We start from the raw sequence: 56,718 nt of genomic DNA, 5'->3' as shown, positions 1-56,718 counted from the left end.
AAGATGACCGAGGTGCTGCCGAGGGTGCTCATGGTCTCCAGCATGTCAAAGCCGCAGATCACGGCCGAGCGGATCCCTTCTGAGCGGCGGAGGCGGCGGAGGCGCGGCCGATCGACTCGACGAGGGGGAGCAGGCGGTGCGGGACGCGCTCGCGCAGGGCCATCTCCGTACGGGTGCGGACCACGCCCGGCATCTGGATCAACTGCTGGACCACATCCTCCAGGTGGCCGTTGTCCCGGGCGACCACGCGGGTAAGGAGGTCGCCGCCGCCGGTGATCGAGAAGGCCTCGACGATCTCCGGCACGGCGGCGAGCGCGTCACCCACCTCGTCAAGATGCCCCTGAGTCACCTCGATGTGCACGAAGGCAAGCACAGGGTGCCCGAGCGCGGCAGGGGACAGCGAAGGCCCCGTCCCGGTGATCACCCCGTCCCGTTCCAGGCGGTCGAGCCGGGCCTGGAGGGTGCCACGGGCCACGCCGAGCACGCGCGCGTACTCGCGGACACTGGTGCGGGGCTGCTCCAGGAGGAGACGCAGAATGCGGGTGTCGAGTTCGTCGACGGCCATGGCGCGGGGCTCCCGGGGGCAGGGGGATGAATCTGGTGATGACTGTACCAATGGCACACCGTGAGCGGCTCTGACGGGCCCTTCTGGTCCGCGGGTGCCTACTGATGGCTACAGCGCGGCCTCGCGGACCGCCCGCACCGCCTCGACCAGTGCCGTGACACCCCGCTCGGTCTTGCCCCGCGGGCACCCCACGTTCAGGCGCAGATGGCCCGGGGAGCCGTAGGCCGCGCCGGGCATGATCGCCACCTTCTGGGTCTCGATGAGCTCGCGTTGCAGCGCCTCGTCGTTCAGGCCCAGGGGGCGTACGTCGATCCAGGCGAGGTAACCCGCCTGTGGGGGCGTCCAGTTCAGATCCGGGAACGCGGTGTCGAGGTGCTCGGCGACCAGTTGGAGGTTGCCGCGCAGGTAGGTGCCCAGGGCCTCCAGCCATGAGGTTCCCTCGCGGTATGCGGCGATGTGGCCGACCAGGGAAAGCACCGCCGGGGATGAGAGTCCGTCGGCCTCCTTGAGGTGACGCAGGTATGCGTCGCGCGTGGCGGAGTCGCCGATGATTCCGTAACTGCCTGTGAGTGCCGGGATGTTGAAGGATTTCGACGCCGATGTCACGATCGCCCAGCGTGCGCCGTCGCCGCCGTGCCGGGCCCATGGGCGGTGGACGTACGGGGGATGCGCGAGGTCGGAGTGGATCTCGTCGCTGATCACCGCTACGCCGTACCGCGCGCACAGTCGCGCGATGCGGTTCAGCTCTGCCTCCGTCCACACATGGCCGGTGGGGTTGTGGGGCGAGCACAGCAGCAGCACGGCCGTGTCCGGGAGAGCGAGCAGCCGTTCCAGCGCGGGCCAGTCGCCGAGCGGGCAGCCGAGCAGTCGTCGTTCGTGCGCGGCGATCGTCTTGGGGAAGGCGTCGTACGTCGGCGTGTGGACGACGACACCGTCGCCGGGGGCCGACCACAGCCGCAGGAGCTGGGAGATCTGGTAGATCACGGACGGGCCGTAGACGATCGACTCGGGGGCCACCTCGGTCGCGTGGCGTGTGGCGTACCAGTCGACGATCGCGGAGAGGAAGTCGTCCTGCCGCCAGCGCGAGTAGCCGAGCACGCCGTGGCCGAGTCGGCCGCGCAGCGCCGAAAGCACCTCGGGTGCCGTCTCGAAGTCCATGTCCGAGATGGTGAAGGGCAGCAGGTCCGGGACGCCGAAGCGGCCCTCCACATAGTCCCACTGGGTGCACCAGGTGCCGTGCCGGTCGACGGGGGTGTCGAAGTCGTAGGCGGGGGAGGGCAGTCGCATTGTTCAGCCCACCCGGGTTATCGACGCGATCGCGTCCTTCACCGACTGCACCTGCGGGCCGATGATGACCTGCACGTTGTGCGCGTCGAGTGTGATGACGCCGACCGCGCCCAGCTTCTTCAGACGCTTCTCGTCGACCCGCTCGGCGTCCTCGACTGTCATACGAAGGCGGGTGATGCAGTTGTCGAGGGACTGGATGTTCTCGGCGCCGCCGATCGCGTCCAGGATCGCCACCGCGTCGTACTTTCCGGCGATCAGCTCACGTGGAGCTCCCGACGCCCCGTCCTCAGCGACCTCGTCCTCCTTCTCGGCCTCCTCCTCGGCTTCCTCCGCCGAAGGCTCCTCGCGCCCCGGCGTCTTGAGGTCGAAGCGGACGATGGCCCAGCGGAAGAGAAAGTAGTAGACGGCGAACCACACCGCGGCGATGACGGGTATCAGGTACCACTTCGTGGTCGTCCCCTGCAGGACGCCGAAGACGAGCCAGTCGATGACGTTGCCGTCGGTGTTGCCGATGAACACCCCGAGGACAGCGGCGGTCAGGAAGCCGAGGCCGACCAGGACGGCGTGGATCAAGTACAGCCACGGCGCGATGAACAGGAACAGGAACTCGAGCGGTTCGGTGATGCCGCCGACGACGCACGCGACGACGCCGGAGACCAGGAGCGCCTTGATCTCCGGGCGCATCTTCTTGTCGGCGCAGTGATACATCGCCAGGGCCGCCCCCGGCAGGCCGCCGAGGTAGGCCGCCATCTTGCCCTGGGACAGGAAGTGAGTGGCGTTGGTGACCGCGTCGGTGGGCGGCTTGGCGCAGTTGAGCTGCGCGTAGAAGAGGTTGAGCGCGCCGGAGAGGTTGTCGCCGCACACCGCGCCGGAACCGCCGACATCGGTGAAGCGGAACATGGCCACGAGGATGTGGTGCAGGCCGATCGGGCGGAGCAGCACCTCTCCCATGCCGAAGAAGAACGGGCCGAAGACGCCCGTGTGCCCGATCGCGCGGCCGAGATCCGTGATCCAGCTGTTGAACGTCGGCCACACCAGCGGGATCAGCAGACCGAGCAGGCTGAGCGTGATCGCGGAGACGATCGGCACGAACCGCAGACCGCCGAAGAAGGCGAGCGCGTCCGGCATCCGCTGGGCACGAAACCGCTGGTGGAGCACGCTGACAACGATGCCAACAGCGACGGCGCCGAGCAGTCCCGTATCGATCGACTGGATGCCGATCACATCGGCGATGCCGTAGTGGGCGATGACCTTCTCGTCCTCGACGTCGACGCCCTTGGCGGTGAGGTAGAAGTTCACCGCCAGGTTCATGGAGGCGAAGCCCACGAAACCGGAGAACGCCGCGACGCCCTTGTCCTCGCGGGCAAGACCCAGCGGGATGGCTATCGCGAACATCACCGGGAGGAACTTGAAGGCCACGAGCCCGGTGCTCGCCATCCACGTGAAGACGAGGTGGAAGCCCTCGCCCTTGAGGAAGGTCAGGTTGTCGGTGACCGCGTCGCTGGAGAGCGACGAGCCGATGCCCAGCATGATGCCGCAGAACGCGAGCAGCGCCACCGGAAGCATGAACGTCTTGCCGAGGCCCTGGAGGAACTCCCAGAGCGCGGACTTGGTCTTCTGCATGTGTGGGGGTCTTTCGGGCCTGAGTGGAGCGGGAGACATGCGATGACCGGCCCACAGGCGCGCGGGCCCAGACGGTGGCCGGTCACATGCTGCGCACAGGGATCGCCCGCCGATCAGCGTGGATGGTCCATCGATCCACGCCGAAGGTTGATCGATCCGCCCGGACGGATGAGATCACAGCGGCTCGGGGGCTGTCCATGGAGAGCCCCCGAGCACGCCGTTCGCGCCCTCACGCGTCCCGCTTCCGCAGCACCCACCCACCAGCGACGAGCGCCGCGCCCGCGTACGCGGCAAGCACCCCGAGCCCCGCCCACGGTCCGATCGGCAGCTGGTCCAGGTCGGTGGTCGCCTGGATCGCGAGCCCGGCCGTCGCGGGTGTGATCCGCCGCGCGTTCTCCTGCCAGTCGGGGTCGCCGAGCAGACCCGCGAGCAGTGGGAAGACGTAGAAGAGGGCGAGGACCGAGGTGATGGCGGTCGCCGTGTCGCGCAGGGCGGCAGCCGCGCCCAGGCCGATCAGGGCGGTGAGCGTGAGGTAGAGGACCGTGCCGACGGCCGCGCGGAGTGTCGGTCCAGCGGTGAGGGCGGGGGTCGCGAAGCCGTCGGCGGACAGGAGCATCCTGCCCGCCACGAGGGAGACGGCCACCCCGACCGCGCTCGCCGCCGCGGTCAGTGTGCAGAGCACGAGCGCCTTGGCGGCGAGCAGGCGTACGCGGCCGGGTTCCGTCGTCAGCGTCGTACGGATGGTGCCCGTGCCGTACTCGCCGCTCATCGTGAGCACCGCGAGGACGACGACCGCGCCCTGGCCGAGCCAGACCCCCGTGAGGCTGAGCTTCACGGTGTCCTCGTGGCAGTCCGCCGGGACCGGGCAGTCCCCGGCGGTCATCGACGCGGCGGTGGCCGTGCCGGCGAGGACGGTCAGGGCCACCAGGGCGAACAGCAGCCACCAAGTGCTTTGCAGCGTACGGAGTTTGGTCCACTCGGCATGTACGGTGCCGAGTGCGCGGCCGTCCCCCACGAGGCCGAGGCTCTTCACGCGTCCTTCTTCCGGATGCGCCACACCGCGATCCCGAGCACCACGACGGCGTACGCGGCAAGCGTGGCCAGGCCGGTCCACGCGCCCTGCGGATAGCAGCCGTCCTCCGGGAGGCAGAGGCTCGCCACCTGGTGGTGGCGCGGCGTCGACTCCTGGACCGCGAACCCCGCGACGGGCGTGAGCCGTTGCAGCCACTGCGAAAGGCCGAGCGGCAGCACACTGACCAGGATCAGCGGCAGGACGATCACCACCACGACGGTGGTGATCGCGGCGGCCGTGTTGCGCATCAAGGCGCCGAGACCCAGGGCGAGTACGGCGATCAGAGCGAGCAGGGCGGCGGTGCCGAACAGTGCGCGCAGGACGGGACCGTCGGTCAGGGAGAACTCGGGGAAGAGGGGCGGCTTGTGGCCGTTGTCCCGCAGCACGGGCATGGTGAGCAGGAACGAGGCGATGGCCGTGACGAGTCCGGTGGCGAAAGTGACCGCGCTGATTACCACGGCCTTGGCGACCAGGACGCGACCGCGCCGCGGACTGGCCAGGAACGTGGTGCGGATCATCCCGCGCCGGTACTCGGCGGTGATGAACAGGACGCCGAGCGCGGCGATCAGGACCAGGCCGAGCTGGGTGCCGTTCAGGGAGGTCGCGACGAGGTCGGGCTGCACAGGGGTGCCGGGGGCGATGTCGCCGGAGCCGGTGAGCGTGAACGTGCCGCCGGAGCGGGTCAGTTGGCCCTGTCCGCCATTGTCCGGTTGGCCCGCACCTGGTTTGCCCGCGCCTGGTTCGCCCGCACTCTGTCCTGGCTTGCCTTGCTCTCCTTCGGCTTCCCGGCCGACGTCGGTCCGCTGCCAGTCCGCCCCGCTGTCCGATCCCTTGACGGTCACTTCGTCGAAGCGTGCCGTCGAGCGCGATGGGCCGTCGTTCACCGACACGTTGCCGAACTTGCGCTCCATGGACTGCACATTGGGTGACGCCACGAAGAGACCGACCGGCACAGAGCCCGCCTGCTCGGCCAGTTCGGTCGTGCCGATCTTCTTCCAGCCACGGCCGTCGGCAGACGCGTACGCCGTGATGGTGGCGCCCTTGCGGGTCAAGCGCAGCCAGTGCGGTGTGCTCGCGGAGGCGGCGCCGCCCGCGACGTCGTGGGTGAAGTCGCTCTGGAACCGTACCCCGTGCCCCGGAGTGACCATCAGCGCCGCGTAGTCGGAGCCGCTCTGGGTGTTCTGCTTGACGATGACGCCTGCCTTGGCCCACTCGGGCGCCCGGTCGGGACGCACGCCGGTGGGTCCTGTCACCCGAGCGGTGATGCTGCCGTCGGCGGGGAGCGTGCGGTGGACGAAGGTGAAGTCGTCGCGGATGGACTGGCCGTCGGGTCCGGTGGCCGCCGACGAGCCGCCGCCCGCGATCTCGACGCCCGAACTGGACGCGGAGAACAGGGAGATCAGCAGGGTCACCAGGACCGCGGCGAGCAGGGTGAAGCCCCAGCGGCGCACCGTACGCAGCTTGGTCCACTCGGCGCGCAGGAGCTGCGGGAAGCCGTCGCGGCCGACCACGACCGTGCTGGGGCGGCGTGTCGGTGTCACGGTGGTCATCGCGTGACCTCCCCGACCGGGTGCTCGGCGGCGAACTCCACGTCGTCCCTGGTCAGTTCCATGTACGCCTCCTCAAGCGTGGCCCGGTGCGCGGCGACCCCGGAGAACGGGACCCCCGCACCGCCGAGCAGTTCCACGACGCGTTCCGCCGCGATGTGGGAGACGGTGAGCGTGTCGCGTCCGGTGGCCGCGACGCTCGCCCCGGCGCCCGCGAGGACGGTCATCGCCGTGGTCCGGTCGGTCGTCCGTACCTCGACGCGGTCGTCCGACGCGGCGGCAAGCAGCTCTCGTACGCTCGTGTCGGCGATGACGCGCCCGCGCCCGACCACCACCAAGTGGTCAGCGGTGTCCTCGAGTTCACTCATCAGGTGACTGGAGACGAGCACGGCGCGGCCCTCGGCGGCAAGGGACTTCAGGAAGCCGCGGATCCACCGGATGCCCTCCGGGTCGAGCCCGTTGACCGGTTCGTCGAAGAGCAGAACGGGCGGATCGCCGAGCAGCGCCGCCGCGATGCCGAGGCGTTGCCGCATACCGAGCGAGTACCCGCCGGCCCTGCGCCGCGCGGCCTCCCCGAGCCCGACGAGCTCGAGGACTTCGTCGACGCGGCGCACGGGAAGCCGATGCGAGTGCGCCATCCACAGCAGGTGGTCGCGTCCCCGGCGGCTGGGATGCACGGCGGCCGCGTCGAGCAGCGACCCCACTTCCAGCAGGGGCGTACGCAGCGCCTGGTAGGGGCGCCCGCCGATGAGGGCCGTGCCCTCGTCCGCCGAGTCCAGGCCGAGGGCGATGCGCATGGCGGTCGACTTGCCCGCGCCGTTGGGGCCGACGAACCCTGTGACCTGCCCAGGGGTGACGGTGAAGGAGAGCCCGTCCACCGCCGTGACCGTCCCGAACCGCTTGCGCAGTCCGCGTACTTCGATGGTCGCTTCGCCGCCATCGGTCGTTCCTGTGATGCCATCCATGAGAAGCGAGGCTAGGCACGCCGTGGCCGCGGGTCGTCACGCCGTGGAGCCGTCTTCGTATCCCTCACGTAAGGGACGCCGTAGGGCCCCTAGGTGGTGACAATGACACGTGTGAGGGCGAAATCATCCAGAACGGGCTTCGGAGCGGTCTTCAGGACGGGCTTCGGAGCGGGCTCCCGAGCAGGTTTCGGGCGCGGCGCCATGCTCAGCCGCATCGCGCACAGGCCCGAGACGCCGGTCATGGCCGCGGCGCTCCTCGCGCTCGGTGCCGCGAGCGAAGTGCTGCTGCGCGCGGACGGCGATGTTCCACTGCCGTTGGCGCTCTCACTCGCGTGGGGGTCGACGGTGCCGGTCGTGGTGCTCGCGGGCGGCGACTTCGCGGTGACGGCGCACTCCTTCGCCGTCACACGGGCGCGCCGCGGCTTCTTCGCCGTCGCCGCCGTTCTCGCCGCCGTAGCGGCCATGCTCTCCCTCGCGCCGTTCCATGTGCTGACCGGCGCCGGTCTCTGCGCGCTCCTGTTCTCCCTCCATCAGGCAGGGCGGCGGGGCCCGAAGCTCCTGGCCGCCTTCCTGCCGCTGCCCTTCATCGCGTACGCGGTCACGGCGCCCGCGGGCTCCGGTGCGGGGGAGCGGTTCCTCACCGTCCTGACCGCGGTGTGCGCCGCCGTCGCCGCCGGGACCGGGCTCGCCCGGAGCGCGCGGGACACCGCCCTGGCGAACAGCGCGGCCGAGCAGGCCATCGCGGACACCCTCCTGGAACACGCGGCGCGAGGTGAACGGGCCAGGATCGCGAGGGAGTTGCACGATGTCGTCGCCCACCACATCTCCATGATCGCGGTGCAGGCCGAGACCGCGAGGCTGACCACACCCGGCCTGCCCGCCGTCGGCGCCGAACGCTTCCTGGCCATCGGTGACACCGCCCGCACGGCCCTCACCGAGATGCGCAGACTGCTCGGTGTGCTGCGCGAGGACGCGGGCGGCGCGGCGCCGGACCGCCGCCCGCAGCCGGGTCTCCAGCAGCTCGGCGAACTCGTCGACGAGGCGCGCGACGCGTCGGCCGCCGCGGTGCGTCTCATCGTCGAGGGACCGGTGCGCCCGCTGGATCCCGGCCTCGAACTCACCGCGTACCGCGTCGTGCAGGAAGCACTCACCAACACCCGGCGGCACGCGCCGGGCGCCGCCGTGGATGTCGAACTCCTTTACACGCACGACGCGTTGCGGCTGCGCATACGTGACAACGGGCCGAGTCCGCACACCCACAAGGACCTTGACGAGGGGCACGGACTGCTCGGCATGAGGGAGCGCGCCGCGATGGTCGGCGGCGAGCTGCGCGCGGGTCCTGCCCGGCGCGGCGGCTTCCTCATCGAGGCGACGTTCCCGGCTCCGGTGAGGGAACATGCCGCATGAACACCCCCAGCACAGCTCCTCCGCTGCGTCTCGTCATCGCCGACGACCACGAAGTCGTACGCGCCGGATACGCCGGACTCCTGGCCACCCAGCCCGACTTCACCGTTGTCGGCACCGCGGCCGACGGAGCTCGGGCGGTCGAGCTCTGCCGGGAACTGCTGCCCGACCTCGTCCTGATGGACGTACGGATGCCGGTGATGGACGGGATCGAGGCGACCGGGCGACTCGGCGGGACGGGGACGCGCGTACTGATTCTCACCACCTTCGACCTGGATGAGCACGTGTACGACGCGCTGAGCGCGGGCGCCGCCGGGTTCCTGCTCAAGGACGTCACGGCGGAGCGCCTCTTCGACGCGGTGCGGGTGGTGGCCGCGGGCGAGGGTCTTCTCGCGCCCACCGTCACCCGCCGCCTCATCGCGGAGTTCGCCCGCATCAGGCCGGGACCGCCCGCGGGTCCCGCCACCCGCGTCGACGCGCTCACGCCCCGCGAGACCGAGGTGCTCCGGCTGATCTCGGAGGGTCTTTCCAACCCGGAGATCGCCGGGCGGCTGCACGTCAGCGAGGAGACCGTGAAGACCCATGTGAGCCGGGTGCTCGGCAAGCTGGGGTTGCGGGACCGCACGCAGGCGGTGGTGGCGGCGTACGAGTCGGGGCTCGTGGTGCCGAGGGCGGGGGCCTGAGACCGGGCCTGAGGGGCGTGTCCGCCGTACAATGGAAAGGCGGCAATGTGCACGACGGCGTGACCCGATCATGAACGCTCGTATCGAGGACTACGCCCTCATCAGCGACCTGGAAACCGCCGCCATGCTCGGCAGGGACGGGTCGATCGACTGGCTCTGCTTGCCGCGCTTCGACTCACCGGCCTGTTTCGCCGCACTGCTCGGCACAGGAGACAACGGATTCTGGCGGGTTTCCCCCATCGGCGCGGGACCCTGCACCCGGCGGGCCTACCGCCAGGACACCCTGGTGATGGATTCCGCCTGGGAGTGCCCCGGCGGCACCGTACGCATCACGGACTTCATGCCACCTCGCGCGGGGCTGCCCTGCATCGTGCGCCTCGTCGAAGGCCTGTCCGGCGCCGTGGCCATGCGCAGCGAACTTCGGCCGCGCTTCAACCAGGGACGCGTCACGCCCTGGGTACGGGCCGATGGGCACTGCACGGTCGCCGTCGCCGGTCCTGATGCGCTCTGGACGAGCGCTGACGGCCCGATGGAGATACGCGGCACAGGCGACTCCACCACGGTCCTCGACTTCACCGTGTCCGCGGGCCAGCGCCTCACACTGCAACTCGTATGGGCGCCCTCGCACCTGCCCGATCCGCCCGAGCCTCTGAGTGTCCCGGCGGAGACGGCCCTCAAGGCGACCAGCGACTTCTGGCGGCGCTGGACGGCCCGGTGCCGCTACCAGGGCCCGTGGCGGGAAGCCGTCACCCGCTCGCTGATCACGCTGAAGGCGCTCACCTACGCGCCCACGGGCGGCATCGTCGCGGCGCCCACCACTTCGCTGCCCGAGTGCGTCGGCGGCGAACGCAACTGGGACTACCGCTTCTGCTGGCTGCGCGATTCCACCCTGACCCTGTCCTGCCTGCTGCGCAGCGGCTACCGCGACGAGGCCACGGCCTGGCTCGACTGGCTGGTGCGTGCCGTGGCCGGCGACCCCGCCGGTCTCCAGGCGGTGTACGGCGTGGGCGGACAGCGGCGGCTGCCCGAGGCCGAGGCGCCGTGGCTGCCCGGATACGAGGGGTCGCGGCCCGTCAGGTTCGGGAACGCGGCGGTCGACCAGTTCCAGCTGGACGTCTACGGCGAAGTCCTCGACACCCTCTACTTGTCGCTGCGGGCCGGGATTCCGCTGGAAGCTCACCTCTGGAACCTGGTGAAGTCCCTGATGAGCCATCTGCGCGAGCACTGGCACGAACCGGATCAGGGGCTGTGGGAAGTCCGGGGCGACCGGCGGCAGTTCGTCCACTCCAAGGTCATGTCGTGGGTGGCCGCCGACCGTGCCCTGCGCATGGGCGAACTGCTCGGCAGGAATGAATGTGCGGACGAGTGGCGCGCCATGCGGGACGCGGTGCACCAGGAGGTGTGCCGCGAGGGCTGGGACGCGGGGCAGGGATCGTTCGTGCAGTCCTACGGGTCGCCCGCCCTCGACGCTTCGGCTCTGCTGATCCCCCGGGTCGGTTTCCTTCCCGCCGACGACGCGCGCGTACGCGGCACCGTCCGGGCGATGCGGGCCCTCGCCCACCACGGATTCATGCGACGGTACGCGAACGACGGCCGCGGCAGGCACAGCGTGGACGGAATGCGGGGATCCGACGGCACGTTCGTGGCGTGCTCCCTCTGGTACGCCGACGCGTTGGCGGCGACCGGCGACCTCCGTCAGGCACGGGAGACCTTCGAGCGCGTCCTGGGCGTCCGCAACGACGTGGGCCTGCTGGCGGAGCAGTGGGACCCGGACAGCGGTCGCCAACTGGGCAACGTACCCCAGGCGTTCAGCCACATCGCCCTGGTGGAGACGGCGTTCGCCCTTCAGGAGGCGGGCGCCTGACCGGGGCGGTCATGACAGGGGCGGTCAGGTCCGCCGCCTGACCGCCGTCATGAGCACCATGCCCGAGTCGCCGTAGTCCGGCAGCGTCGGGTCGGCGTCGATCCGGGTGACCGCGAGTTCCGCCGTGAGCGGGGCGAACACCTCGGTGACGACCGCGGGGTTCACGGGGCAGCCGGGCCAGCGCGACGCGGGCCCGATGCGGTACGTCGGCATGTTCTCCATGAACGCCGCCACCAGGTGGCCGCCGGGGACGACGGAGCGTACGAAGCGGTGGCAGAAGTCCGTGAACTCCGCGAAGTCCTCGGTGACTCCCTCGGCGACGAAGTTCATCGACGCGATGTCGTACGTGCCGGGCGTCAGCGCCCGGATGTCACCGTGCACCACCCGCACCGGCGCGAGCGCCTCCGGCAGCGTGGGCGGCAGGTCCGGGTTGAGGCGACGGCACAGCGCGTGGAACGGCAACCAGCTCTCGTCCGGGCCCTGTTCGAGCTGCCGGGTCAGATAGGCGACACCCGCCGCGCTCGCCTCGACGGCGTCGACACGGCGGCTCGCGGCGGCGGCGACCATCAGGGGGTAGAGGTTGGGCCCGGCCCCGAACTCCAGGGAGCGTGCGGCGCTGCCCGGAGCGAACCGCCGGTAGAAGGCGGAGTGGTGGGCGATGACCGCGGCGTCGGACGGATGCAGCTCGCGGTAGTTCTCGCCGAGGTAGTCCTGGACGGGCCAGCTGTCCCAGTCCACGTCGTCGTTGCGGGTCGGAGCCATACCGGTGTCAGCTCCCCGGCCGCAGTGGGAATCGCTCGGAGAGCCCCGTCAGGGCCGCGTTGAGCCGGTCGATGTCGTCGTCGGAGTTCAGGGCCGTGAGCTGTACGCGGAAGCCGACGCGGTCGTGCGGCACGAGCGGGTAGGCCGCGAGCGTCACATAGATGCCCTGCTCCCACAGGAACTCGGCGACCGCGTCCAGGTCCGATGCGTTCACCAGGGGAATCTCCACGATCGGCAGCTGATCGGAGTTCAGCGTCGCCAGGCCGAGCCCGTTCACGTGGTCCAGCACCCGGACGGTCTTGCGGTGCAGATCGGCGCGGATGGCGTCGCCCCGCCGGTCGTTGACCTCCAGACCGGCGAGCGCGGTGGCGAGCGAGGCCGTGGGCGAGGGCCCGGAGTAGAGATAGGGGGCCGCGGCGACCTTCAGATGGTCCTTGAGCCGGGGCGGAAGCGCGAGAAAGGCGAGCAGCGACGAGTAGGCCTTGGAGAAGCCGCCGACGAGCACGATGTTGTCGTACGTCTCGCCGGTGTGCCGTACGACGCTGTTGCCGCGCGATCCGTACGGACACGGTTCGTCGGCGCCGCGCTCTCCGATGACGCCGAACCCATGGGTGTCGTCGATATACAGGGTGGCGTCCGACTCCCGGCAGATCCGGGCCAGTTCGGGCACATCGGCGATGTCGCCGCTCATGCTGTTGACGCCGTCCAGGCAGACCAAGCGGGCCGAGCCGCTCGGCACCGCCCGCAGCAGGGCCGCCAGCTCGTCGGGCCGGTCGGCGTGGAAGCGCCGCAGGGTGGCGCCCTGTCCGCGGGCCGACACGCAGCCGTCGTACACGGTGCGGTGCGCCGCGGCCTCGACGAAGACATGGCCCTTGGCCGCGAGTACGGGGATCACCGAGGCGTGGATCAGGGTGGCCGTCGGGAGCAGCAGGGTGTCGGGCGCTCCGAGCAGCGCGGCGAGCCGTTCCTCGATCTCCGGGTAGAGCCGGGGGCTGCCGAGGAGGCGGGACCAGCTGGGGTGCGTTCCCCAGCGGCGTACGGCGGGATCGATGGCGTCGATGATCTCGGGGTCGCAGTCGAAGCCCAGGTAGTTGCAGGAGGCGAAGTCGATGAGCCAGTGATCGCCGCTGCGGATGTGTCTGCCGCGGACTTCGTCGAGGACACAGTCGCTCATCGGGCTTGTCCGCCGCAGGTGTTCGAGATCGCCCCAGCGCGGATCGCGCCGTACCCCGAGGAGTCCGATGTCAGGGTCGCTCATGGCGCCCTGCGTCTGAGAGGGGGGCGGGGTGACGGCAAGGGCAGGAGGGGCGCCGTTCTTCCGGCGCGGATCACGGCGCGGATCCCGGAGCGGACCCTCGCGCGAATCCCGCCGTCGGCTGAGCAGCCGCTCCACCTGCCCGGTCGTCAGCGGCCGGGCGAAAAGATAGCCCTGCCCGAACCGGCAGCCCATCCCGGCAAGGAGGTCCCGCTGCGCGGACTGCTCGATCCCCTCGGCGATGACCGGGAGGCCCATCGTGTCGGCGAGGTGCACGATCGCCTCGACGAGGGCGACCTGCCGGGGGTCGTGGGCGATGTCGTCGATGAAGGTCTTGTCGATCTTGAGTACGTCGATGGGGAACTCGCGGAGATAGCGCAGCGAGGAGAATCCCGTGCCGAAGTCGTCGACCGCGATCCGCACACCGAGGTCCTTCAGCGCCCCCATGACCGCCTGGATCTGTCCGTCCTGGCGCATGAGCACCGACTCCGTGAGCTCCAACTGCAGTGACCCCGGGGCGAGTCCGGGCGTCTGGAGCGCCTTGCGCACCTCGTCGAGGAAGCCCGTGTCGCGGAACTGGCGCGCGGACACGTTGACGCTGACGTACGGACGACGGCCCGACGATGCCCCCACGCTCTGCAACTGGGCGATGTCCGCGGCGGCGTTCCTGAGGACCCAGGCGCCTAGCAGTGTGATGTGCCCGGTCTCCTCGGCGAGCGGGATGAACTGCTGCGGCGGCACCAGGCCGCGCCGGGGGTGCGGCCAGCGGGCCAGGGCCTCGAAGCCGACGATCTCGGCACCGTCCGTCGCAACCCCCGCCGCACCGCCCTTCGCACCGTCTGCCGGGCGGCCGTTCGCGGTGATGTCCACGACTGGCTGATAGCGCAACGTGAACTGCTCATCGGCGATCGCCCGGTCCAGGCTCGCCTGGAGCTCGTGCCGCTCCAGCATCCGGACGTGCAGCCGCTGCTGGAAGCGGCGCCACTGGCGCTTCCCCGCGGCTTTGGCGGCGTACAGCGCCAGGTCGGCGTGGGCGATGAGCTCCTCGGAGTCGGCGCTGTCCGCTGCCGTGGCCACGCCCACGCTCGCCGAGACGCTCACGCTGTCCCCGGACAGTTGGAACGGGCGGCTGAGCGCCTGCACCACCTGCGCGGCCAGGATCTCGGCGTCGACGGGCTCCTTCGCGTCCTCCATCAGGACGGCGAACTCGTCGCCGCCGAGGCGGGCCGCGGTGTCACTGCGGCGCAGCGTCCGCGACAGGCGGGCACCGACGGAGGCCAGAAGCTGGTCGCCCGCCGAGTGCCCCATCGAATCGTTGACGACCTTGAAGTCGTCGAGGTCGATGAAGAGCAGGCAGGTCAGCGTCGACTCCCGGCGGCCACGGAGCAGCGCGCGCTCGATGCGCTCCATGAGCAGCGTCCGATTGGGCAGGCCGGTCAGCGCGTCGTGGAAGGCCCGCTGGGTGAGCTCGTGCTCCAGCTGACGCTGCTCGGTCACATCCCGCAGAGTGACGACGAGCCCCCGCACGGCCGGGTCGTGACGCAGGTCGCTGCACCGCATCGCCACCTCGATCCGTCCGCCGTCGCGCGGCATCCACCAGTAGTCGTGAGGCTCCTGCTGCCCGCCGCCGCGCATGGCCGCGAGCACCCGTGCCGCCCGGTCCCTGTCCCGTGGGTCGACAAGGTCCGGCAGTCCCGCCCCGACCAGCGCGGCGGCCCCGAACACGGCCTGCGCGGACGGGCTCGCGTACCGGACGGTGTTGTCGTCGTCGACGATGAGGATGACGTCGGACGCGTTGCGCACCAAGGCACGGAAATACGCCTCGCTCTCCCGGCGGATGATTTCCTGCCGGAGCGCGATGCGCTCCTTCGCCAGGCCCGCGTGCGAGGCGAGGATCTCCAGGGAGCCCCAGATCTCTGTGAGCTGTCGCTCGGATCCTGCCGCGATCAGCACTCCCGGCGGATCGTCCCCCGCCGGACGATCGCGCTGGATCATCGGGCACACCAGAGCACTCGGCGTCGGCTCGAGGCGGGCGGCGATCTCCGGGCCGAGAGCGACGGCCTGCACCAGCCTCGTGCTGCGCAGGTCGAGGGCGGCGTAGGGGACCGGTGGTGTGTCGCCCGCCTCCAGGAGCAGGGTCCGGGTCCCGGCTCCCGGCCCGGACAGCGCGGCGACCGTGGACTCACAGGTCGCGGCGATCTCCTCCGGCGTGACCGCGGCCACCAGCGAGGAGGCCGCGGTCAGCAGCGCGAGCTCGCGGTCCAGGGCCTTGCGGCGCGCCACGACCATGCCCGCGAGCCGGCAGATCACCAGAAGGAACAGCGCGCCGGAGAAGGCGGCGATCACAGGCGCGTCGTGAGCCCTGTCGATGAGGCCCTCCGCGAGCAGAATCCCCGGGGCTATGAGGGTGGCCGCGGCGAGCAGCAGGAGCCTGCGCGGCGGCGGGAGCAGGGTCGGGCGCTGATGTGTGTACGAGGTCAGCTCCACCATCGAAGGGTGCAGCGCGGCCAGGCCCCACGCCGTGTAGAAGACGATCCAGCCCATGTCCAGGAGCGTGCCCGCCTGCCACATCCCGTTGAGCTGCAGAATCCCGTACGCGATGTCGAAGCCGAGCAGGGTGACCGTGCCGAGGACGAGCAGGCGTACGGCGGAATTGCGGCCGGTCACGAAGCCCGGGGTGAGCAGCCGGGCGAGGAGGGCGAGGACCAGTACGTCGCCGAGCGGATAGGCGATGCTGATGGCGCGCTGCGGCCAGGTCAGGCCCTCGACCTCGGTGAGCGGCTGGACCAGATAGACCCAGACGGGCAGCGCGAGCCCGCAGGTGATGATCAGCGCGTCGAGGAGGCTCGGCAGGTCGCGGCCCGCCCAGCGGTAGCGGACGAGGCCGAAGAGGCCCGCGGCGAGCAGCGGATACACCGCGAGATAGCAGGCGTCCGCCGGGGACGGGAACGGATTCGACGCCTGGAAGTACTGCTCGACCACGTTGTAGTACGTGTCGCCCGCGGCGAACGCGAGCAGCCCTGCCGCGAGCACCCACCACGGCCAGCGGTGCGCGGGACGGTGGAGGCGGGTGCCGATGAGTACGGCGGTGACTCCGCCGAGGCCGATGAGCGCCCAGAGCGGGGCGCGCAGGCCAGGGAGGGTCATATAGGCGGCGGTGAGAGCGGCTACCAGGAGGACGTAGGCGGCCATGAGCCGATGGGCCCGTGGGTGTCGCCGATGCTGTGCCTGAAGCAATGCAAAGCGCCTCCCCGCATGGCAGGGGCAACCGTCCGCGAATCACGCGTCGACCTGGGGTCCCGCCCTTAGAGCGTAGGCCTGAGCGGTGGGCGCCTGCATCTTCGGTCGGCTCCTGCGGCTTTCCCTCCCATGGGGATCAGGCCTCCACCGGCACGGGTGCGCTCCGTGGTCCGGAGCGTGCGTTGAACCACGCCACTGTGCTCCGCAGGCCTTCCTCGATGGGCACGTGGGGCACCCAGCCGAGCTGTTCCACGGCCCGGTTGATCACCGGGCGGCGGCGGGCCGGATCGTCGACGGGCAGCGGGCGGTAGGCGATCCGAGAGGGCGATCCGGTGAGGCGCAGGACGAGTTCCGCGAGCTCGCGGACTGTGCGCTCGCTGGGGTTGCCCAGATTCACCGGACCGCTGAGGTCACTGTCGAGCATCGCCGTCAGACCCCGGACGAGGTCGTCGACGTAGCAGAAACTGCGGGTCTGGCTGCCGTCGCCGAAGAGCGTGAGCGGGCGGCCCGCCAGGGCCTGGCGGATGAAGGCGGAGACCACGCGTCCGTCGTGGGGGCGCATCCGCGGGCCGTACGTATTGAAGATCCGTACGATGCCCACGTCGACGCCCAGGCTGCGCCGGTAGGCCATGGCGAGCGCCTCCGCGTACCGCTTCGCCTCGTCGTAGACGCTGCGCGGGCCGACCGGATTGACGTTGCCCCAGTACTCCTCGGGCTGCGGGTGGACCTCCGGATCGCCGTAGACCTCGCTGGTCGAGGTGAGCAGGAAGCGGGCGCCGTGCCGCTGGGCCAGGCGCAGGGCGTTCTCGGTGCCGTGGCTGCCGACGGCCAGGGTCTCCAGGGCGAGCCGGTAGTAGTCGGGGGGTGACGCGGGGCTCGCGAGGTGGGCGACGGCGTCCACGGGGCCCGGCACGTCGAACGGCGCGGTCACATCGGCGTGGACGAGGTGGAAGCGGGGTTCGCCGAGCAGGTGGGAGACGTTCTCCGGCTCACCGGTGCAGAAGTTGTCCAGGCAGTGGACCGTGTCCCCTCTGTGCAGCAGGGCCTCGCACAGATGGGATCCGATGAATCCGCCGCCGCCCGTCACCACGACCCTCATGACGCACCTCCGGTGAGCGCGGCTACTCGGTCCACCTGGTCCTCAGCAGGAATGGCCTGGGAGAGCCGCGGGCGGCCCGGTGCGTGCACCGCCCAGCCGGCCGCCGACCAGGACCGCGGGTCGAGGCAGTTGCGGGCGTCGAACAGGACGGGGGAGCGCACAAGCTCTGCGAGTGCCGCCGGGTCGATGTCCTGGTACTGGGGCCAGTTGGTGAGATGCAGGACCAGGTCCGCGTCCTCGCAGGCCTTGTCGACGTCCAGGGCGTAGGCCAGCTCCGGATGGACGGCGCGCGCGGTGTCGATGGCCTCCGGGTCGTGCACGCGGACCGCCGCGCCCTGCTGCTGCAAGGTCGCCGCCACGACCAGGGCGGGCGAGTCGCGGACGTCGTCGCTGCCCGGCTTGAACGCCGCGCCGAGCACGGCGATCCTGCACCCGGTGAAGGAGCCGCCGAGAAGCCCGCGTGCCCGGTCGACGGTGCGTTGCCGCTGGCGGGTGTTGATCCGGTCGACCTCGTGCAGGAACACCACCGCCTCACCGGCGCCGATCTCCTCGGCGCGGGCGGCGAACGCCCGGATGTCCTTGGGGAAGCAGCTGCCGCCGAAGCCGAGGCCCGGTTCGAGGAAACGGGGGCCGATCCGGGAGTCCGCGCCGATGGCCCTGGCCAGGAGGGACACGTCGGCGCCCGCGGCGTCGCAGACCTCGGCCATCGCGTTGATGAAGGAGATCTTGGTGGCGAGAAAGGAGTTCGCCGCCACTTTGACCAGCTCGGCCGTCGCCGGATCGGTGGCGAAGAACGGCACCCCCGCGAGGATCATCGGCGCATAGACCGCCCGCAGCACACCCTCGGCGTGCCGCGATGTGACACCCACGACGAGTCGCTCGGGCCGCATGGTGTCCTGGACCGCGGCTCCTTCGCGCAGGAACTCGGGGTTCCAGGCGACCTCCGTACCCGGAGTCATATCGGCGAGGCGCTCGGAGATTCTGGCCGCAGTCCCCACCGGCACGGTCGACTTGCCCACGATCAGGCTGCCAGGGCGCAGATGCGAGGCGAGACCGTCCACGACGGCGTCGACGTACCGGAGATCGGCGGCCTTGCTGTCGGGTAGCTGCGGGGTGCCCACGCACACGAAGTGGGTCCTGGCGAACGCGGCGCCCTCGGCGAGCGAGGTGGAGAAGCGCAGCCTGCCCGATGCGAGGGTCCTGGCGAGCAGTTCGTCCAGGCCGTCCTCGTGGATGGGTGCCCGGCCTGCTGCCAGGGAGGCGATCCGGTCGGCGTCGATGTCGACGCCGAGGACCTGGTGGCCGATGTCGGCCATGCACGCGGCGTGCGCCGTTCCTACGTATCCGGTGCCGATCACCGTCATCCGCATGACATCGCTCCTTACGGGTCGTGATGGGTCGTGCTGGGTCGTGTCTCACGGGCCCGGCCGTTTGCCGTTCGGGTGGTGGTTGGAACCGGCGTAACCGTGCGGGTTGAGCTGCTGGAACCGCCATGCGTCCCGGCACATGTCGTGCAGGTCCCGGGTGGGGCGCCAGCCCCAGGCGCGCGCCACGGCACTCGCGTCGGCGACCAGTTCGGTCACGTCTCCGGGGCGGCGCGGCATGATCTGGTACGGGATGGTCCTGCCGCAGGCCGCGCCGAACGCGGAGATGACGTCGAGGACCGAACGGCCGGTGCCGACACCGAGGTTGAACACCCGCATACCAGGACCGTCGGCGAGATGGTCGAGGGCGATGCGGTGTGCCTCCGCGGTGTCCATGACGTGGAGATAGTCGCGGATCGCCGTGCCGTCCGGAGTGGCGTAGTCGTCACCGAACACGGGGAGCCGCTCGCGCCGCCCGACGGCGACCTGCGCGACGTACGGCATCAGATTGTCGGGGACCCCGCCCGGATCCTCACCGAGGAGCCCGCTGGGGTGAGCGCCGACGGGGTTGAAGTAGCGCAGGGCGAGCACGGTGAACCCCGGCAGGCGTGCGCACACATCGGCGAGGAGCTGCTCGCAGATCCACTTGGACGCGGCGTACGGATTGGTGGGCCGTGCGGGCGTCGACTCGTCGAGCGGCCCGCGCCCCGCGTCGCCGTAGATCGAGCAGGACGAGGAGAACACCAGCTGGTGCACCTCGTGTTCGTGCATGGCCCGCAGCAGTGCCGTCGTGCCGCCGACGTTGGTGTCGTAGTACTCGATGGGCATCCGCGTCGACTCGCCCACGGCCTTGTGCGCGGCAAAGTGCACAACGGCGTCCACAGAGTGGCGGTCGAATACGGCCGACAGGGCGCGCCGATCACGGATGTCCAGCTCATAGACGGCGCCGACGAAACGGTCGGCGATTCGTTCCACCCGCGTGAAGACCTGCGGGGTGCTGTGGGAGTAGTCGTCGATCACGATCAACTCGTAGCCGTGGTCGAGGAGTTCCACGCAGGTGTGGCTTCCGATGAAGCCCGCACCGCCGGTGACGAGGATGGTGGAGGGAGCGCTCATGGCCGTTCACCGGCCCAGCACGGCGGCTGCGGTCCGTCCCCGTGCGCCTCGGCGTCGATCGCCGCGATGAGGGCCCGGTAGGGCCGGGGGAGCGCGGGCAGCTCGAGCTCGCGCTCCACATGGACCTGATCCGCCGATATCGGCTCGCTGTGCGTCATGGCGAGACGCTCCTGAAGGGTCTCGACGCTGTACGCTACCTACGTACGTTTACGTTGTATATGTACGACTTTGTACCCAATGTCCTCCGAGGTCAAGAGGAGGGCCAGAAAGGCGGAGGCGGCGGACATGCCGAAAGAGAAAGAGGCGGCCCCGGCCCGAGGCCGGCGCGCCAGCGACAGAGGGCGCTACGGACGGCTCAGCCGGGAGATCGTGCTGGCCACGGCCCTGGAAGTCGTCGACCGTGACGGACTCTCCGGCCTGAGTATGCGCAAGCTCGGCGCGGAACTCGGCGTAGAGGCGATGGCCCTGTACCGGTACGCGTCGAGCAAGGCAGCGCTCCTCGACGGCCTGGTCGAGGCGTTCTGTCAGGAGCTGGAGGACGACCTGGCCACGAAGCCTCCAGTGCCGGACTGGCGCGTGGAGCTGCGCCGCATCGCGTTCGCCACCTACGGCGTGGCCCTCCGCCACCCGAACATGGTCCCGCTGCTCGCCACCCGCCTGCTCTCCACCCCGCTGGCCCGCCGCCCCGCGGCCGTGCTCCGCAGCGACGAGCGCATCCTCGCGCTGCTCCACGAAGCGGGCCTCGACGACCACCGCACCGTGCGGCTGCACCGTGCGTTCACGGCGTGGCTGCTCGGCTACCTCCTGGTCGAACTGCGGGCCATGGACGACGCGCCGGGCGAACCGGACCCGGCGTTCCGGCTCGGCCTGCACCGCATGGCCGCGCAGGACTTCCCCCGGCTGCGGGCTACCGCCATCTCCATGGACGGGCAGGGCGGACCCCGTCAACTGGCCGAGGGGCTCGACGCGTTGCTCGGGTCATGAATCATGTCACCGCGGAATCCTGGGGCGCCCGGTCCGGCGGATTGCCGTCCCGCACCGCGTCGAGGTACTCCGCGATGGCGTCGCGGTTGCGGGTCAGGCACTCGACGCGCTCACTCATGCGGTCGCGCTGGTGCTCGAGCGTGGCGATCATCTCCGGTGTCGCGTCCGGGAAGTAGATGGTCCGGGGCTTGTCCAGGCACGGGAGGATCTGTTTGATGATGCGGGTGGGAAGTCCCGCGTCGAGCAGCCCCCTGATCTGTACGACCCGGTCTACGAAGCGCTCGTCGTACTCGCGGTAGCCGTTCGCGGAGCGCTCGGCCATGATGAGGCCCTGCTCCTCGTAGTAGCGCAGCAGTCGCCGGGGTGTTCCGGTGAGCTCCGACAGCTCTCCGATACGCATCTGGATCTACCCCGCAGCCTCTCGCCCGACCTGCACGCACACCATCGCCCGACCTGCACGCGCATCATCGCTTGACCTGCACGCACATCATCGCTTGACCTTCACATCAATGTGAGGGTTCGAGCATAGCCGCATGAGCAACCACACCACACAACTCGTGGGTTCCCGGGGCGCGTCCGGGAACCAGAAGCTGCCCCTGGCCGCGCTTCTCGCCCTCGCCACCGCCGTCTTCATCACCAGCCTCACCGAGACCCTGCCCGCGGGCCTGCTGCCCGCGATGAGCGCCGACCTGGCCGTCGGCGAGTCCGCGGCAGGGCAGACGGTCACGATCTACGCCATCGGGACCGCCCTCACCGCCATCCCCCTGACCGCGGCCACCGCGGGATGGCGGCGCAAGCGGCTGCTGCTGAGCGCGATGGCCGGATTCGCCGTCGCCAACACCGTCACCGCGGTCTCCGGCTACTACCCCCTGACCATGGCGGCCCGGTTCGTCGCCGGAGTGGCGGCGGGCCTCGCCTGGGCGCTGCTCGCCGGATACGCGCGCCGCCTCGCCCCCGCCCATCTGCAGGGCAAGGCGATCGCCATCGCCATGGCGGGCATCCCGGTCGCCCTGTCGCTCGGCGTGCCCGCGGGGACCTTCCTGGGCAAGGCGATCGGCTGGCGCTCCGCGTTCCTGATCATGACCGTGCTCACCGTCGCCCTGCTCGCCTGGATCACCGCGACCGTCCCCGACCACCCCGGTCAGCGCCGTGAGGGCCGCACCCCGGTCCTGCGTACCCTGCGCATCCCCGGCGTGACGCCCGTACTGACCGTCACGCTCGTCTTCGTCCTCGCTCACACCATCCTCTACACGTACATCGCCACGTTCCTCGACCACCTGGGCATGGGCGGCTCCATCGACCTGGTCCTCCTGGTCTTCGGCGCCGCGTCCCTCGTGAGCATCTGGATCGTGGGCGCACACATCCACCGCAGGCTACGTACGCTCACCATCGCCAGCGCCCTCCTGGTCGCCGTGGCGGCGGCGATCCTGGCGGTGCTCGCCGACAGCTCCGCCCTGGTCTACGCGGCCGTGACGCTGTGGGGACTCGGCTGGGGCGGTGCGCCCACGCTCCTGCAGACCGCCGTCGGTGACGCGGGGGGCGAATCGGCGGACGCGGCGCAGGCCATGCTCGTCACCCTGTGGAACGCGGCCATGGCAGGAGGCGGAGTCGTCGGCGGCATCCTGCTCGGACAGCTCGGCTCGGAGTCCTTCCCCTGGAGCGTGCTCGCGCTCCTGGTGCCGGTCCTCATCGTGGTGACCGCCGCCCGAAGGCACGGGTTCCCCGCCCTCACATCCGCTTCGCCCCGGCCTTGATGGCCTCGCGGATCCGGGTGTACGTACCGCACCGGCAGATGTTGCGGATCTCGTCCAGGTCGCCGTCGCTGATCTCACGACCAGCGGCGGCGGCCTGCCGCACTTTGGCGACGGCGGCCATGATCTGCCCCGGCTGGCAGTACCCGCACTGCGAGACGTCGAGGTCGAGCCAGGCCTCCTGCATCGGGTGCAGCTCCTCGCCGACGGTGCCGGGCAGGCCCTCGATCGTGGTGACCTCGTCATCGGCGGCGATCTTCGACACCGGCACCGAACAGGGGTTGAACGCCTTGCCGTTGATGTGTGACGTACACGCCTGGCAGACGCCCAGACCGCAGCCGTACTTCGGCCCGGTCACGCCGAGCAGATCGCGGAGCACCCAGAGAAGGCGTACGTCGTCATCGGCCTCGACGGTGATCTGTTCGCCGTTGAGCTTGAAGGTGTGGCTCGGCACGGAGTGCTCCTCGGTAGGTACGGCCTCGGTAGGTACGGCCTCAGTAGGCACGGTCGAGACCGTCGGTCGGGGACTGCGGCGTGGACGGCTCGACCGGCAGCGGTTCGAAGCTGAGCGTGCCGTGGTTGACGGGAAAGCTGGTCGGCATCGTCCCGGTGGCGCGCGCGTAGGCGCAGGCGATGGCCGCGAACGCGGGCGCGACCCCCAACTCGCCCACACCGGCGGGCTTTCCGGTGGTCGTGCCCATCACGACGACCTTCAGTTCCGGCGGGGTGTTCCACTGCCGCGTGTAGAAGTAGTTGTCCCAGCTGCCCTCGAGCGGAAGGCCGTCCTTGATGTGCAGGCTGGAGGTGAGCGCCATGGCGAGGGCGTCGTTCAGACCGCCCATCATCTGGGCCTCGATGCCGCGGGGGTTGATGGCGAAGCCCGCGTCCACGACCATCAGCGCCCTGGTGACGCGCGGCCCGGTGACTCCGTCCCTGACCTTGCGGTTCACCGTCTCCGGGCGGCAGTCGATCTCGACGAGCGTAGCGACCGCTCCCCGGTACTCGGCGTGCAGCGCGATCCCCTGGGCAACACCGGAGGGCAGCGACCTGCCCCACTCACCGACCTCGGCGGCCTTGTCCAGAACAGCGCGCAGCCGCTCCTCCTTGAGGAACTCGCGGCGGAACTCCACGGGGTCCTTGTCCATCTTCGCCGCGAGGCGGTCGACGATGAGCTCCCTGGCACACGCCACGTTCGGGGAGTAGATGTTGCGCATACTGCCCGTGTTGAACTTCAGCGGCACCTCGTTCAGGAGCTGTGTGGTGGCACCGAAGTGATAGGGCGACGACTGAGTGAGCTGGAAGATGGTCTGGGCGAACGTCGGATTGCCCACCACGGGCAGCTTCGCGGCCGTCGACGTCAGCACCTCACCGAGGCCATGACCGAAGTCCGTCTGTGAACTGGTGTGCCGCTGCTCGTAGCTGAGGACATTCCCGAGGGCGTACGTGGCGCGCACCCGCGAGACGCACATGGGGTGGGTGCGGCCCTGCCGGAAGTTGTCCGTACGGGACCACGAGAGCTTGACCGGCTTGCCCATCTTCTGCGAGATCTCGGCGGCTTCGGCGGCCACGTCGTGGAAGAGATGCCGCCCGAACGACCCGCCGCCCTCAACCACATGCACGGTCACAGCCCCCTGGGGCAGCCCGAGTTGAGTGGCTATCTCTCGCTGCGCCACGATCGGCACCTTGAGGCTCGACCAGATCTCGGCACGGTCGGAGCGCACATCGGCGATCGCGTTGTCCGGCTCCAGCGGACTGTTGCTGGCGAACGCGAAGGTGAACTCGGCCTCGACCTTCTTCGTCAGGAGCGGGGGGACGACGAGGGGGATCGCCGCCTTCTTCAGCTTGGCGAGCACGGTGTCGTCCGACTCCCCGTCCACGGTGCCGCGCCCCCAGGTCACCTCCAACGCCCGTAGCGCGTCGATGCATTGACCGAACGTCTCACCGCGTACCGCCACACCGTGCTTGATGGTCGCGACATCGGTGATGCCCGGCATGGCGCGCACCGCGGCGGCGTTGGCGACGGACACGACGGTGCCGTTGACGGTCGGTGGCCTGCGCACCATCGTCGGTTTGGCGTCGGGGACCTGGAGGTCCATGCCGTACGTCTTGCGGCCGGTCACGGCGGCCAGCGCGTCGATACGGTTCTGCGGGGTGCCGATGACGGTGAACTCGCCAGGGTCCTTCAAGCGGGCCGATGCCGCGACGACGTGCGTACTGGCCGCTGCCTTCGCCAGCGATCCGTACGTGGCGCTCTTCGTGGAGCCGTACGAGATGACACCGTCCTTCGTGGTCAGCTCGGACGCGGCGACACTCCATTGCCCGGCGGCTGTTGAGACGAGTCGCTGGCGGGCGACGGCCGCCGCGACGCGCACGGGCCGGTAGATGCTGCGCATCGAGTTGGAGCCGCCGGTCAGCTGATTCATCATCAGCTCCGGTCGTGCGTCGGCAAGGGTGACCTTGACCTTGGTGAGCGGCAGGTCCATCTCCTCGGCGATCATCATCGCGACCGCCGTGGTCATGCCCTGGCCCACCTCCGCCCGCGGTACGGCGAACGACGCCGTGCCGTCGCTGTGCACCTGGACCGCGATCAGGCCTGATGTCGGCGCCGCCGCCAGGTTCTGCAGATCGCCGAGGTCGAGCAGGTTCTCGGGCTGCGGAGGAGACGGCACCACGGCCTCGGCCGACTCGCCCGCCGAGTCGACCCCGAGTCGCACGCCGACGGCCAGCGTCGGTGCGGCGAGGAGATACGCGAGCACCTTGCGGCGGCCGGGCCCTTCGGGCCCGGCCTCCTCTGCCTCCGCAGCCGAACGGCGTTGTTCTGCCATGTGTGCTCCTCCCGGGGAACGTGAACGACGTGGACGGTGTCGTTCCGTTGATCGACCGGGCAGCTTATGACGCGGCGGCCGAGAGGAGCACGGCGAGGGTGGAAACTGCACAGAGCCGCCACAGTAGGTGGCTGGAAGGAGTGGCTGGAAGCTCAGGGCAGCCGGCTCGTGGCCAGGAGCCCGGTCAGGAGCGCGTCCGTCGCGGGGCCGAACAGACGTCGGCCGTCGGACGCGGATTCCAGGCCGATGACCAGGGCGATGCAACTGTCGGCGGCCTCCGCGGGCCGCACGCCGGGGGCGGTGCCCGCTTCGGTGAACAGGTCGATGAGGAGGCGCCGCAGGGAGCCGGTGAAGCCGTGGCAGATGTCGCCGAAGAGGCGTGCCTTCGCGTCGAGGAGTTCGGCGGAGTGCGGTGAGTCCCCGGCCAGCCGGAGCACCAGGTCGAGCTTGGCTTCGAGGACGCCCCGGATGCGCTCGGCGCCGGAGGCGTCCTCTTCGGCAGCCTGCCGGGCCCGCGCGAGCGCCTCGGTGTGCAGGTGCTCGGCGAGCTTGCGGAAGGCATCGTCCTTGTTGCGGACGTACTGGTAGACCGCTGACCGGGACACGCCCATCGTGGAGGCTATGTCGTCCATCGTCGTGCGCCGCACTCCGTACCGCGTGAGCGAGTCGTACGTGGCGTCGAGGACCTCGTCGAGCCGGTCGGTGCTCATGAGGTCAGGCCAGCTTCTTCACGATCTCTGCTGCCAACGGGGCTGCGGACGCCGGGTTCTGACCGGTGATCAGGTTCCGGTCGACGACCACCTTCGGGGCCCACGGGTCGCCCTCCTGGAAGTCGACGCCCGCCGCTACAAGGCGGTCCTGGAGCAGCCACTTGGCCTTCTCGGCGAAGCCGGACTGCGTCTCCTCCACATTGGTGAAGCCCGTCACCTCGTACCCCGCGAACGCGTTGGAACCGTCCGCCTTGGTGGCCGCGAGCAGCGCCGCGGGGCCGTGGCAGACGACGCCGAGCGGCTTTCCGGAGTCCAGGGCGGCGGTGAGGAGCTTGCCGGATTCGTCGTCGACGGCGAGGTCCTCCATGGGGCCGTGGCCGCCGGGGTAGAAGACGGCGGCGTAGTCGGCGAGGTCGACCTCCGCCAGCTTGAGCGGCTGAAGGAACTCGCTGATCTCCGCGAGGGTCGCGGCGACTTTGTCGGCGCCTTCCTGGCCGCCGTTGAACTGGGGCGCGAGGCTCGCCTGGTCGACGGTCGGCACGACACCGCCGGGAGTCGCGACGACGATCTCGTGCCCGGCGGCCTTGAACGCCTCGTACGGCGCGACGGCCTCCTCGGCCCAGAAGCCGGTCGGGTGCTGCGTGCCGTCGGCCAGCGTCCAGTGGTCGGCGCCGGTCACGACGAACAGGATCTTGGACATGGTGTCTCTCCGAGGCTGGAATCTCTGACGTTCTGTGCTCAGAGCGTCAGTCGGTGCTGTCCTCGAAGGTAGGCGGGCCTGCCCAACGAAATCCAATAGGCTGACCCATATGGAAGATAGGGATTCCGATGGATCGAGAGGAATAACGCCGGACGCCGCACCGGATGGAGCAGCCGTGGCCGCACCGGATGGGGCCGCCGTGGCGCAGGCCGCCGCCGGGGGCCCGCTGGACCTGAATCTGCTGCGTACGTTCCTCGCTGTATACCGGTCCGGATCCTTCACGGCCGCGGCCCGCCTGCTCGGCCTCTCCCAGCCCACCGTCACCACGCAGATCCGCACCCTGGAGCGGCAGGTCGGCCGGGAGCTGTTCGAGCGGCTGCCGCGTGGTGTCGCCCCCGCCCCTTTCGCGGACGCGCTCGCAGCCCGCGTCGTCGACCCGCTGGACGCCCTCGCCGCCGTCACCGGACACGGTGGCCCGCTCGACGGTGCCCCCGCGGGGCCCGTCCATCTGGCGGGCCCGGCGGAGATGCTCTGCCACTGCGCGCTGCCCGCGCTCGCACCGCTGGTCGAGAAGGGGGTCCGGCTGCGCGTCACCACCGGCCTGACCGATCCGCTCCTGGACGAGCTGCGGGCGGGACGCCACGACTTGGTGATCGCCACGGCCCGCCCCCGTGGGCGATCCCTGAGCTCCGTAGCACTGGCCGACGAGGAGTTCGTCCTGGTCGCGGCCCCCTCGTGGGCCGAGCGCATCGGCGGTGACCGGCGGATCACCGCCGAAGGCCCCGGGGCGCTGCACGGTGTACCGCTGGTCACCTACGCCGATGACCTGCCGATCGCCCGCCGCTACTGGCGGCACGTCTTCGGCAAGCGGCTGACCTGCGAAGCCTCCGTCACGGTCCCCGACCTGCGCGGCGTCCTCGCGGCCGTCATCGCGGGCGCGGGCTTCTCGGTCCTTCCCCACTATCTGTGCCGCGACGCGCTCGCCGCGGGCACGCTGGCCCTGCTCCACGACCCCGAGGACGCCCCGATCAACACCGGCTACCTGGTCCAGCGGCCCGGATCGGCGGACAATCCGCACGTCGCCCTCGTACGCGACCACCTCATTCAGTCCGCCCGCGGCTGGTAGCCGCGCGCACCGCCTACTCGCCCGCCGCGTCCCGCATGATCTGCTCCCACTGGGCCCCCATGGCCGCGGCAAGTGCCTGGGCGGCCGACAAGGGGCGGACCATCACCATGAACTCGTCTATCCGTCCGTCCTCGTCGAGGTGGAGGAAGTCGCAGCCAGTGATCTGCCGGTCGCCGACCCGGGCTTCGAAGACGAGTGCGGAATCGCGGCCTCCGGCGTCATTGATCTCGCGTACGTACCGGAAATCCTCGAAGACCCGCGTCACACCGCGCAGGATCGCGGCGGTCGTCGTCTTGCCGGGGTAGGGCCGGAACACGACCGGGCTGGTGAAGACGACGTCATCGGACAGGAGCGCCTCGATGGCCGCGTGATCGCCGGCCTCGACGGCCTTGCGGAAAGCCTGCATATCCACACCTCACCTGATTAGTCAATTTGTTGAGTAGGTGTGATGGAGACTAATCACATCGGTGTACGGTGTCCAGATGTCTCTGAAGTACGCGGTGCTCGCGGCGCTCCTGGAGGGCGAGTCGTCCGGCTACGACCTGGCCAAGATCTTCGACGTGTCCGTGTCGAACTTCTGGTCGTCCACTCCCCAGCAGCTCTACCGCGAGCTGGAGCGACTCGAGGGCGACGGCCTGATCGAGGCGCGCGTGGTGCGGCAGGAACGCAGGCCGAACAAGCGGATGTTCACGCTCACCGACGCGGGACGCCGTGATCTGCGGGCCTTCGCCGCCGAGCCGCCCCGGCCCATCGCCATCAGGGACGAGCTCATGGTCAAGGTGCAGGCCATGGACGGCGGGGACCCGGACGCCACCCGCGCGCTGATCGAGGAGCGCATGGAGTGGGCGCGCGGCAAGCTCGCGCGGTACGAACGGCTGCGCCTCCACCTCCTCGGCGACCGCGACGAGGAGGAGTACCTGCGCGACGCCGAGCGCATCGGCCCCTACCTCACCCTGATGGCGGGCCGGTCCTTGGAGGAGGAGATCCTGCGCTGGGGCGAGCGGGTCCTGGAGATCCTCGCCCGGCGCTTCGACCACGCGGACCCGGCGTGAGCGGCTCACCTGCCTCACCCGGCCGCGTACACGTCCTCCACGTAACGCCCCTCTGCGGTCAGCTCGCCCAGCCACTTCTCGGAATCCGCCTCCGTGGCCCCCGGCGTACGGCCTTGATGCAGTGCGCGGAAGGCGTCCCGCACGCCCGGTGCCATGCGTGAGCCGTCGCCGCACACGTACACCCGGGCCCCGGCGGCGAGCAGCTCCCACACCTCGTCGGCCTCGGCGGCGATGCGGTGCTGGACGAAGGCCACGCCGTCGACAGGGGATGCGCTGAAGGCGGGACGCAGCGAGACCGCCCCCACGGCCTCCGCGGCGCGCAGCTCCGCCGCGTGCAGGAAGTCGGCGTCCGGGGCATCGCACCCGAAGTAGCAGAGAGCGGGCTGGAGTTGGGCCCCCTGGGCGGCAAGCTCCGCACGGTCCGCGATGGTGCCTCGGAACGGGGCGAGGCCAGTGCCCGCGGCGACCATGATGACGGGCGCCGCATCCGCGTGGTCGATACGGAAGGCCTCCCGGCACGGCTGGACACGGGCCAGGACGGTGTCGCCGGGGCGTACTCCGTTGAGGTAGGCGGAACCCGTCCCCCGGTACAACCGCCCGTTCCCCGAGCGGGCCGGGGCCTGGAGGAGGGAGACCATCAGGTCGGCGTGGCCGGGGCGCACGGCGGGTGACGAGGACACCGAGTAGTGGCGGGGGCGCAGCGGCGTCAGCACGTCGAGCAGCCGCGGCCACTCCAGGGCTCCGCGCAAGGCGGCGTGGCCCTCGGCCAGTTCGAGCAGCGTGCGTCCGTCGGCCGTTCGGGCCCTCTCGTCGTCGGCCAGGGCGCTGAGAGCCGCCCGCTCCGGCGGGCAGGGGTTGGCGGCGGCGAGTGCGGCCAGCTGTCCGGCGGTGGGCCGCTCCTGCAACTCGACGTGGTGGGAGAGGAGTTGGCGCACGGTGAGCGGCCGGTCCACCGCGATGCCGTCGCGGCGCGGACGGCTCGCGCGGATGTCGATGACGGTGTCCGGGTCCACGCCGAACGCCGCTGCGGCTCGCTCGACGACGGCCGGGGCGTTGACGGGCAGGACGGTGAGGTGGTCGCCGGTGCGATAGGTCATGCCCTCGGGCAGAGCGAGCCGTACGAACCGCTTCGTGCGGGGATGGCCGGGCGCGGTGAGGTCGTGCGCCTCGCTGACGGTCATGGGCACGAGCCCGTGCCGCGCGGCGAGCGCGTCCAGTGGACCGCCGGTGAGCTCGCGGACTTCATACGCGTCAAAGGGCGCGGTGTTCGTCAGGTCGCGGGGGCCGGAGGCGTCCAGTGTGCCGGGATCGCCGTACCGCTCAAGCAGCGCCGTACGCAGCCGGGATGTGAAGTCCCTTACAGCGCCGCCCAGATCACCCGATGCGTCGGCCGCCGTGCGCTCCAGGAGCCGGGTGCCGCCAAGCTCCGCGAGCCGCTCGTCGATGCGGGTCGGGACGTGCTGATAGGTGGCGGCCCAGTTCCGGTCGCCCACGCCGAGGACGGCGTACGTGACGTTGTCGGCACAGGCCGCGGGGGCGCCGTCGAGCCAGGAGGCGAACACCGTGGCGTCGTCGGTGGGGCGGCCGTTGTACGAGGCTGCGGTGATGACGACCGGACGGTCGGCGGGCAGTGCTCCGGCGTACTCGTCAAGGGCCCCGATCTCCGTTTCGCAGCCCACCGACGCGGCCTCGTCGGCGAGTCGGGCGGCGAAGTCCCGGCAGGTTCCGTAATTGCTGCCGTGCAGGAAGAGCGCGCGGGTGCCGGTCTTGACCCGCGCGGGCAGCGCGGTGGCGTCGGGCTCCGCCACCGTGTGCGCGGACGTCGTGCCCGGCAGCTCGCCGTGCACGCGGTCGGCGGCTGTGCGGGGCCTCAGGGTGAGAGTGAAGCCGTCGGGCTTGAGCGTGAGCGTCTCCTTCACGGTCAGCCGGTAGTCGGCGTGGTCCTGGAGCCGGTAGCGGTGGACCAGCATCCCGAGGAGCATGGTCGCCTCGTGCAGCGCGAACTGCCGTCCGATGCAGGCCCGTTCACCGGTGCCGAACGGCTTGAACGCGTGCGGCGAGCGTGCGGCCTCCGCCTCCGGCGTGAAGCGCTCCGGGTCGAACAGCTCCGGATTGTCGCCCCACACGGGCTGCCGGTGCAGCATCGGCGTCAGGACGGTGACACCCTGCCCCGCGCGCAGCGGGATACGGCCGCCGAGGAGCGTGTCCTCGCGGGCGTGGCGGCCGAAAGCGGCGGCTGTCGGCCACAGCCGCAGCGCCTCGTTGAGCACCTGCCGGGTGTAGGTGAGCCGCCCGACGTCCTCGAACGTCGGCTCGGGGTCGGCCGCATCGCCCCAGAGAGCGTCGACCTCGCGCTGTACGAGATGCAGCACGGCGGGATGCTTGGCCAGGTAGTACAGAGCGAACGACATCGCGCCGGATGTCGTCTCGTGCCCCGCGATCAGGAACGTGATGACCTGGTTGCGGATATTGGCGGTGTCCAGCTTCGTGCCGTCGCCGGGGTGCCGGGCACTGAGCATGAGCCCGAGCAGATCCTCTGTGGCACCTGAGGCACCTGAGGCACCCGGCGCATCCCCGCCCGCACGCGCCGTGATGACCTCGTCGACCACCTCGGCCAGATACTCGGCATCGGCCCGAAAGGCCGCGTCCGCCGCCGAGTGGTCACTGCCCGGCGTACGGCTCAGCCGCGTCATGCTCCACTCCAGGCAGCGGACCATGGAGTCGATGAAGGGGTGCGGCTCGGCCCGCTCGAACGAACCGAAGTCGTAGCCGAACCCGGCGAGCCCGATCGTGTCCAGGGTCATCCGGGTCATGTCGCCCGGTACGTCCACGGGCCGCGCGTCCCGCGCACCGCGGTCCCACGACTCGATCAGACGGTGGGCGACGCGCAGCATCACCGGGTGGTACGTACGCATCGAACCCAGCGCGAACGCGGGCATCAGGATGTCGTGCGCGCGGGCCCAGTTGGGCTCTTCGTCGTACGCGGTGAAAAGACCGTCGGCGGTGAACTCGCGCACGTTCTCCAGGGCGGGGCCGACATGCTTGGCGAAGCGGGTCTCGTCCGCGAGCTCGGTCACGAGATCGAGATCGCTGACGAACAGCGCGTCGCGGCCGTGCAGCCGCCGTCGCAGCACGGGCCCGTGGCGGCGGACCAGCCGCATGACCTGCTGCAGCGGTGTGGAGCCGGGCCCGGTGCCGGAGATGTCGATCAGCGGAACGCCATCGATGTCCTGGGGGAGCGGTGCGGTGGTGGTGGGGGGCATGGCGCGACAACTGCCTTTCGCCGTACGGAAGTCACTGCTCCCCAGCTTGGCCGCAGGTCCCCGCGGGTCCACGCCGCGCCACTACATGATTGTGTAGTGCTCCATGATGTCCCGCTCTTGACTGACTCCGCCGGAAAGGCCGCACCTTGGATTCCGTGCTGTGGCGCAACCGTGCCATGACGCTCTTCGACCGCATCCCGATGCCGGTCGCGGTGTGCGAGGCCAACGGGGCGATCATCCTGGCCAATCCGGCGATGGCGGCGGAGTGGGGCGAGACGTCCGGCACCCTGCGGGGCCGCAACGTGCTGGAGCTGTTCCGCCCCGAGGAGAAGACTCAGGTCCTGCGGATCGCCGAGGCGCTGCGGCTCGGGCACCGCTCGCGCTATCCGGTCGCCGTGCACTGGGCTGCGGCAGACGGCGTACGGCGGCACGGCGAGCTGACTGCGGAGCCGGTGAGCGACACGGTCGACGAGGCCCCCGGCCTCCTTGTGCTGCTCCGGGTCCTCGGCGAGGACCCGGCCCACGCCCCGGCCGCCGCCGAGCCCGCGGCCGGCCCTGCCGAGGCCCGCATCCTGGCGCTCCTGGCCGGCGGCGCCACCACGGCACGGGCGGCCAAGGAAACGGGCCTCACCGTGGACGGAGTCAACTACCACCTGCGCCGTCTGACCCAGCGCTGGGGCGCGGCGAACAGGACGGAGCTGGTGGCGCGGGCGTACGCGCTGGGGGTTCTCGCCCCGGGAGTGTGGCCGCCTGTCGCGTAGAGGTGCTGCCCGGCGATGCTGCCCGGCCGGCTCAGTGCGGCCCGTCGTTCCGCTTGGCCTCGGTGCGGCGGTACTCGGCGTTTATGCGCTGGGCCTCCTCGAGCTGGTCCTCGAGGATGACGATGCGGCAGGCCGCCTCGACCGGGGTTCCCTGGTCCACGAGTTCGCGGGCGCGGGCGGCGATCCGCAGTTGGTAGCGGGAGTAGCGCCGGTGCCCGCCTTCCGAGCGGAGCGGAGTGATCAGGCGGGCCTCGCCGATGGCCCGCAGGAAGCCGGGTGTGGTGCCGAGCATCTCGGCGGCCCGCCCCATGGTGTAGGCGGGGTAGTCGTCGTCGTCAAGACGACCACTAAGCGGGGTATCTGCAGTCATGTCACCTCGTTGTGCGAACGCGTCGAGGGGCCCTGGTGCCGTATGGCACCAGGGCCCCGAAGGAAATTCAACACCATCTGTCGGCGCTACTGCTGCGCCGACCTGTTGTTTCCGCCGGTCGGCCCCGAAACAGGGCGGGCGAGCGGGGATCGCTGATACGTGACCGAGGACCACCTTCCAATCCGGGGTCTTGCGGTACCCGGGCCGAATCGATCTCGGGCCGGGCGATCCTGATGGCGTCTGCTCCCTCCGTTCTTCCTCGGGTCCTGGATACGAGAGAAACCTTAACCATGTGACCGTTCAATGTCTACCTTGGCGGGCATAGATTTCGGTGAGCTTGAGGGAGAGATTATCTGCCCCTCCCCGGGGCGGTGGACGCAGAGAAGGGCCCTGTCGGCGTGTGCCGACAGGGCCCTTCTTGTTGTTCGCTACACGGGATTCGCTACACGGGAGTGGACGCGCCGAGCAGCGCCGACGCGTTCTCGAGCGGGGTGAGGGCCGGCATGGGCGGCTCCTCGGACGGGGTGCGGCAGGTGAAGCCGAGTGCCGTCATGGCGCGGGTGACTTCCGCGGCCGTGAAGTCGCGACGGTCCTGTCGGGTGATCACCGCGCCCACCTGCTTGATGGGGTAGTGGCGGCGGCCGACGATCACGGAGTCGCCCGTGATGGGCTCGGGCTTGATGCCCTTCATCGAATCCAGCACCCCGCTCTTGGTGAGGTCGAACGGAAAACGGGCGATGACGCAGCGCATGATGCCTCACAGGTGAGGAGAAGGGCCGACTGGCAGACCTGCAGGGTAGGTGAGTCCTGCGGTCGAGACGGAACTAGGGCCTTTAGGCCGCCGTGCTGGAGGAGGAAGGACCCTGAGCCGCGCGGCGCGGAGCCCGGTCGGTGCGCCGGTCCTGGGCGCTGCGGCTGCGACGGCCCCGCGTGGAGGAGGCGCTGCGGCGGGGGCGTTCCGATGCCGGCATGGTGATGGTGACCGGGACGCCGGAAGGAGCCTGGGCGCCGGTGATGCGGCTCAACTCCTCGTCGCCGGAGCGCACTTGGGCGGTCTGCGGGGTGATGCCCGCGGCGGCCATCAGGCGGCTCATGTCGCGCCGCTGATTGGGCGTCACCAGGGTGACGACGCTGCCGGACTCACCGGCACGGGCCGTACGGCCGCCACGGTGGAGGTAGTCCTTGTGGTCACTGGGCGGATCGACGTTGACGACCAGGTCGAGGTTGTCCACGTGGATCCCGCGGGCCGCGACATTGGTCGCCACGAGCACCGTCACATGACCGGTCTTGAAGTGGGACAGGGTCCGGGTGCGCTGCGGCTGGGACTTCCCGCCGTGCAGGGCGGCGGCGCGGACGCCGCTGTTCAGGAGGTGCTCGGTCAGCCGGTCGACGGCGTGCTTGGTGTCCAGGAACATGAGCACCCGGCCGTCGCGGGCCGCGATCTCGGTGGTCGCCTGGTGCTTGTCCGCGCCGTGCACGTGGAGCACGTGGTGTTCCATCGTGGTGACCGCGCCCGCGGACGGGTCGACGGAGTGGACCACCGGGTCGGACAGGTAGCGACGGACGAGCAGGTCGACATTGCGGTCGAGCGTGGCCGAGAACAGCATCCGCTGGCCCTCGGGGCGCACCTGGTCGAGCAGCGCGGTGACCTGGGGCATGAAGCCCATGTCGGCCATCTGGTCGGCCTCGTCGAGGACGGTGATGCCGACCTGGTTCAGGCGGCAGTCACCGCGGTCGATGAGGTCCTTGAGGCGGCCGGGAGTCGCGACGACCACTTCCACTCCGGCGCGCAGCGCACCGGCCTGCTTGCCGATCGACATGCCGCCGACCACCGTGGCGAGCTTCAGCTTCAGGGCGCGGGCGTACGGCGTGAGCGCGTCGGTCACCTGCTGGGCCAGCTCGCGGGTGGGGACGAGGACCAGGGACAGCGGCTGCCGCGGCTCGGCGCGCTGGCCTTCCGTACGGGCGAGGAGCGCGAGGCCGAAGGCGAGGGTCTTGCCCGAACCGGTGCGGCCACGGCCGAGTACGTCACGGCCCGCGAGGGAGTTCGGCAGGGTCGCACCCTGGATCGGGAACGGCACGGACACGCCTTCGCGGCCGAGCGCGGCGAGGAGCGGCGCCGGCATCGCGAGATCGGCGAACGCCTCGACGGCCGGGAGCGCCGGGGTGACCGTGACCGGCAGGGCGAACTCGCCCTGGGGAGCGGAGTTTCGGCGTCCGTAGCCACCCGAGCGGCTCGGGGCGCCGGAGCGGCCGCCGGAGGACGGGGCGCCGTAGCGGCCACCGCCCCTTCCGGCGCCGGAACCGGAGCCCGAGCCGGAACCGCCGGAGCGGGTACGGGAGTAGCGATCATTCGTGCGTGTGCGGTTCATGAGGAACCTTCCTTGATGCGGCACGTACCAAGGAATTTCCGCAGCGAGTGCACAGCGCGGAGAATCACGAGAACGGGCCGGGAGAATGCGGGGGCGAATACGGCCAACGGCAGATGATCTGCGGGCCGATGCGCGGGAACGAGTGACGTTCCGGACAGCCGGGGACAGCGGAATGCGGGAATACGCGAGTTCGATGGAGAGATGTTCGCGCGGCGGGTCCGCAGCCCTGGGTGGTGCGAAAAATGCAACGAGCTGGGGCCCGCACCCCAAGGTGCGGGCCCCAGCTGCGAAGTTACGCGTGAGCGTCAGGCGGGAACGATGTTCTCGGCCGTCGGGCCCTTCTGGCCCTGGGCGATGTCGAAGTTCACCTTCTGGCCTTCCTGGAGCTCACGGAAGCCCTGGGCGGCGATGTTCGAGTAGTGGGCGAAGACGTCGGGGCCGCCGCCGTCCTGCTCGATGAAGCCGAAGCCCTTTTCAGCGTTGAACCACTTCACGGTGCCAATAGCCATGTCAAATCTCCTTCGGGGCAGAGCCCGGAGCCGCACTGTGCGGACTCCGCGTCGCCGCGATGATTACCCCGCCGGAAAAAATGACCCGGAAATACAAAAGTGCTCCCACCGGGAGAGAAACACACGGTGAGGGCACTTGAAGTTTTTGGGAACCACAACTGCAACTGAGATCGACAGTAGCACGGTGTGGTCGGCTGTGCGGGGTAAGGAATTCCACTTCGTCTGTCGCGCGAGAAACTCTCAGAGGGCGTCGCGCTGATATCTCCCACGGCGGACACACATATTGGTTCCCTCGAAACGCAGCGTTTCTGCGGCAGGAGCCGGACGCGAGGCGGACCGACGGACAGACCAGGGCGAGTCCCCCGAGAGATCGTCCCGTACGGAGCGTCAAGTCACGGGAATGTAACGGGAGATGGGGGGTATGAGCCGGTGCACAGCGCGCTCTCACCCGGAGAGTGCCCTCTGCTGCGGGAGTGACGATGGTGGCCTCGGCAAGCAACAGTCCAGCACCCGCGATGTCGTCCGCCGAGCGACATACCGTCGGCCCCGACCCCCACTGCGGCCGGCGCACGGCCGAGCTCCGCGCGCTCTCCAATGCGCTCTTCGCCCGCCTCGACGAGGCGGAGGAAGGCACGCCCGAGCACTCCTACGTACGCAATTCGCTGGTGGAGCTGAACCTCAACCTCGTGCGGTACGCGGCCCACCGGATGCGCCCGCGCGACGAATCGTACGAAGACGTCGCCCAGGTCGGCACGGTAGGTCTGATCAAGGCGATCAACCGCTTCGACCTCCAGCGGGGCGTGGAGTTCCCCACCTTCGCGCTGCCGACGATCATGGGCGAGATCAAGCGCTTCTTCCGCGACACCACCTGGGCCGTGCGCGTGCCACGCCGACTGCAGGAACTCCGCCTGGACCTGGTCAAGGCCACCACCGACCTCGAGCAGGTCAACGGACATGCCCCCACCACGGCCGAACTCGCCGAGCACCTGGACCTGGCCGAGGCCGAGATCAGCGAGGGGCTGACCGCCGCCAACGGCTACACCACGGCCTCGCTGGACTTTCCGGCCGACGGCGTGGACTCCGAGGACACGCTGGCCGACCACGTGGGCTACCGCGATCCCGAGCTGGACAAGGTCGAGGACCTGCACACCCTGAAGCCGCTCATCGCCGCGCTCCCCGAACGCGAGCGCACGATCCTCTCGCTGCGGTTCTCCGCCGACATGACGCAGAGCGAGATCGGCGAGGAGCTCGGCATCTCCCAGATGCACGTCTCGCGCATCCTCACCCGCGTCCTCGGATGTCTGCGAGGTGCACTCGTCGACGGCAAGCGGTAGCCGAGACTTGTTCCGACAAGCTGCCGAGTCGATCTCGGTAGGATGGTGCCCGGGGGTGCGATGTCTACTGAGACCCATCGCGTGACCATCACCGAGCTCGCGAGTTGCTCCGACTCCGCGGTGCTGCGGGTCAGCGGCGAACTCGACCAGACCTGTGAGGAGTTCTTCCTGCGTACGCTCGGCGCTTCGGTCGAGGCAGGACACCGGCATCTGGTCCTTGACGTGACGGCGCTGGTGTTCTGCGACTCGCGAGGGCTCAACTGCCTGCTCGCCGTGCGCTGGCTCCTTGCCCGCCGCGAGGGCAGTCTGCTCCTCGCGGGGGCGGGACGGAGGCTGTCGGAGCTGCTGACGCTGACGGGCAGCACGGAACTGCTCCCCGCGTACCGCACGGTCGGCCAGGCCCTGCTCGCCGTGCCGGCCGACCACCGTCCCCAGTGGCCGCCCCGGGGGCCCTAGGGCCCTTCAGGCGACTGACGGGCTGTTCGCAGTGGTCCGTTGGTCTCCCATTGGTGTCGATTCTCGCCGGTGTGCTGTGCCAATGGTCCTGTCATTCGAGTTCGTGTTGAGCCATAGGGCTCATTGATGCTCTGATGTTCCTGTCGATGGCGCTGCGGACTTCTGCGGCGCCTTTTTCATGTGGGGACGTCGAAGGGGCGGGAAGCTGTGCTGAAGGGGATGTTCGTGGCTCCGGATCCCGGGCGGGCGCGTCTGCGCTTCGCCAGTCGGGCCGTCCTCGGCATCGGTCTCGCGGTGGCCCTGTGCGGCCTCGCGGGGCACTCGCTCGCCGCGGCCATCACGGGTGGGCTCGCCGCACTTCTCGCGCTCTTCACCGTGAGCGACCCGACCGTGCGGGGCCAGGTGGTCACCACCGCCCTGCTGCCCGTCGTCGGCCTGCCGGTGCTCGCCCTCGCCGCGGTGCTCCACGACTACCCCGTGGCCCGTGACGCGGCCTTCCTCGCGGTCATGGGGGCGGGGGTGTACGCACGCCGGTGGGGGCCGCGCGGGCACTCGCTCGGCGTGTTCGGCTTCATGACCTTCTTCGCTTCGCAGTTCCTGCATACGGTGCCGGGCCAGCTGCCCGAGCTGTTCGCCGCCGTCCTGCTCTCGCTGTGCGCATCGTCGGCCGTGCGGTTCGGCCTGTGGTGCTACGAACGTCGGCTGCCCCCTGTCGTCGTACCCGCCCCGCCGGGCGACCGCGGTCTGGCCCGTACGACGACACGGCAGGCCATCCAGGCAGCCGCGGGCGGCGCCTTCGCGCTCGCCATGGGGCAGCTCCTTTCCGACCAGCGGTGGTACTGGGCCGTGGGCGCGACCTGGTGGGTCTTCGTGAACACCGCGTCGAGCGGTGAGACCCTGGTGCGCAGCTTCCGGCGGGTCCTCGGCACGGTGATCGGCATCGCCGTCGGCCTCGTCATCGCTGTGCCCCTGCACGGGGCGCCCGTCCCCACGGCGCTCCTCGTCGCCGTCAGCGTCTTCGGGATCTTCTACACGGCCGCGGTCTCCTACACCTGGATGATGCTCGCGGTGACCGTCATGGCCGGGCTCCTCTACGGCCTGCTCGGCGTCCTCAACCCGGGGCTTCTCGCCCTGCGCGTGGCCGAGACCGGCGTGGGTGCGCTCGGCGCCGTCATCGCGGTGCTCCTCATCCTGCCGGTCACCACCCACGCCACCACGAACGCCTGGATCGAGCGTGCGCTGCGGTGCGTGCACACCTGCACCGCCCAGGCCGCGGCGCGCATCGCGGGCGGCACGGCCGACCCGGCGCCGCACGTCTCCGAGCTCGAGCTGCTCCTCGGCAGGGTGCGGCTCTCGCTCGCCCCGCTCGTCCACCCCTTGAGCCCGCTGCGGGCCCGCAAGGAGCGGGCGCGCCGGGTGCTCGCACTGCTCGACGACTGCGCCCGCGAAGTACGCGGCCTCGCCTCCATCGCCGCCGACCCCGAGGCCTCGCACGACGACCGCCTCACCGCCTCCTGCTGGCGGGTGGAGGCCGCGGTGGAGGCGCTGACGTCACCGAAGCGGGTGCACGGCCCGGCGCGCGGCTCCGTAGCCCTGCCGCAGACGTCCACGGTCGAGCCGGCCCTGGCCCATCTGCACGGCCTGGAGAACGCCCTCGCCGAACTCGCCGTACCCCTGCGAGTTCCCGCATATCGCTGACGCATGAGGTGGCCCTCGCGTGGTACACGAACTTCCGTTACGCCCAGGTGACTCGATCAGCGACTATCTCGCCAAGCCCGCGTAGCTTCACCAAGAAGCCGACCACTGCCGGCTGATGGGCTCGACCGAGGGTCAGCGCGTGGCGAGCATTCCCTCGCGCAGGCGCGCCAGGGTGCGGGACAGGAGCCGGGAGACATGCATCTGGGAGACGCCGAGCCGTGCGCCGATCTGCGACTGCGTGAGCTCGTCGACGAACCGCAGCCGGAGGATGTGCCGGTCGCGCTCGCCGAGTTCGGCGAGCAGCGGGGCGAGTGCGTGGAAGTCCTCCACGCGCTCCATGGCGGGATCCTCCTCGCCGATGAAGTCCGCGAGGGCCGCTTCGCCGTCGTCGCGCTCGTTGTGGAGGGTGGCGTCCAGAGAGCTGGAGTGGTAGCCGTTGGCAGCCGTGCGGGCCTCGATGACCTCGTCCTCGGTGAGGTCCATCAGCTCGGCCAGTTCGCTGATCCTGGGGGAGCGTCCGAGGCGGGTGCTGAGTTCGTCGGTGGCCTTGGCGAGTTCGACGCGGGCCTCCTGGAGGCGGCGCGGAACGTGCACGGCCCAGGAGGTGTCGCGGAAGAACCGCTTGATCTCACCGACGATGTAGGGCACGGCGAACGTGGCGAACTGGACCTCGCGGGACAGCTCGAAGCGGTTGATGGCCTTGATCAGGCCGATCGTGCCGACCTGGACGATGTCCTGCATCTCGTCGCCGCCGCGGTGGCGAAACCGTCCGGCGGCATAGCGGACGAGCGACATGTTCATCTCGACGAGGGTGTTGCGGGCGTACTGGTAGTCGGCGGTGCCTTCCTCCAGCGTGGCGAGCCTGGTGAAGAACAGCATCGACAGGTCGCGGGCGTCCTTCGGCCCGACCTCCTGCGGGGAGGCGATCTCCGGCAGTTCCGCGATGCCGGTGTCCGTGCCAGTGTCCGTGAGCGTCCCGGTGGCAGCTGTCATGGTTTTCCCTCCCTGTCCGCCGACCCTCCGTCGTCCCCCGACCGGCCGGTGAAGCGCACGTACCCGCGAGCCCGTGCTTCATGCGCCCCGCCGTGTATCAAGATCCGTTATGTGTCAGGGCGTTACAGGGTGCGCATCGGCGGGCAAGTGTGCAATCTCGGACACGGTCACACCACATGACCCGGACATGGTCACCACACATGACCACACATGAGGAGGGGTAATGCGGACGCACCACCAGACGCGACGGGACACCGGATCGCCGGACCGCGCGCTCTTCGCCAAGCGGCCGGAAGCCGTCGCCCGCGCAAGGGACTTCACCCGTGCCTTCCTGGACGGGTTGCGCCCGGCCGTGGACCCCCAGGACGCCGCGAGCGTCGAACTCGCCGTGTCCGAACTCGTCACCAACGCCATACGGCACGCACGGGGGACGTCGTGCTCCCTGCGGCTGGAGGCCGAGCCGGACGGCGTCGCCGTCATGGTCGGCGACGCCGACCCCAGACCGCCGCGCGAACGGGCGCCCGACCTCGCCGGTGGTACGGGCGGATTCGGCTGGCCCATGGTCCAGCACCTCGCTCGGGCGGTCACCGTGACCAGCGGACCCGACGGCAAGACCATCCGGGCGGTCCTGCCCCGCTAGGGAACGCCGCGGGGACACATCTGCCGCGTCTGAGGCATGTTCACCGGGCACATACAGGGTGGATCACCCCGTCCGAGGGGTAACTCCGCGGCTAACAGACGCGCGGGCCGTGCGGGAGCGGTTCGTGCCCCGGAGCCGCTTGGGGGTGCACCATGCGGAATTTCCTGCGCAGGGCCGGATACGACGGTCCCGCGGACCGCGGTACACGGGGGAGCGCACCGGACCGCTGCCCGGTCGCTGACCCCGCTGACGCGCACCGGCGTGCAGCCGACCCCGAGTGCCCGGAGCGCGCGGCAGGTCACGAGGACGGCGGCGCCTCACCGACGATGCCGCGCCCCACGGACGCGCCCCTTTCAGGGCCTGACCTGCGCCGCGCCGCCGCCGAATTCGTCCGCCTCCACCACGGCGAGGCCCGCCGCGGTGACCCCGCCCCACGGATCGCCCAGGTGTTCACCGAGATCGCGGAGACGGGGACGTACCGCCACACCCACGACGAGCTCGTCTTCGGCGCCCGGCTCGCCTGGCGCAACGCCGCACGCTGCATCGGGCGCCTCTACTGGCGCTCGCTGCACGTCCTGGACCGCAGGGAGCTGACCGCCGCGGAGGACATCGCCGCCGCGTCGGCAGCGCACCTGCGGGAGGCCGTCGGTGAAGGGGGCAGGATCAGGCCCCTCATCACCGTCTTCGCCCCCGACGCGCCCGGCCGTCCAGGGCCCCGCATCTGGAACGAGCAGCTCATCAGGTACGCCGGATACCAGCGCCCCGGCGGAGGCGTCGTCGGCGACCCGCACAACGTCGGCATCACCGCCCTTGCCCGCCGCCTCGGCTGGCCGGGCGGCCCCGGGAGCCCCTTCGACGTACTGCCCCTGGTGATCCAGGGGTCCGACGACAAGCCCAGGTGGTTCAGGCTGCCGCCCGACGCCGTGCTCGAAGTGCCGATCGAGCACCCCGATCACGCCTGGTGGGCGGAGCTCGGCCTGCGATGGCACGCCGTGCCCGCGCTGGCCTGCATGTGCCTGGAGATCGGGGGCGTCTGCTACCCCGCCGCGCCCTTCAACGGCTGGTACATGGGCACCGAGATCGGTGCTCGCAACCTCGCCGACAGCGACCGCTACGACCTCCTTCCGCGCGTCGCGGAGCGGCTCGGGCTCGACACCCGCAGCGACCGTTCCCTCTGGAAGGACCGCGCCCTCGTCGAGCTCAACCGGGCGGTGCTCCACTCGTTCGACCGGGCCGGCGTCACCATGACCGACCACCACACCGAGTCCCGGCGCTTCCTGACCCACCTGGGCCGCGAGGAGAGCAAGGGCAGGACCGTCGGCGCCGACTGGTCCTGGATCGTGCCGCCGCTGTCCGGCAGCGCGACGCCCGTCTTCCACCGCACGTACGACACCGTGGAGCGGCACCCCGCCTACGTCCACCACCCGGAGGCCCTTGCCAGGACGCGCGGCGAAAGTGGCGAAAGTGGCGAAAGTGGCGAAAGTGGCGACGCCTTGGTCTAGACCGCCTGCTAGCGTCTGCCGCACGAGCGCCTCCCGGACACGGCGTTCGGTCGAGAGTCGAGAGGGGAACGCAGTGGTCGGCAGACAGGGCGACAGACAGCGGGCGTACATCGGGTCCTTCACCGCGGCGGGCGGGGCCGGAATCCTCACCGCGGCCGTCGACGCGGACAGCGGTGCGCTGACCGTTCTCGGCGCCACGGACACCGTCCCCGACCCCTCGTACCTCGCGCTCTCACCCGCGGGCGACACGCTCTACGCCGTGAGCGAGACCTCCGCGGGCGCCGTCGCCGCGTACCACCTGAAGGGCGACAAGCCCGAGCAGGCGGGGGCGCCGGTGCCGGTCGGCGGGGCCGCGCCCACACACATCGCCGTGCACGACGGTCACGTCCTCACCGCCAACTACGGCTCCGGCAGCGTCACCGCCGTACCCCTGCGCCCCGACGGCAGCCTCGCCCCCGCCCCCTCCGGCGTCCTGCCGCACTCCGGCACGGGACCCCACCCGCAGCGCCAGCAGGGACCGCACGCCCACCAGGTGCTTCCCGACCCGAGCGGTGACTGGGTGGTGAGCGTCGACCTCGGCACCGACTCCGTACGCGTCTGCGAGCTCACGGCGGAGGGCGAGCTCCTGCCGCACCGCGAGGTCGCGCTGCGGCCGGGATCCGGTCCGCGGCATCTCGCGTTCCACCCTCGCGGCGACCGCGCGTACGTCCTGAACGAGCTGGCCCCCACCGTCACGATCTGCACCTGGGACGCCGCGGACGGCACCCTCAGGCCGGTCGGCGAGGCGGCCGTCCTGCCGGGCCCCACGGACGGCGACGGCGAGGCCTTCCCCTCCCAGATCGTCGTCGCGCCCGACGGCCGGTTCCTGTGGACGGCGACCCGGGGCCAGGACGTCATCTCGGTGCTCGCACTCGACGAGGACGGGCTGCGGCCGAGGCTCGCGGCCACCGTGCCGTGCGGCGGCCACTGGCCGCGTGACCTGGCCGTCGACGCGTCGGGACGGTTCCTGTACGCGGCCAATGAGCGGTCCGGCGACGTGACCTGGTTCGCGATCGACCCGGGGACGGGCATCCCGCGCCGTGCGGGCTCGGTCGCGGCTCCTGCCGCCTCCTGCGTGATCTTCGACTGAGCATCCGCCCGTACGCCGATGGGCCCGCCCCCTGCATCAGGGGGCGGGCCCATCGGCGTAACGGCATCAGATCTGCCCGCGCGTCGCGGTCAGTGGACCGGCGCGCCCGACGGCTGCTGCGGGGCGATGCCGAGCGCCGCCGTGTACTTGGAGAGGGCGAGCTTGCCGATCGCCGGGTACGGGCCGAGCGGCTCGGCGACGGAGCAGCCCGCCTCCTTGACGGCCAGGTCGAGGAGGCCCGGGGCGATCTCGGGGCCGATCAGGTACGGGGCGAGCGCCAGCTGCGTGGCACCGGAGCCGCGCAGCTCCTCGGCGGTCGCCGCGATGGCGCCCTCCTGGTCGAGCGCGGCGGCCATCACCGGCACCGCGAGGCGGGCGGCGAGCAACATGCCGGTGATCCCGGCGGCCTGCACGGCCTCCTCGCCGCCGACCGTGGCGAGGATGATGCCGTCCGCCGCGGTCGCCACCGTGAACAGGCGGGCGCGGTCGGCACGGGCCAGACCGGCCTCCGACAGGCGCACGTGCAGTGCCTCGGCGAGCAGCGGGTGCGGGCCGAGGACGTCCGTCAGCTCGGCGGGGGCACGGCTGTCCATCACGGCCTGACGCACGCGCCGCATCAGCGCGTTGTCGGGGCCCGCGAGGAGGGGCACGACGACGGCGACGGGGCCGTCGGGCTCGACGGCGTCCGAACCCGCGGCGCGCGCCTGCTCGTGGCGCGCGGTGCGCTCGGCGGCGGCATGCGCGAGGACGGAGTGCAGCGAGGGGAACTCGGGGAACGACGCGGTCGTGGCGTCCTCGGTCCCGTCGAGGTATCCGATGCGGGCGTCGAGGCCCGGCAGCTCGGAGCGGGCGATGCTCACGACCTCTTCGGCGAGGCTGCGCGTCGCGGTGGTGGGTACGCCCGGTACGGCGAGAACGAGCGCGGGCGCGTCCTCAGGAGCCGCCACGGGCTCCGGGCGACGGTGCCGTCCCGGCTGGCGGGGTCGCGGCATTCGTACGGGCAGGCCTGATGCGGGCCCAGTGGGGGAGCTCATGGCGCCGCATGTTACTGGTTTCGGGGGCTTCGCTGTTCGGGGAGGGTACAGGTGGGCGGTATAAGTCCGCTTTTGTCTTATGAGTTACGTAAAGGTCAACTGTCGTATTGCGGAGCGGTCGTACGGGGTGGTCAACTGTCGCACTCCGTGTGCACGGTGAGCATGTGTGGGTCGAGCGGCAGCCGCAGTCGGTTCATGGCGACATCGGCGGCCATGCGCAGAGCGCCGTCCAGCGGGTCACCCGCGGCCTCGACCACGCGCACATGCCGCAGACAGCCCGCAAGCCCCGCCTGTACGGGACGCAGTAGCGCCTCGCCCATCTTGAACAGGCCTCCCGTCAGCGCCACTTCGGGCCGCTCGCCCCGGCCCACCGCGTCGGGCGCGGGGCAGACGGCGGCGGCGGCTTCGGCGATGTGCCGGGCGGCATCCCGCAGGATCGCGTCGGACACCGGGTCGTCAGGGGCGCAGCGGGCCACTTCGGGGGCGAACGAGGCGAGCATCGCGGGCCGGTCCGTCCGGGGATAGAGCTGCCCCGGCAGCCCGGACACGGGGCCGAACAACTCCTCGGCACGGGCGAGCAGCGCCTTCGAACCACCGCGCCTGCCGTCGAACGCCCGCATCGCCGCATCGAGCCCCGCCCGGCCGATCCACGCGCCGCCGCCGCAGTCGCCGAGCAGATGCCCCCAGCCGTCGGCGCGGTGCCAGGCGGTCAGGTCCGTGCCGATCGCGATCATGCCGGTGCCTGCGGCGACGACCGCACCAGGACGGTCGCCGAGCGCGCCCGCGTACGCGGTGACGGCGTCCGCGGCGAGCGCGAGGTGCCCTGCGCCCAAGGTCTGCCGGAGCGCGGCGGGCAGCTCCGCGCGCAGGTCGTCGCCGAGGGTCGCCATGCCGGCGGCGCCGATGGCGACAGCGGTGATCCGCCCGCCACCCGCCTTCTCCAGCAACTCCTCGGCCATCGGCACCAGTTGCTCGACGAAGTGCCCGGCGTCGATGCCGCGCGCACCGGTGCGCACCGCTTCTTTCGAGCTCACCGGGGCGGGGCGGCCGGACTGCTCAGGCCCGCCGAGGGCGACCCGCATCCCGGAGCCGCCCGAGTCGACCCCGAGGACCCAGGAGGTGTCCGTCACGGAAGCCGCCAGTCCACCGGCTGTCCGCCCTGCTGGACGAGGAGGTCATTGGCCCGGCTGAACGGGCGCGAGCCGAAGAAGCCGCGGTCCGCCGACATGGGCGACGGGTGCGAGGACTCGACGGACGGCAGCGCGCCGAGCAGTGGCCGCAGATTGCGGGCGTCACGCCCCCACAGGATGGAGACGAGGGGGCGCCCGCGCGCGGCCAGCGCCCGGATGGCCTGCTCGGTGACCTCCTCCCAGCCCTTGCCCCGGTGCGCGGCGGGACGCCCCGGGGCCGTGGTGAGCGCCTTGTTGAGCAGCAGGACGCCCTGCCGGGTCCAGGGCGTCAGGTCGCCGTTGGACGGTGGTGCGACGCCCAGGTCGGAGCCGAGCTCGCGGTAGATGTTGATGAGGCTGCCGGGCAGCGGGCGCACCTCGGGCGCGACCGAGAACGAAAGCCCCACCGCGTGCCCCGGGGTGGGGTAGGGATCCTGGCCGACGATCAGCACTCGCACCTCGTCGAAGGGCTGTTGGAACGCGCGCAGGACGTTCGGCCCGGACGGGAGGTAGGTGCGTCCCGCGGCGATCTCCGCGCGCAGGAAGCCGCCCATCTCGGTGATCTTCCCGGCGACGGGTTCGAGGGCCTTCGCCCAGCCCGCTTCGACGATTTCATGCAAGGGTCGCTGTGCCACGGCGTCACCCTACTGCCGTAACGGGGGCGTCGATCAACCAATGGCCGCCGCCCTGACGCACAGTACGTCGGGGAGGTGGGACGCCAACTCCCGCCAGTTGTCGCCGTCGTCCGCCGACGCGAACACCTCGCCGTTGCGATTGCCGAAGTAGATGCCCGCCGGGTCCTGGTCGTCGCTGCACATCGCGTCGCGCAGCACCGTGCCGTAGTGGTCGGCGGCCGGGAGGCCCGTGCTCAGGGGTTCCCAGCTCTTGCCCGCGTCGGACGTGCGGTAGACGCGACATCGGTGGTCGGCGGGGACACGGTCCATGTCCGCGGTGATCGGGAAGACGTAGGCGGTGTCCGCGCGGTGCGGGTGGGCCACGACGGAGAAGCCGAAGTCGGAGGGGAGGCCTTCTCCGATGTCCGTCCAGTGCGCGCCCGCGTCGTCGCTTCGGTACACACCCCAGTGGTTCTGCAGATACAGGCGGTCCGGATCGACGGCGTCCCTCGCGACCTTGTGCACGCACTGGCCGAACTCGGGGTTCGGATCCGGCAGGAAGACCGCGGAGACGCCCCTGTTCGACGGGGACCAGCTCTTGCCGCCGTCCAGGGTGCGGAAGACTCCGGCGGTGGAGACGGCGACCGTCACCGCGTTCGGATCGCGCGGGTCGGTCAGCACGGTGTGCAGGCCTTCACCGCCGCCTCCCGGCACCCACTGGGCGCGGGAGGGGTGCTCCCAGAGGGGGCGTACGAGGTCGAAGGTCTCGCCGCGGTCCACTGATTTGTACAGGGCGGCCGGTTCCGTGCCCGCGTACACCACGTCCGGTTCGGCTGCCGCGGGGTGCAGTTGCCAGACCCGCTCGAGGGAGGCCTCGGTGTCCTTGGGGAACTTGACGGCCGCCTTGGCGGGCTCCGTCCAGGTCCTTCCGAGGTCGTCCGAGTGGAAGACGGACGGGCCGAAGTGCGAACTGTCGCCGCCGACGAGCAGTCGGGGGGTTTCGCCGCGCGCGTCGATCGCCACCGAGTAGATGGCCTGAGCGTTGAAGTACGGATGGTCGTCGAACTGCCAGGTGCTGGAGCCGCTGCGCCTGCGGCCGATGAAGAGGCCTTTGCGGGTGCCTACGGTCAGGATCATGTCGGCCATGGTGGCCACCTCCGCGACGTCGTTGTCTCAGGTACGGCTCAGTCTGCACCCAGGCACTGACAGTCACCCTCGGACAGGGTGTTCTCGCAGGTCGGGACCGGGGTGATGGAGTGTCGCGCACCCTTAAGGCCCTACTCCGGCCGGTCGGTTCCGGACAGCTCCGCGGCCACCCGCGTGATCGTTTCCGGCCCCACCCGGCAGCACCCGCCGATCAGCCGCGCCCCGGCGTCCCGCCAACCGACGACCCGGCCCGCGCTGAAGTGGGCCGGGCCCCGCCACATCCGTGCGCCCGCGTCCCACGTCTCGCCGCTGTTCGGGTACGCCACCACCGGCTTCCCCGTGATCCGCGCGGCAAGGCGCACCGCCGCGTCCGCGTCCTGGGGATCGCAGCAGTTGACGCCGACCGCGAGGATCTCCTCGGCGTCGGCCGCCAGGGCGAAGGCCTCCGTCAGGGGCTGCCCCGCGCGCGTGTAGCCACCGGAGACGGTGTACGAGAGCCACGCGGGCACCCCGAGGCCGCGCACCGCACGCAACAATGCCCGTGCCTCGTCGGTGTCAGGGACGGTCTCCAGGGCGAGGACGTCGGGTGCCGCGTCGGCGAGGACCTCGAGGCGCGGGCGGTGGAAGCGCTCGAGCTCGGCCACCGTCAGGCCGTACCCGCCCCGGTACTCGGAGCCGTCCGCCAGCATCGCGCCGTAGGGACCCGCCGACGCGGCCACCCACACCTCCCGGCCCGCACCGGCTCCCGCCTCCCTCGCCAACTCCACGCTCAGGCGCAGTAGTTCAGCGGCGCTCACCGCGTCCACGCCCTGCTTCGCGAAGCCCTCGAACGTCGCCTGGTAGCTGGCCGTGGTGGCGATGTCGGCGCCCGCTTCGTAGTACGCCCGATGCGCCGCCGCGATGGCCTCGGGCTCATCGGCGAGCAGCCTCGCCGACCACAGGGCATCACTCAGGTCGTGCCCGGCGGCCTCCAGCTGGTTGGAGAGGCCGCCGTCGAGCACGAGCGGGCGGCGGGTCAGGGCATCCGCGAGTTTCACACTGCCGACGCTAGCCGAGGAGCGGGCAGCGGGAAGTGGCACGCGACCTGGTGTCCCGCGCTGTTCGGGGTGCTCACCGGCGGCTCCGTGGTGGCGCACACCTCCTGGGCCGCCGGGCACCGAGTACGGAAGCGGCAGCCCGACGGGGGCTTCGCCGCCGACGGTGTCTCGCCCTCGAGAGGAGTGCGGTCAACGTCGGAAGCCGCCTCCGGGTCCGGCAGGTTCACCGTGTCGAGGAGGCCCCGCGTGTAGGGATGCAGGGGGTGCGCGTACACCTGCTCGGCAGGCCCCGACTCCACCAGCTTGCCCAGGTACATCACCCCCACGGTGTCCGCGAGATGGCGTACCACCGCCAGGTCGTGCGAGATGAAGAGGTACGTCAGGCCGCGTTCGCGTTGCAGCTCCCGCATCAGGTTCAGGATCTGCGCCTGGACGGACACGTCGAGCGCGGAGACCGGCTCGTCCGCCACCACCAGGTCGGGGGAGAGCGTCAACGCCCGCGCCAATCCGAGGCGTTGACGCTGACCGCCGGAGAACTCGTGCGGGTAGCGGTGCACGGCTCCGCGCGGCAGGCCGACCGCGTCCAGGAGTTCGCCGATCAGCTTCTCCTGGTCGGCGCGGCTGCCGACTCCCTGGATGACGAGAGGCTCCCGCAGGATCTCGCCGACCCGCATCCGGGGGTCCATCGCGGCCGTGGAGTCCTGGAACATCAGCTGCACGCGCCGCCGGTGTGCCCGCCGCTCGGCCCGCGACATCTCCGCCGGGTCGTGGCCGTCGAAGCGTATCCGTCCCGCTGTCGGCTCCTCCAGGCCCGCCACGATCCGGCCGAGCGTCGTCTTGCCGCACCCGGACTCGCCGACCATGCCGAACGTCTCGCCCTTGCGGATCTCCAGGGACACCCCGCCGACCGCGCTCACCGTGCCCCGGCTGCGCGAGAACGCCCCGCCCTTGAGGGGGAACTCCTTGACCAGGGAGTCGAGTTCGAGGAGCACGTCACCGGGGGAGCGCGGCGCCGGCAGGACCGCCGGGGTCACGACCTCGTCGTCCGACGCCTCGTCCGGCACCGGATGGAAGCACGCGAACCGGTGCTCCCCGCCCCGGACTTCATCGTCGGCGAGCAGTGGCTCCTCCGTACGGCACTCGTCCGTCGCGAAGGTGCAGCGCGGCGCGAACCGGCATCCCGTCGGACGCACCGCCAGGTTCGGCGGAAGGCCCGGGATCGTGTGGAGTTCGGTGCCGCTGTCGGCTGCCCGCTCGGGGAGCGAGGCGAAGAGAGCCTCCGTGTAGCGGTGTCGCGGGCGCGCGAACAGGCCGCGTACGTCCGCCTGTTCGGCGATCCTGCCCGCGTACATCACCGCGACCCGGTCGACCCGGTTGGCGATGACGCCCAGGTCGTGCGTGACGAGGATCATCGCCATGCCGAGCCGCTCGCGCAGACCGTCGATCAGCTCCAGGATCTGGTGCTGTGTCGTCACGTCGAGTGCGGTCGTCGGCTCGTCGGCGATCAACAGCTTCGGCTCGCAGACCAGGGCCATGGCGATCGCCACGCGCTGGCGCATACCGCCGGACAGCTGGTGGGGATACGCCTTCATGCGCTCGGCGGGCTGCGGCATCCCGACCAGGCGCAGCATCTCCTGGGCCTGCGCCCACGCCTCCTTCCTGCTCAGGTCGGGGCGGTGCAGGATCAGCGGCTCGGCCACCTGTGTGCCGATCGTCATCGTCGGGTTCAACGAGGTCAGCGGGTCCTGGAAGACCATGCCGATGGTGTTGCCCCGTACGTCCTGGAGCACCGGCGCGGTGGCGGTGGCCAGGTCACGGCCGTCGAACAGGACGCGCCCGCCGGTGACTTCACCGCCCGGCGGCAGCAGGCCGAGGATGCTGAGCGCGGTCATCGTCTTGCCGCAGCCCGACTCGCCGACGATGCCGAGGGCTTCGCCCGGGGCGAGTTCGAGTGAGACGCCGTCGAGGGCGTGGACGACGCGCTCGCGCGAGGCGATGTCGACGCGCAGATCTTCGATCTTGAGCAGTGGCCCGGCCGTCTCTGAGGTCATCGAGTCCGAGGTCATCGAGGTCATCTCCGAGGTATCCCTTTACTTCCGCAGCCGTACTTCGAACGCGTCCCGCAGCCCGTCACCGATGAAGTTGAACGCGGCGACGACCAGGACGATCGCGATGCCCGGCGGGAAGATCAGCCACCAGTAGCCGTTCTGTGTGTAGGTGATCCCGGCCGACAGCATGGAGCCCCAGTCGGCCGACGGCGGAGGAATGCTCAGGCCGAGGAAGGCCAGATAGCTGACGTAGAGGATGGCGTCGGCGATCTGGAAGGTGCAGTTGACGATGACCGTCCCGATCGCGTTGGGCACGATGTGCTTGAACACGGCCCGTGCGCCGCCGCCGCCCATCATCCGCATCGCCTGGACGTACTCGCGGTCGCGCAGCGAGAGCGCTTCGCCGCGCACCAGGCGGGCTGGGGAGAGCCAGGCGACCGACGCGATGATGACGATGAGGACGCCCTTGCTGGGCGTGATGATCGCGGCGACCACGACGAGCAGGAACATCGCGGGGATCGCGAGTGCGGCGTCGGTGACGCGCATCATCGCCGCGTCCACCCAGCCGCCGAAATATCCCGCGACCGCGCCGTACACGGTCCCGAACAAGGTCGCCAACAGGCCTGCGGCCAGGCCGATCTCGAGCGACGTCTGCCCGGCGACCATCAGCCGCCCGATCATGTCGTAGCCGAGGTCGGTGGTGCCGAGGAGATGGCCGGAGCTGCCCGGAGCGAGGTTCGCCTGGGTGAGGTCGGTGTGTACCTGCTCGGTGGAGTGGAGCAGCGGACCGAGGTAGCTGAAGGCCAGCAGGAGGACCAGGACCACCACGCCCGTCAGGGCGAGCTTGTTGCCGGTGAAGACCTGGAGCGTGCGCCGGGCGAGCGAGGGCGTGGCCTGTGCCGCCTCTTCGTGCCCCGGAGCTGCCTCGGGGGTGACGTCTGCGGTCGCGGTACTCATGCCACGCTCCGTATCCGGGGGTCGAGGACGGCGTACAGGATGTCGGTGAGCAGCGAGCCGATGACGGTGGCGACACCGACGACGAGCGTCACGCCGAGAAGCACCGGGAAGTCGGAGCCCTGCGCGGCATTCCAGAACAGCAGCCCCATGCCGGGGTAGTTGAACATCGACTCGACGACGAGCGCGCCGCTGAACAGCGTCGGCAGATACAGGCCGAGCAGGGTGGCGAGGGGGATCAGGGCGTTGCGCAGGACATGGCGGACCATGATCCGGCGGCTCGACTGGCCCTTGGCCATCGCCGTACGGACGTATTCCTCGGTGAGGTTGTCCAGGACCGCCGAGCGCATGTAGCGGCTGAACATCGCCACGATGCCGAAGGCCATAGTGACCACCGGGAGCACCAACCCCGTGAAGTCGCCGAGGAGTTCACCGATGCTCTCGCCCTGCGGTGCCTCCGCCGGGAAGATCGGCATCACCTGCGCGAACAGGATGATCATGATGAGGCCGAGGAAGAACACCGGCGTCGCGTAGAGGAGGAAGGCCAGACCCGTCAGTGCGTAGTCCGATGCCTTGCCGCGCCGCACGGCCTGGAGAAGGCCGAGCGGGACCGCGATGACCACCGCGAGCGCGGTGGAGAGCACCGTCAGGAGCAGGGTCTTCGGCAGCCGCTGCTTGAGCAGCTCGAAGACCGGCGAGTTCAGCTTGAAGGAGTCGCCGAGGTCGCCCGTGAAGAGCCGCTTCAGATACATCACGTACTGCGCGGGCAGCGAACGGTCGTAACCCTGCTGGTGGTTGAACTGGTCGATCTGCTGCGGCGTGCCCTTCGGGCCGAGGATGGCGCGCGCGGGGCCGCCCGGCAGCAGATGGAGCAGCGTGAACACGATGATCGAGACGAGGAACAGCACGACGAGCGCCTGAAGGAAGCGCTTGACCAGAAAGCCGGTCACTTGTCGGCTCCCTTCTTCTTGACGTAGTACCAGTCCTGCGGTGCGAAGGTGACCGTCGGGTTCTGGCTGATGCCGCGCAAGTCATTGCGGATCACGGAGACTTGGTAGGCAGGGTTGGGCATCCACATCACCGGAAGCTGCTCGGCGAGGTACTCGCCGTACGCGTGCATCGCCTTCATGTCAGGCGAGTACTGCACGCCTCGGATGATCCGGTCGGCCTTCTTGTCGCTGTAATTGCCGAAGTTGGCGGAGGCGCCGGTGGAGAAGAGCTGCTCACCGCTGGGGTTGAGCGGGTAGTACCAACTGCCGGCCGTCCCGAAGAACGACATGTCCCAGTCGCAGCCGGGGTCCTTCGCCTTGCAGGGCACGGAGTTGCCGAGCACCGAGTTCAGCGGCTGCTGGCGCACGGTGAGGTCGATCCCGGCCTTGGAGAGCGAGGACTTGAGCTCCTGCATCATGTTCGTCGTCTCGGTGGATCCTGACTGGGAGAGCAGGGTGAGTTCGAGCGGGGTGCCGCGCGCGATGCCCTTGCCGCATTCGTCGGAGCCCGTTCCTGGGCGTACGCAGCGTGCGGTGCCGTCCTGCGTCTGCCAGCCGTGCGCGGCGAGGAGCCGCTGAGCCTGCTTCACATCGAAGGGGTACCGGTTCTTCTCCATCGACTTGGACAGGTACTGGCTCTTCGGCGTCACCGGTACCGGGCCGAGCGTGGGTGTCGCGCTGCCCTGCCAGATGACGTCGCCCATCGCCTTCTGGTCGACGAGGTGCTGCATCGCCTGCCTGATGTAGAGCTGGTCCATCATCGGGCCCGCTTGCGTGGAGTTGAAGTTGTAGACGATGTACGTCGCCGCCCAGCCCTCCCACGGATCGACGCGGTAGCCCTTCTCCTCGAACTTCTCCTTCTGCGCCATCACCGACGGCGGGATGTAGCCGTAGTCGACGCCTCCGGAGCGCAGGACGTTGTACTCGGAGTCGGCCGTGGTGAAGGGCTTGAAGACGACCTTGTCGAGGTGCGGACGCTGTGATTTCGGCCCGGTGTACTTCTCGTTCGGCACGATGGTGACCTGGCCGCTGTCGCGCCAGCCCGCCAGCTTCCACGGCCCGTTGACCGTCTTCCAGAGCGGGTCGGAGCCGTACGACCCGAGGCTCTTGGCGTGCCGGGTGAGGCGCCCGAAGACGGTCTTGGCGCCTTCCTTCGTACGGTCCCAGTCGCCGACCTTCCCGCCCTCGGTCTTGGCGTCCCAGGCGTGCTGGGGGAGGGCCCGCATCAGCGTGAGCTGGTTGGCGGTGAACCAGTCGGGGTTGTACGCGCGGCTCAGATGCAGGCGCACGGTGTGGTCGTCGACGGTTTCCAGGCGCTTGATGTTGTCGGGCATCGCGCCGGCCGAGTAGTTGCCCCAGTCCTTCTTGTTGGCCTTGAGGAGGTTGAACCAGAACTCCACGTCACGTGCGGTGACCGGTTTCTCGTCGGACCACTGAACGCCCTCGCGCAGCGGCACGGTCACGACCTTGTTGCCGTCGCTGAACTTCGGCTTCAGGCCGAGGGTGCTCGGGCCCTGGGTGGTCAGGGCCGCCTTGTCCTTGTCCTGCACGGCGCCGTACACGGGCATGAAGAGCAGCGACTGGATCCCGTAGTTGTACGAGGCGCCGTAGCCGGGCGGGCCGATCGGGAAGATCCAGTTCGGTGTCGCGGCGGGCGGCAGCGCCATCGTCACGGAGCCGCCCTCCACCGGGGTGCCGCCGGTGGGCCCCATGTCGACACGGCCGCCCTCCTGCGTGCAGCCGGTCACCGCCGTGAGCGCGAGCGCGGCGACGGCCGCCGCCGTGGCTATGAGTGCGCGGCGCCGCGCGCGGGGACGTGATCGCCGTGAATGCATGGCGAAGGGCCTCCAAGGATTGCGAGAGCCGGACCGTGCCGGGGATCGACGGGCGGCGCCTGAACGCTAGAACCGACGACAAAAACAAGTCAAGAGCTTCGTTCGGCAAGAAGTGACAAACTCGGGGAGGTCTGGCCATCTTGCTTTGATGGGCCTTAGTGTTCGTCTCGATGTCGAACGAACTGATCGAAGCAACTGGGGGCGCCATGGCCGGAACACCACACGGCGCCGGAACACCACACGGCGAACCGGGGTCGGCGCAGCACATCCTGCAACTGGTCTCGTCGGGCGCCGCATCCTCCCGGGCCGATCTCGTACGGGAGTTGGGGCTCGCCCCCTCCACCGTCTCGCTGCGCGTGCAGGAACTCGTCACCGCCGGTGTGCTCACCGAATCCGGCGAGGGAGCATCACGCGGCGGCCGGCGCCCCCGGCTCCTGCGCGTCCACACACAGGGCGGTGTCGCGCTCGCCGCCGACCTCGGCAGCCACCACGCCCGCATCGGAGTCGTCGACCTCGGCGGCACCGTCCTGGACGCCGTCGATCTGCCGCACGACATCACCGCGGGGCCGGAGTCCGCCGTCGACTGGCTCTGCGAACAGTTCGCCGAAGCCGGCGCCCGCCAGCGCGCGGCGGGCCGCACCGTCCGCGCGCTCGGCGTCGCCTTCCCCGGCCCCGTCCAGCCCGCCGAGGGCCGCGTCCTGAGCCCGTCCCGGATGCCCGGCTGGCACCGCTATCCGTTGCGTGACGTCCTCGCCGAACGCCTCGGCATCCCCGTCACCGTCGACAACGACGCCACGATGATGGCCGTCGGCGAGCACCGCACCGCACGCCCCGGACTCGACCACCTGGTGGTCGTCAAGGCGGGCCGCGGCATCGGCAGCGGTGTCATCGTGGCGGGGCGACCGCACGACGGTGCCAACGGCTCCGCGGGCGACATCAGTCACGTACGCATCGAGGCGGCGGGCGACCGCCCGTGCAGCTGCGGGAACATCGGCTGCCTGGAGACCGTGGCGAGCGGCGCGGCCCTCATCCGCGAACTCGCACAGCAGGGCGTCGAGGTGGCGGACACCAACGAACTCCTGCGCCTCGTCGCGGACGGCGACCCGCAGGCCACCACCCTCGTCCGTACGGCGGGACGGCACATCGGCACGGTCCTGTCCGTCGTCGTGAACTTCTTCAACCCGCAGGCCGTGGCCCTCGGTGGCGTCCTCGCCACCGCCGAACCGCTCGTCGCCGCCGTACGCGGTGTCCTGTACGAGCGCTGCCTGCCCCTGGCCACCGCGGACCTGGAGATCACCACCACCGTGACAGGCCGCGACGCGGGCCTCCTCGGCGCGGGACTCACCGCCCTGCGCCAGAACCTCCCGACCACACCGGCACCCCAGGACCCGGCATCCCAGGAAGAGAGCGCCCCCGCATGACCACGAACCAGCGTCGCCTCCGCATCGGCATCGGCGGCATCGGCATCGAGTCCTCCACCTTCTGCCCGCACCGTTCCACCACGGACGACTTCCGCCAGACCCGCGGCCAGGATCTCCTGGACCGCTATACCTGGACCCGGCCGGAATCGGATCTCGCCTACACGGTCGAGTGGGTGCCGCTGCTCCACGCGACGTCGCTGCCCGGCGGTCCCGTGGAGGCGGAGTCGTATCTGCTCCTGAAGGACGAACTGGTCACGCGCATAAGGGAAGCGGGCCCCCTGGACGGCCTGGTCTACGACATCCACGGCGCGATGAGCGTCATCGGCCTGACCGACGCCGAAGCCGATCTGACGGAGGCGGTCCGTGCCGCCCTCGACGCCGTCGGCACCCCCGACGGCGGCCGCCCGATGATCTCCACCGGCATGGACCTGCACGGCAACGTCTCGCGCC

50 protein-coding genes (2 of these 50 only partly in view) are annotated in these 56,718 nt (G+C 70.5%); 16 read left to right on the top strand and 34 right to left on the bottom strand.

The annotated features are described in order from the left end of the window. The 7 genes from ACGFSB_RS33640 to ACGFSB_RS33610 form a co-directional block, all read right to left on the bottom strand. A protein-coding gene (locus ACGFSB_RS33640) for an HAD family hydrolase (protein ID WP_393407252.1) crosses the window boundary here: on the bottom strand, positions 1–32 show its 5' portion. 658 nt of this gene lie to the left of the window's left edge; 32 of the gene's 690 nt are visible here — the first part of the coding sequence; its start codon is at positions 30–32; its stop codon lies off the left edge, out of view. 26 nt (positions 33–58) lie between these two features. Further along, positions 59–565, bottom strand: a complete 507-nt coding sequence (locus ACGFSB_RS33635; RefSeq protein ID WP_393407250.1) for an Lrp/AsnC family transcriptional regulator — start codon at positions 563–565, stop codon at positions 59–61. A gap of 108 nt (positions 566–673) precedes the next feature. Then, positions 674–1,852 carry a MalY/PatB family protein gene (locus tag ACGFSB_RS33630; protein WP_393407247.1) on the bottom strand — a complete coding sequence of 393 codons (1,179 nt, stop codon included), beginning with the start codon at positions 1,850–1,852 and terminating at the stop codon, positions 674–676. A gap of 3 nt (positions 1,853–1,855) precedes the next feature. Next, on the bottom strand, positions 1,856–3,475 hold the full coding sequence (gene malX / locus ACGFSB_RS33625; RefSeq protein WP_393407244.1) for a maltose/glucose-specific PTS transporter subunit IIBC: 1,620 nt from the start codon (positions 3,473–3,475) through the stop codon (positions 1,856–1,858). 229 nt (positions 3,476–3,704) lie between these two features. Continuing rightward, positions 3,705–4,508 carry an ABC transporter permease gene (locus ACGFSB_RS33620; protein WP_393407242.1) on the bottom strand — a complete coding sequence of 268 codons (804 nt, stop codon included), beginning with the start codon at positions 4,506–4,508 and terminating at the stop codon, positions 3,705–3,707. Next, positions 4,505–6,097 carry an ABC transporter permease subunit gene (locus ACGFSB_RS33615; RefSeq protein ID WP_393407239.1) on the bottom strand — a complete coding sequence of 531 codons (1,593 nt, stop codon included), beginning with the start codon at positions 6,095–6,097 and terminating at the stop codon, positions 4,505–4,507. The genes ACGFSB_RS33620 and ACGFSB_RS33615 overlap by 4 nt, the downstream gene beginning before the upstream one ends. Beyond that, positions 6,094–7,059: an ABC transporter ATP-binding protein gene (locus ACGFSB_RS33610; protein ID WP_393407237.1), complete on the bottom strand. Its 966-nt coding sequence runs from the start codon at positions 7,057–7,059 to the stop codon at positions 6,094–6,096. Before ACGFSB_RS33610 ends, ACGFSB_RS33615 begins: the two co-directional genes overlap by 4 nt. Positions 7,060–7,170: 111 nt before the next feature. On the opposite strand from ACGFSB_RS33610, the gene ACGFSB_RS33605 reads away from it, so the two are divergent. From ACGFSB_RS33605 to ACGFSB_RS33595, 3 genes are all read left to right on the top strand, one after another. Further along, complete coding sequence (locus ACGFSB_RS33605; RefSeq protein ID WP_393407234.1) at positions 7,171–8,466, top strand: sensor histidine kinase; 1,296 nt, start codon at positions 7,171–7,173, stop codon at positions 8,464–8,466. After that, entirely contained in the window at positions 8,463–9,146 is a 684-nt protein-coding gene (locus ACGFSB_RS33600) for a response regulator (RefSeq protein WP_393407232.1), read from the top strand. Before ACGFSB_RS33605 ends, ACGFSB_RS33600 begins: the two co-directional genes overlap by 4 nt. Before the next feature lie 70 nt (positions 9,147–9,216). Continuing rightward, the gene (locus tag ACGFSB_RS33595; RefSeq protein WP_393407229.1) at positions 9,217–11,010 is read left to right on the top strand and encodes a glycoside hydrolase family 15 protein; all 1,794 of its coding nucleotides are present in this window, start codon (positions 9,217–9,219) and stop codon (positions 11,008–11,010) included. 24 nt (positions 11,011–11,034) lie between these two features. Here ACGFSB_RS33595 and ACGFSB_RS33590 read toward each other — a convergent pair whose 3' ends face one another. The 6 genes from ACGFSB_RS33590 to ACGFSB_RS33565 all read right to left on the bottom strand — a co-directional run bounded on the left by ACGFSB_RS33590 (position 11,035) and on the right by ACGFSB_RS33565 (position 20,004). Next, positions 11,035–11,772: a class I SAM-dependent methyltransferase gene (locus ACGFSB_RS33590; protein WP_393407226.1), complete on the bottom strand. Its 738-nt coding sequence runs from the start codon at positions 11,770–11,772 to the stop codon at positions 11,035–11,037. A 7-nt stretch (positions 11,773–11,779) separates the two neighbouring features. Beyond that, the gene (locus ACGFSB_RS33585) at positions 11,780–16,219 is read right to left on the bottom strand and encodes an aminotransferase class I/II-fold pyridoxal phosphate-dependent enzyme (protein WP_393407223.1); all 4,440 of its coding nucleotides are present in this window, start codon (positions 16,217–16,219) and stop codon (positions 11,780–11,782) included. A 184-nt stretch (positions 16,220–16,403) separates the two neighbouring features. After that, positions 16,404–17,366, bottom strand: a complete 963-nt coding sequence (locus tag ACGFSB_RS33580) for a UDP-glucuronic acid decarboxylase family protein (protein WP_393407221.1) — start codon at positions 17,364–17,366, stop codon at positions 16,404–16,406. Further along, the gene (locus ACGFSB_RS33575; RefSeq protein WP_393407218.1) at positions 17,363–18,736 is read right to left on the bottom strand and encodes a UDP-glucose dehydrogenase family protein; all 1,374 of its coding nucleotides are present in this window, start codon (positions 18,734–18,736) and stop codon (positions 17,363–17,365) included. The genes ACGFSB_RS33580 and ACGFSB_RS33575 overlap by 4 nt, the downstream gene beginning before the upstream one ends. 45 nt (positions 18,737–18,781) lie before the next feature. Continuing rightward, positions 18,782–19,846 (bottom strand): UDP-glucose 4-epimerase GalE, encoded by a 1,065-nt coding sequence (gene galE / locus ACGFSB_RS33570; RefSeq protein WP_393407215.1) that lies wholly within the window; start codon positions 19,844–19,846, stop codon positions 18,782–18,784. Continuing rightward, the gene (locus tag ACGFSB_RS33565; RefSeq protein WP_393407213.1) at positions 19,843–20,004 is read right to left on the bottom strand and encodes a hypothetical protein; all 162 of its coding nucleotides are present in this window, start codon (positions 20,002–20,004) and stop codon (positions 19,843–19,845) included. Before ACGFSB_RS33565 ends, galE begins: the two co-directional genes overlap by 4 nt. Before the next feature lie 127 nt (positions 20,005–20,131). On the opposite strand from ACGFSB_RS33565, the gene ACGFSB_RS33560 reads away from it, so the two are divergent. Continuing rightward, entirely contained in the window at positions 20,132–20,830 is a 699-nt protein-coding gene (locus tag ACGFSB_RS33560; RefSeq protein WP_393407211.1) for a TetR/AcrR family transcriptional regulator, read from the top strand. A 1-nt stretch (position 20,831) separates the two neighbouring features. Here ACGFSB_RS33560 and ACGFSB_RS33555 read toward each other — a convergent pair whose 3' ends face one another. Beyond that, positions 20,832–21,230, bottom strand: coding sequence for a MerR family transcriptional regulator (locus ACGFSB_RS33555; protein ID WP_393407209.1), 399 nt, complete (start codon positions 21,228–21,230; stop codon positions 20,832–20,834). Positions 21,231–21,363: 133 nt separating this feature from the next. Here ACGFSB_RS33555 and ACGFSB_RS33550 point away from each other — a divergent pair, with 133 nt between their 5' ends. Then, positions 21,364–22,584 (top strand): MFS transporter, encoded by a 1,221-nt coding sequence (locus ACGFSB_RS33550; protein WP_393407207.1) that lies wholly within the window; start codon positions 21,364–21,366, stop codon positions 22,582–22,584. On the opposite strand, the gene ACGFSB_RS33545 is transcribed toward ACGFSB_RS33550, so the two are convergent. The 4 genes from ACGFSB_RS33545 to ACGFSB_RS33530 form a co-directional block, all read right to left on the bottom strand. Next, entirely contained in the window at positions 22,559–23,035 is a 477-nt protein-coding gene (locus ACGFSB_RS33545; protein WP_393407204.1) for a (2Fe-2S)-binding protein, read from the bottom strand. The genes ACGFSB_RS33550 and ACGFSB_RS33545 overlap by 26 nt on opposite strands. Before the next feature lie 40 nt (positions 23,036–23,075). Continuing rightward, a complete protein-coding gene (locus tag ACGFSB_RS33540) occupies positions 23,076–25,406 on the bottom strand; it encodes a molybdopterin cofactor-binding domain-containing protein (RefSeq protein ID WP_393407202.1) in 2,331 nt (776 codons plus the stop codon). A gap of 152 nt (positions 25,407–25,558) precedes the next feature. Beyond that, positions 25,559–26,116, bottom strand: a complete 558-nt coding sequence (locus ACGFSB_RS33535; protein ID WP_393407200.1) for a TetR/AcrR family transcriptional regulator — start codon at positions 26,114–26,116, stop codon at positions 25,559–25,561. A gap of 4 nt (positions 26,117–26,120) precedes the next feature. Beyond that, complete coding sequence (locus tag ACGFSB_RS33530; protein WP_393407197.1) at positions 26,121–26,816, bottom strand: type 1 glutamine amidotransferase domain-containing protein; 696 nt, start codon at positions 26,814–26,816, stop codon at positions 26,121–26,123. A gap of 109 nt (positions 26,817–26,925) precedes the next feature. On the opposite strand from ACGFSB_RS33530, the gene ACGFSB_RS33525 reads away from it, so the two are divergent. Further along, positions 26,926–27,942, top strand: coding sequence for a LysR family transcriptional regulator (locus tag ACGFSB_RS33525; RefSeq protein ID WP_393407195.1), 1,017 nt, complete (start codon positions 26,926–26,928; stop codon positions 27,940–27,942). A gap of 13 nt (positions 27,943–27,955) precedes the next feature. Here the strand turns inward: ACGFSB_RS33525 and ACGFSB_RS33520 are convergent, their stop codons facing one another. Continuing rightward, the gene (locus ACGFSB_RS33520) at positions 27,956–28,348 is read right to left on the bottom strand and encodes a nuclear transport factor 2 family protein (RefSeq protein WP_393407192.1); all 393 of its coding nucleotides are present in this window, start codon (positions 28,346–28,348) and stop codon (positions 27,956–27,958) included. 76 nt (positions 28,349–28,424) lie between these two features. Here ACGFSB_RS33520 and ACGFSB_RS33515 point away from each other — a divergent pair, with 76 nt between their 5' ends. Then, entirely contained in the window at positions 28,425–28,994 is a 570-nt protein-coding gene (locus ACGFSB_RS33515; RefSeq protein WP_393407190.1) for a PadR family transcriptional regulator, read from the top strand. 14 nt (positions 28,995–29,008) lie between these two features. Here ACGFSB_RS33515 and ACGFSB_RS33510 read toward each other — a convergent pair whose 3' ends face one another. Beyond that, entirely contained in the window at positions 29,009–32,257 is a 3,249-nt protein-coding gene (locus ACGFSB_RS33510; protein ID WP_393407188.1) for a bifunctional cytochrome P450/NADPH--P450 reductase, read from the bottom strand. 176 nt (positions 32,258–32,433) lie between these two features. Here ACGFSB_RS33510 and ACGFSB_RS33505 point away from each other — a divergent pair, with 176 nt between their 5' ends. Then, positions 32,434–33,018, top strand: coding sequence for a PAS domain-containing protein (locus ACGFSB_RS33505; RefSeq protein WP_393407377.1), 585 nt, complete (start codon positions 32,434–32,436; stop codon positions 33,016–33,018). 31 nt (positions 33,019–33,049) lie between these two features. Here the strand turns inward: ACGFSB_RS33505 and ACGFSB_RS33500 are convergent, their stop codons facing one another. The 4 genes from ACGFSB_RS33500 to ACGFSB_RS33485 form a co-directional block, all read right to left on the bottom strand. Further along, on the bottom strand, positions 33,050–33,388 hold the full coding sequence (locus ACGFSB_RS33500) for a MerR family transcriptional regulator (RefSeq protein ID WP_393407186.1): 339 nt from the start codon (positions 33,386–33,388) through the stop codon (positions 33,050–33,052). Between the two features lie 442 nt (positions 33,389–33,830). Then, the gene (locus ACGFSB_RS33495) at positions 33,831–34,139 is read right to left on the bottom strand and encodes an SCO5918 family protein (RefSeq protein WP_393407184.1); all 309 of its coding nucleotides are present in this window, start codon (positions 34,137–34,139) and stop codon (positions 33,831–33,833) included. An 82-nt stretch (positions 34,140–34,221) separates the two neighbouring features. Next, complete coding sequence (locus ACGFSB_RS33490; protein WP_393407181.1) at positions 34,222–35,760, bottom strand: DEAD/DEAH box helicase; 1,539 nt, start codon at positions 35,758–35,760, stop codon at positions 34,222–34,224. 305 nt (positions 35,761–36,065) lie between these two features. Then, on the bottom strand, positions 36,066–36,269 hold the full coding sequence (locus ACGFSB_RS33485; RefSeq protein ID WP_249591397.1) for a cold-shock protein: 204 nt from the start codon (positions 36,267–36,269) through the stop codon (positions 36,066–36,068). A 515-nt stretch (positions 36,270–36,784) separates the two neighbouring features. On the opposite strand from ACGFSB_RS33485, the gene ACGFSB_RS33480 reads away from it, so the two are divergent. From ACGFSB_RS33480 to ACGFSB_RS33470, 3 genes are all read left to right on the top strand, one after another. Further along, on the top strand, positions 36,785–37,603 hold the full coding sequence (locus ACGFSB_RS33480; protein ID WP_393407375.1) for a SigB/SigF/SigG family RNA polymerase sigma factor: 819 nt from the start codon (positions 36,785–36,787) through the stop codon (positions 37,601–37,603). Between the two features lie 60 nt (positions 37,604–37,663). Continuing rightward, the gene (locus ACGFSB_RS33475) at positions 37,664–38,059 is read left to right on the top strand and encodes an STAS domain-containing protein (RefSeq protein WP_393407179.1); all 396 of its coding nucleotides are present in this window, start codon (positions 37,664–37,666) and stop codon (positions 38,057–38,059) included. Between the two features lie 207 nt (positions 38,060–38,266). Beyond that, a complete protein-coding gene (locus ACGFSB_RS33470; protein ID WP_393407177.1) occupies positions 38,267–39,757 on the top strand; it encodes an FUSC family protein in 1,491 nt (496 codons plus the stop codon). A 132-nt stretch (positions 39,758–39,889) separates the two neighbouring features. On the opposite strand, the gene ACGFSB_RS33465 is transcribed toward ACGFSB_RS33470, so the two are convergent. Then, on the bottom strand, positions 39,890–40,750 hold the full coding sequence (locus tag ACGFSB_RS33465; RefSeq protein ID WP_393407176.1) for an RNA polymerase sigma factor SigF: 861 nt from the start codon (positions 40,748–40,750) through the stop codon (positions 39,890–39,892). 223 nt (positions 40,751–40,973) lie between these two features. Between ACGFSB_RS33465 and ACGFSB_RS33460 the strand changes: the two genes are divergently transcribed. The 3 genes from ACGFSB_RS33460 to ACGFSB_RS33450 all read left to right on the top strand — a co-directional run bounded on the left by ACGFSB_RS33460 (position 40,974) and on the right by ACGFSB_RS33450 (position 44,021). Further along, entirely contained in the window at positions 40,974–41,390 is a 417-nt protein-coding gene (locus ACGFSB_RS33460; RefSeq protein WP_393407174.1) for an ATP-binding protein, read from the top strand. Between the two features lie 326 nt (positions 41,391–41,716). Further along, positions 41,717–42,892 (top strand): nitric oxide synthase oxygenase, encoded by a 1,176-nt coding sequence (locus ACGFSB_RS33455; RefSeq protein ID WP_393407372.1) that lies wholly within the window; start codon positions 41,717–41,719, stop codon positions 42,890–42,892. Positions 42,893–42,965: 73 nt separating this feature from the next. Then, entirely contained in the window at positions 42,966–44,021 is a 1,056-nt protein-coding gene (locus ACGFSB_RS33450; protein WP_393407171.1) for a lactonase family protein, read from the top strand. Between the two features lie 89 nt (positions 44,022–44,110). On the opposite strand, the gene ACGFSB_RS33445 is transcribed toward ACGFSB_RS33450, so the two are convergent. From ACGFSB_RS33445 to ACGFSB_RS33405, 9 genes are all read right to left on the bottom strand, one after another. Further along, the gene (locus ACGFSB_RS33445) at positions 44,111–45,055 is read right to left on the bottom strand and encodes a sirohydrochlorin chelatase (protein WP_393407169.1); all 945 of its coding nucleotides are present in this window, start codon (positions 45,053–45,055) and stop codon (positions 44,111–44,113) included. Between the two features lie 131 nt (positions 45,056–45,186). Then, positions 45,187–46,185 (bottom strand): N-acetylglucosamine kinase, encoded by a 999-nt coding sequence (locus tag ACGFSB_RS33440; RefSeq protein WP_393407167.1) that lies wholly within the window; start codon positions 46,183–46,185, stop codon positions 45,187–45,189. Continuing rightward, entirely contained in the window at positions 46,182–46,859 is a 678-nt protein-coding gene (locus tag ACGFSB_RS33435) for a uracil-DNA glycosylase (protein WP_393407164.1), read from the bottom strand. Before ACGFSB_RS33435 ends, ACGFSB_RS33440 begins: the two co-directional genes overlap by 4 nt. Before the next feature lie 33 nt (positions 46,860–46,892). Then, positions 46,893–47,984 (bottom strand): WD40/YVTN/BNR-like repeat-containing protein, encoded by a 1,092-nt coding sequence (locus tag ACGFSB_RS33430; RefSeq protein ID WP_393407162.1) that lies wholly within the window; start codon positions 47,982–47,984, stop codon positions 46,893–46,895. A gap of 131 nt (positions 47,985–48,115) precedes the next feature. Next, on the bottom strand, positions 48,116–49,021 hold the full coding sequence (gene mmuM, locus ACGFSB_RS33425) for a homocysteine S-methyltransferase (protein WP_393407160.1): 906 nt from the start codon (positions 49,019–49,021) through the stop codon (positions 48,116–48,118). Then, the gene (locus tag ACGFSB_RS33420; RefSeq protein WP_393407157.1) at positions 49,018–51,096 is read right to left on the bottom strand and encodes a dipeptide ABC transporter ATP-binding protein; all 2,079 of its coding nucleotides are present in this window, start codon (positions 51,094–51,096) and stop codon (positions 49,018–49,020) included. The genes mmuM and ACGFSB_RS33420 overlap by 4 nt, the downstream gene beginning before the upstream one ends. Before the next feature lie 15 nt (positions 51,097–51,111). Further along, positions 51,112–52,026: an ABC transporter permease gene (locus ACGFSB_RS33415; protein WP_393407154.1), complete on the bottom strand. Its 915-nt coding sequence runs from the start codon at positions 52,024–52,026 to the stop codon at positions 51,112–51,114. Further along, entirely contained in the window at positions 52,023–52,973 is a 951-nt protein-coding gene (locus ACGFSB_RS33410; RefSeq protein WP_393407151.1) for an ABC transporter permease, read from the bottom strand. The genes ACGFSB_RS33415 and ACGFSB_RS33410 overlap by 4 nt, the downstream gene beginning before the upstream one ends. Continuing rightward, entirely contained in the window at positions 52,970–54,847 is a 1,878-nt protein-coding gene (locus ACGFSB_RS33405) for a peptide ABC transporter substrate-binding protein (protein ID WP_393407149.1), read from the bottom strand. The genes ACGFSB_RS33410 and ACGFSB_RS33405 overlap by 4 nt, the downstream gene beginning before the upstream one ends. A 206-nt stretch (positions 54,848–55,053) precedes the next feature. Between ACGFSB_RS33405 and ACGFSB_RS33400 the strand changes: the two genes are divergently transcribed. Beyond that, positions 55,054–56,268, top strand: a complete 1,215-nt coding sequence (locus ACGFSB_RS33400) for an ROK family protein (protein WP_393407369.1) — start codon at positions 55,054–55,056, stop codon at positions 56,266–56,268. Beyond that, positions 56,265–56,718, top strand: the 5' end (the start) of a protein-coding gene (locus ACGFSB_RS33395; protein WP_393407147.1) for a M81 family metallopeptidase. 1,112 nt of this gene lie beyond the right edge of the window; the window shows 454 of its 1,566 coding nt (coding positions 1–454); its start codon is at positions 56,265–56,267; the stop codon falls past the right edge of the window. Before ACGFSB_RS33400 ends, ACGFSB_RS33395 begins: the two co-directional genes overlap by 4 nt.

This window comes from Streptomyces sp. NPDC048441 (assembly GCF_043200235.1).
Taxonomy (GTDB): Bacteria; Actinomycetota; Actinomycetes; order Streptomycetales; family Streptomycetaceae; genus Streptomyces.
Note: the sequence above shows the minus strand (reverse complement) of the source record. Positions and strands in the feature narration are given on the sequence as shown.

Coding starts and splice junctions, on each gene's coding strand:
- ACGFSB_RS33635 (WP_393407250.1), bottom strand. CDS start 565: ATGGCCGTCGACGAACTCGACACCCGCATTCTGCGTCTCCTCCTGGAG.
- ACGFSB_RS33630 (WP_393407247.1), bottom strand. CDS start 1,852: ATGCGACTGCCCTCCCCCGCCTACGACTTCGACACCCCCGTCGACCGG.
- malX (WP_393407244.1), bottom strand. CDS start 3,475: ATGCAGAAGACCAAGTCCGCGCTCTGGGAGTTCCTCCAGGGCCTCGGC.
- ACGFSB_RS33615 (WP_393407239.1), bottom strand. CDS start 6,097: ATGACCACCGTGACACCGACACGCCGCCCCAGCACGGTCGTGGTCGGC.
- ACGFSB_RS33610 (WP_393407237.1), bottom strand. CDS start 7,059: ATGGATGGCATCACAGGAACGACCGATGGCGGCGAAGCGACCATCGAA.
- ACGFSB_RS33600 (WP_393407232.1), top strand. CDS start 8,463: ATGAACACCCCCAGCACAGCTCCTCCGCTGCGTCTCGTCATCGCCGAC.
- ACGFSB_RS33595 (WP_393407229.1), top strand. CDS start 9,217: ATGAACGCTCGTATCGAGGACTACGCCCTCATCAGCGACCTGGAAACC.
- ACGFSB_RS33590 (WP_393407226.1), bottom strand. CDS start 11,772: ATGGCTCCGACCCGCAACGACGACGTGGACTGGGACAGCTGGCCCGTC.
- ACGFSB_RS33585 (WP_393407223.1), bottom strand. CDS start 16,219: ATGGCCGCCTACGTCCTCCTGGTAGCCGCTCTCACCGCCGCCTATATG.
- ACGFSB_RS33580 (WP_393407221.1), bottom strand. CDS start 17,366: ATGAGGGTCGTGGTGACGGGCGGCGGCGGATTCATCGGATCCCATCTG.
- ACGFSB_RS33575 (WP_393407218.1), bottom strand. CDS start 18,736: ATGCGGATGACGGTGATCGGCACCGGATACGTAGGAACGGCGCACGCC.
- galE (WP_393407215.1), bottom strand. CDS start 19,846: ATGAGCGCTCCCTCCACCATCCTCGTCACCGGCGGTGCGGGCTTCATC.
- ACGFSB_RS33565 (WP_393407213.1), bottom strand. CDS start 20,004: ATGACGCACAGCGAGCCGATATCGGCGGATCAGGTCCATGTGGAGCGC.
- ACGFSB_RS33560 (WP_393407211.1), top strand. CDS start 20,132: ATGCCGAAAGAGAAAGAGGCGGCCCCGGCCCGAGGCCGGCGCGCCAGC.
- ACGFSB_RS33555 (WP_393407209.1), bottom strand. CDS start 21,230: ATGCGTATCGGAGAGCTGTCGGAGCTCACCGGAACACCCCGGCGACTG.
- ACGFSB_RS33550 (WP_393407207.1), top strand. CDS start 21,364: ATGAGCAACCACACCACACAACTCGTGGGTTCCCGGGGCGCGTCCGGG.
- ACGFSB_RS33540 (WP_393407202.1), bottom strand. CDS start 25,406: ATGGCAGAACAACGCCGTTCGGCTGCGGAGGCAGAGGAGGCCGGGCCC.
- ACGFSB_RS33535 (WP_393407200.1), bottom strand. CDS start 26,116: ATGAGCACCGACCGGCTCGACGAGGTCCTCGACGCCACGTACGACTCG.
- ACGFSB_RS33530 (WP_393407197.1), bottom strand. CDS start 26,816: ATGTCCAAGATCCTGTTCGTCGTGACCGGCGCCGACCACTGGACGCTG.
- ACGFSB_RS33525 (WP_393407195.1), top strand. CDS start 26,926: ATGGAAGATAGGGATTCCGATGGATCGAGAGGAATAACGCCGGACGCC.
- ACGFSB_RS33520 (WP_393407192.1), bottom strand. CDS start 28,348: ATGCAGGCTTTCCGCAAGGCCGTCGAGGCCGGCGATCACGCGGCCATC.
- ACGFSB_RS33515 (WP_393407190.1), top strand. CDS start 28,425: ATGTCTCTGAAGTACGCGGTGCTCGCGGCGCTCCTGGAGGGCGAGTCG.
- ACGFSB_RS33510 (WP_393407188.1), bottom strand. CDS start 32,257: ATGCCCCCCACCACCACCGCACCGCTCCCCCAGGACATCGATGGCGTT.
- ACGFSB_RS33505 (WP_393407377.1), top strand. CDS start 32,434: ATGACGCTCTTCGACCGCATCCCGATGCCGGTCGCGGTGTGCGAGGCC.
- ACGFSB_RS33500 (WP_393407186.1), bottom strand. CDS start 33,388: ATGACTGCAGATACCCCGCTTAGTGGTCGTCTTGACGACGACGACTAC.
- ACGFSB_RS33495 (WP_393407184.1), bottom strand. CDS start 34,139: ATGCGCTGCGTCATCGCCCGTTTTCCGTTCGACCTCACCAAGAGCGGG.
- ACGFSB_RS33490 (WP_393407181.1), bottom strand. CDS start 35,760: ATGAACCGCACACGCACGAATGATCGCTACTCCCGTACCCGCTCCGGC.
- ACGFSB_RS33485 (WP_249591397.1), bottom strand. CDS start 36,269: ATGGCTATTGGCACCGTGAAGTGGTTCAACGCTGAAAAGGGCTTCGGC.
- ACGFSB_RS33480 (WP_393407375.1), top strand. CDS start 36,785: ATGTCGTCCGCCGAGCGACATACCGTCGGCCCCGACCCCCACTGCGGC.
- ACGFSB_RS33475 (WP_393407179.1), top strand. CDS start 37,664: ATGTCTACTGAGACCCATCGCGTGACCATCACCGAGCTCGCGAGTTGC.
- ACGFSB_RS33465 (WP_393407176.1), bottom strand. CDS start 40,750: ATGACAGCTGCCACCGGGACGCTCACGGACACTGGCACGGACACCGGC.
- ACGFSB_RS33460 (WP_393407174.1), top strand. CDS start 40,974: ATGCGGACGCACCACCAGACGCGACGGGACACCGGATCGCCGGACCGC.
- ACGFSB_RS33455 (WP_393407372.1), top strand. CDS start 41,717: ATGCCGCGCCCCACGGACGCGCCCCTTTCAGGGCCTGACCTGCGCCGC.
- ACGFSB_RS33445 (WP_393407169.1), bottom strand. CDS start 45,055: ATGAGCTCCCCCACTGGGCCCGCATCAGGCCTGCCCGTACGAATGCCG.
- ACGFSB_RS33430 (WP_393407162.1), bottom strand. CDS start 47,984: ATGGCCGACATGATCCTGACCGTAGGCACCCGCAAAGGCCTCTTCATC.
- ACGFSB_RS33420 (WP_393407157.1), bottom strand. CDS start 51,096: ATGACCTCGATGACCTCGGACTCGATGACCTCAGAGACGGCCGGGCCA.
- ACGFSB_RS33415 (WP_393407154.1), bottom strand. CDS start 52,026: ATGAGTACCGCGACCGCAGACGTCACCCCCGAGGCAGCTCCGGGGCAC.
- ACGFSB_RS33405 (WP_393407149.1), bottom strand. CDS start 54,847: ATGCATTCACGGCGATCACGTCCCCGCGCGCGGCGCCGCGCACTCATA.
- ACGFSB_RS33400 (WP_393407369.1), top strand. CDS start 55,054: ATGGCCGGAACACCACACGGCGCCGGAACACCACACGGCGAACCGGGG.